The following is a 57,671-nucleotide window of genomic DNA, read 5'->3' on the forward strand; positions in this document are numbered from 1 at the left end:
GGCGCCACGTCGACGCCGGGCGTTCCTTCGGGACCGACCCCCGGGGCGGCGCCGACCCCGCAGGCTCCGGCACCTGCCCCCGCACCGGCACCGGCACCTGCCCCCGCACCGGCACCGACGCCTGCCCCGGCACCGACGCCTGCCCCGGTACCGGCGCCTGCCCCGGCCCCGGCGCCCGCGCCGAGTTTCGCGCCCCCGCCGGCTCCGGCCCCCGCGCCCCCGCCGGCTCCGGCCCCCGCGCCCGCGCCGGGCTTCGGGCCGCCGCTGACGAAGGACTTCGGGGCCCCGCAGACCCCGGGTTACGGGGCCCCGCAGGCTCCGGGTTACGGAGCCCCGCAGACCCCGAGCTACGGCGCCCCGCAGGCACCCGGTTTCGGAGCCCCGACGCCGCAGGCGCCGCCGGTGACGCAGGTGCCGCCCGTGGCGGCGCCCGCCGCCGCGGCAGGGCCGGGGTGGTGGTCGTACGGGCCGGTGTTCGAGCCGTACACGCAGATCGGCCGGGACAACGACGTGATCACGGTCGACGGGCTGCCGCCGGGGCCGGTCGTCGTCCAGCTGGACGTCGAGGGCGACGGGTACACGGGGATGTCGGTCCTCAACTGGCGCAACAAGGAGAAGGACTTCCTCGTCAACAGTACGGAGGAGGACTTCCGGGGCCGGGTGCTCGCCAAGGTCCCCAAGAACGGGACCCTGCGGCTGAAGGTGGAGGCGGAGGGGCCGTGGCGGCTGGAGGTGTCGCCGCTGGCGGCGGCCCGGCGGCTGACCGAGGAGGAGACGGACTTCCGCGGTCCCGAGGTGCTGTTGCACACGGGGGGCGTGGCCGACCTGGCCATCCACTACCGCGGTGACGAGAACCTCATCGTCAACGTCTTCGAACTCCACGGGCACGACGACCACACCGAGCTGCCCGAGGACGAGAACGTCGTCAACGAGATCGGCAAGCGCCGCGAGACCGTTCCGCTGCCCGAGGGCCCGCTCGTGGTGCAGTTCGAGATGGCGGACGGCCCGTGGCGGGCCCACCTCAAGCGGGTGCAGCCGCCGACCCGGCAGGGGCGCTTCAGGTGAGCGTCGGGTAGTCGGTGTAGCCGGTCTCGCCGCCCACGTACATCAGGTGGGCGTCGCGGATCGGGTTGAGGGGGGCGCCGGCCCGCATCCGGGCGACCAGGTCGGGATTGGCCAGGAAGGAACGGCCGAGGGAGACCAGGTCGGCGCCGGCCGCGAGGAGCCGCTCGCCGGCGCCTCGCCCGCCGTCGGCGGGCAGGGGGCCGGGCCAGGGCAGGGCCGGGTTCGCGATGAGCGTGCCCGGCCAGGCGGCGCGGAGCGTGTGGAAGAGCGGCTGGTCGGGATCGGCGAACACGACGTGCAGGTACGCGAGGCCCAGGTCGCGCAGTGCGTCCAGAAGCGCCGGGTAGACGGCGTCGACGTCGTCCTCCGACATGCCGTTGGCGGTGACGCCGGGGGCGATGCGTACCCCCACCCGCTCGGGGCCGATCGCGTCGGCGACCGCGCGGACGACCTCCACCGTGAAGCGGATGCGGTGCGCGACGGAACCGCCGTATCCGTCGGTACGCCGGTTGGTGGCGCCGGACAGGAACTGGTGCAGCAGGTAGCCGTTGGCGGAGTGCACCTCGACCCCCGCGAACCCCGCGTCCACGGCCCGGCGCGCCGCGGCGGCGAAGTCGGCCACGGTGGCCGCGATCTGAGCTTCCGTCATTTCCTGAGGCACCACTGCCTCCCGGTGTCCCGAGGGCGTGAACACCGTGTCGGGGAGCGGCACCGGCGACGGGGCCAGCGGGTGGTGCCCGCTCGTCTCGGGGTGCCCGACCCTCCCGCCGTGCTGCAACTGGAGGAACATCTGCCCGCCGGCGTCCCGCACCGCCTCGGTGACCCGTCGCCACCCGGCCACGTGCGCGTCGTCGTAGATCGCGGGGATGTTGGGGTACGTGGCCCCCACCGCGTTCGGCGTCGCCGCCTCCGCGATGATCAGTCCGGCCGAGGCGCGCTGGGCGTAGTACGTGGCCATGATCGGCTCCGGCACCCCCGTCGCGCTCGCACGGTTCCGTGTCATCGGGGCCATGACCAGCCGGTTCTTCAGGCGCAGCGCGCCGAGCCGGGCGGGCCGGAACAGCGGGGAGGCCTCGTGGCCCGAGGGGGCCGTGCCGCTCGTGGACACGGGCGCGGTCGTGGGCGTGCCGGCCGTCGTGAGCGTGGTGGCCGTGGTGAGGGTGCCGGCGTCGGCGGGCGTGATCTCGGTGGCAGTCGTAGTCGTGATCGTGGTCGTGCTCATGGTCGTGCTCCCTCGTCCTTGTTCCCGTCGGGGCCGGCGAGCCCCGCTGGACCAAAGGTCGCGCAGGCCGCTTCGGGATCGCTGACGGTTCGCTGACGGTCCGCCGAAAGCCGGATGATCATGAGTGTGTAGGGTTCCTGCCATGAGGTTCGGGGTGCTCGGTCCGGTCGCGGTGTGGGATGCCGGCGGCGACCCGGTGCGGGTGCCCGAGACCAAGGTGCGGGCCCTCCTCGCCGACCTCCTCGCGCACGAGGGCCGCCCGGTGCCGACGGACCGGCTCGTCCACGACATCTGGGGCGACGCCGTCCCGGGCAACCCCGCCAACGCGCTCCAGGCCAAGGTCTCCCAGCTGCGCAGGGCCATCGGCCGCGACCGGGTCTCCCACCAGCCGGCCGGCTACCGGCTGCGCCTCGACGACGGGACGGCCGAGGTCGACGCCGACCGCTTCCGCACGCTCGCGGCCCGGGCCCGCCTCGCCGCCGAACCACGCGCCCGGGCAGCCCTGTTCGCGGAGGCCCTCGACCTGTGGCGGGGGCCCGCGTACGCGGACTTCGCCGACGAGGAGTTCGCCCGCCCGTCGGCCCAGCGCCTGTCCGAGGAACGCCTCGCCGTCATCGAGGAACAGGCCGAGGCGCGGCTGGAGTTCGGAGACCCCTCCCTGCTCGGCGAGACGGCCGCGCTCGTCGCCGACCACCCGCTCCGCGAGCGCCTGCGGGCCGTGCGCATCCGCGCCCTGTACGGCGCCGGACGCCAGAGCGAGGCGGTCGCCGCGTACACCGAACTCCGCACCTTCCTCGCCGACGAACTCGGCCTCGACCCGAGCCCCCGACTCGCCTCCCTCTACGAAGCGATCCTGCGCCAGGACGCCGGACTCACCCCGTCCGCCGCACCCGAGCCGACGCCCGCACTCCTGCCGCCCCCCGCACTCCAGTCGGCGTCCGCACCCGCAGCCGGGTCCGCGTCCGTAGCCGCACCCGGGGCCGGGGCCGGGTCCGCATCCGTACTCGTACCCCCGCCCGCAGCCGCAGCCGCAGCCGCACCTGCACCCGCACTCGTACACGCGCCCGCGCCCGTGTCCGTGTCCGTCCCGGACTCCCACGTCTCCGACCCGATTGCCCCGGACCCGTACGAGGGCGGCTCGCGCCGTCCTCGCCTGCCTGTTCCGGCGACGGCGCTGATCGGGCGCGGGGCGGCCCTGGAGGCGGTCGGGCGGCTCGTCGGGGCCGGGCGGCTGGTCACGCTCACGGGGCCGGGCGGGGTGGGGAAGACCCGGCTCGCCCTGGAGGTCGCCGAGCGGCTCTCCCGTGATCCGGACGGCGGGACACCCGACGGCGTGTGGCTGGTCGAGTTCGCCGGGCTGCCGGCGGAGACGGCGGGGACCGCCGATCTCGTCCAGGCGGTGGCCGCTGCGCTCGGCGTCCGCGACTCCGCGTCGCCCGGGCGCGGCGCGGCCGGCCCGTCGGAGGCGCTGCTCGCCGCCCTGAGGGACCGCGAGGCCCTGCTCGTCCTCGACAACTGCGAGCACGTGATCGAACCGACCGCCGAGTTGGTCGCGTCCTTGCTGCACGGCGCGCCGGGGCTGCGCGTCCTCGCGACGAGCCGGGAGTCGCTGCGACTGCCCGGCGAGGCGGTGTACGCGGTCGACCCCCTCGACCCCGCTGCCGCCGCCCGGCTCTTCACGGAACGGGCGGTGGCGGCGGCGCCGGGCTTCACGCCCGAGGACGAAGACGAGGAGCAGGGCGAGTACGAGTACGGAGAGGCTGACGGCGGCGGGGTCGGCCACGGGGTCGGAGTCGGCCGCGGTCCCGGAAGCACCCGGGACGCCATCGCGGAGATCTGCCGCCGACTCGACGGCCTTCCCCTCGCCCTGGAGCTCGCCGCCACGCGGGTGCGAGCCGTGGGAGTACGGGAGTTGGCGGCGCGGCTCGGTGACCGGTTCCGGCTGCTCGCGTCGGGGCAGCGGGGGCTGCCGGCCCGGCAGCAGACCCTGCGGGCGGTCATCGACTGGAGCTGGGACCTGCTGGAACCGGACGAGCGGGCCGTGCTGCGCAGGCTGGCCGTCCCGGCCGGAAGCTGCGCGCTCGAGGCGGCGGAGACGGTCTGCGCGGGCGACGGCATCGCCCGGGAGGACGTCCTGGACCTGGTGGGCCGCCTGGTCGACCGGTCCCTCGTCATGACGGTCGCCACCGCCGCCGGGCCGCGCTACCGCCTGCTCGAATCGGTCGCCGTCTACGCCCGCGACCGGCTGCACGAAGCGCGGGAGTGGGAGAGCGCGTCGGCGCGTCACGTCCGGTACCACCTCGACGTCGCCGAGCGAGCCGAACCGCACCTGCGCGGCGGCGGGCAGCGGGCCTGGCTCGCCCGGCTGGACGCCGAGTCCCCCAACGCGCGCGCGGCCCTCGACCACGCCCTCCGTACCGGCGACACCGGGAGCGCCGAGCGACTGGCCACCGCCCTGTGCCCCTGGTGGCTGCTGCGAGGCCGTCTGCACGAGGCCCGTCGGACGCTCGCCGCCGTCCTGGAAGCCGTTCCCGGCGACCGGGCGGCAGAACTCCGCGTCCTGCACGGGGCGTTCGTCATGATGACCGGAGGGCGTGTGCCCGACACGGACTGCCCCGAAGCGGAGATCGCCGATCCCGTACGCCGTGGCCGCGCGCTGTGGCTGTTCGCGTACAGCCTCCACCACGCGGGTGAACCGGCGGCGGCGGGGGACGTCAACGCGCGTGCCCTCGCACGGTTCTCCGAAGCCGGCGATCCGTGGGGTGTCGCCGCCGCCCGGGCGCTGCGCGCGCACACCGCGTTCGCCGCCGGAGACCTGGCCACCGCGCGCGACGAGGGTGTCGGCGCGGCCCGGGCATTCCGTGAACTCGGCGACGGCTGGGGCGAGTTGCAGACCGTGCCCGTGCTCGCCGCACTCGCCGAGATCGAAGGCGACTACGCCTCCGCCACCGCACGGCAGACCGAAGGGCTGCGGCTCGCCGAAGGGCTCGGCCTGCCCGCCGAGGCGTCCGCACGGCTCGCCGGCCTGGGCCGCCTCGCACTCCTGGACGGCGCGTGGGAGAAGGCCCGCGTCCTCCACGAGCGCGCCCGGCGCGCGGCGGCCGACCAGGGCCACATGTTCGGCGAGGTGTTCGCCCTCATGGGACTCGCCCTCGGCTCCCGCCGGTCGGGCGACCTCGACGCCGCCGAGCACCACCTGCGGACGATGCGCGACGCGTACCCGTCGTCGACCGCCGGGAAGCACCTGATCCACGTCGAGCTCGGCTTCACCGCCGAACTCCGGGGCCAGGCCGACCGGGCCGCCGCATACCAGGCGCGCGCCCTCGCCTTCGCCCGGGAACTGGCCGACCCGCGCGCCCTCGCGCTCTCCTTCGAAGGAACCGCCGGTGCCGCCGCGATCCCCGGCGACACCTCCGACCTCACCCGGGCCGCGCTCCTCCTCGGCGCGGCGGACACCGCCCGCCGCGGCGCCGGCTCCCCGCTCCCCGACGCCGAACGGGCCGACGTGGACCGCATCGCCGCGGCCGTACGGGCGGGCCTCGGCGCCTCCTCGTACGAGGCCGCGTTCCACAAGGGCGCCACCCTGCCGCTCGCGGAAGCCGTGCGCGAGGCCGCCGGGTCCTGACCCCCGGCCGTCGTGGCGGCCACCCTCGACGACGCGCGGATGCGCTACCAGTACGTGCCCGACGCCGGGTTCGGCGGCGACGCCGAGTTCTTCGACGTCACCGGCACCCCGGCACCCCGGCGCCCCTCTCGGGCGCCGAGGCCTGGGGGCCGTACACGACGCGGGGCCCGTGCGGCGGATCCACCGTCGTACGGACCCCTGCGCGTGCGCGCCCCGTACCGGCCGCCTGGGCCCCGGCCTTTACCGCGCCGCCGAACTGCCCGCATACTGCCGCCTGATCAGCCGGGCCGCGCAGCCGTGCTGCTCGGCGTCGGGGCTGTCCGCACGATCGGCCAGGCCTTGTGAGTGGTGCGTCCGGCCCCAGAGGAAGTCAAGGACACAGTGGATCATTCCGGTTGGCGGGTCGGCGTCGCCTCGGCCCCGATACATCACGGCGAAATCCTCCAGGGCGTCTTTCCGCACCAGGGCCGGCTGACCCGGGGCCTGGTCACCCTGCCCTGCGCCGTCCACACGACGCGTGCGTCGTTCATCCCGGTGCGGGGCGGGGAACTCACCGTCTCCCCGGCCTGGAAGACCAAGGCCGGACGCGCCGCACGGCTCACCGTCGAGGCCTGCGTCCCGCCGGGCGAGGGACCCGTCGGCGGGCGACTCGAACTCACCGGCGACGTCCCGCTCCGCCGCGGCTTCGGCTCCTCCACGAGCGACGTGCTCGCCGCGGTGCGGGCCGTACTGGACGCCCTGGTCCGCCCGCTGCTCCCCGAGGAGATCGCGCGGATCGCCGTACGGGCGGAGACGGCGTCCGACTCCCTGATGTTCGACGAGAGCTCGGTGCTCTTCGCCCAGCGCGAGGGCGAGGTCATCGAGGACTTCGGCCACCGCATGCCGGCGGTGCGGGTGCTCGGCTTCGGCTCGCGGCCCGAGAACGAGGGCGGGGGCATCGACACCCTGGCCTTTCCGCCCGCCGAGTATGACACCGCGGAACTCGACCTCTTCGCCGAGCTCCAGGTGATGCTCCGCGAGGCCATCCACACCAAGGACGTCGCCCTCATCGGGGCGGTCGCCTCCGCCAGCACCGACATCAACCAGCGCCACCTGGCCATCCCCCGCCTCGACGGCCTGCGCGCCGTCGCGCGGGAGACCGGCGCCCTCGGCATCCAGACCGCGCACAGCGGCGACATCGCGGGGCTCCTGTACGACCGCGACGACCCCGACGTCGAGGCCCGCGCCGAACACGGCAAGCAGCTGCTGCACGACATCGGCATCCACGAGCAGTGGATCTTCACGACGGGTGACTGACATGACAACGGCCACACTCGCGGGCTCCGTCGAGCTGCACGCCCCGGTGGCGGACGCCCCCGAACAAGGCTGATCCGTCCCCTCGACCTGCGGCTGCTCAGGGGCTCCGACACCCGGGGCACCGGGCTCGACACGACCGTGCCGGACGCCACCGAGCGGCAGCGCGCCGCCGGCCGACCGTCCACGGAGAGCCGTTCCGACCCACTCCTGGGCGGAGGGTTACGGGGCGGGAGGGGACGTCACCAGCCGAAGCGGCGGTCCACCAGGGCGGTGAATTCCTCGAAGGTGAGGACGCGGTCGCCGTTGAGGTCCGCCTCGTCGAACAGGGCCGACGAGGCGTCGTCGTCCCCGACGCCCCATGCCGGGATCACTCCCCGCGCGGCGAGGGTGGGGCCCTTGGCACGCAGGGCGCTGATGACCTCGGCGCGTGTCAGCGTGCCGTCCTGGTCGAGGTCGAGCGCGTCGAAGAGGGTCCGGGCCTTGTCGCTCATCGTGTGTCCTGTCCGCTGTCCACTGGTCGCGTTCCCCGGGTCGTACGTGGTCCGCGGGCGTCGGATCGGCCGACGCGTGTCGTAAGGGAAGACGTGGGACCCGCCCGCGGAGTTGCCTGCGGATCCCGTCGTCCGCGGGGCGGTCCGGCGGGGCGGCCGAGGTTGTCCACAGGTCGCGGCGGACGGGCCCGGGGTGTCGGCGGGGGCGGCTAGGCTTCGGGGATGGTCCTTTCCGACGCATCCACCGAGATCTCCGACGCCGCGCGGGTCCTTCACCGTGTCTTCGGTTACAGCTCCTTCCGGGGTGAGCAGCAGGAGATCATCGAGCAGGTCGTCGGCGGCGGCGACGCGCTCGTCCTGATGCCGACCGGCGGCGGCAAGTCCCTCTGCTACCAGATCCCGGCCCTGGTCAGAGACGGCACGGGTGTGGTGATCTCGCCGCTCATCGCGCTGATGCAGGACCAGGTGGACGCGCTCAGGGCGCTCGGGGTGCGGGCCGGCTTCCTCAACTCGACGCAGGACCCGTACGAGCGGCAGGCCGTCGAGCAGGCCTTCCTCGCCGGCGAGCTCGACCTGCTCTACCTCGCCCCCGAGCGGCTGCGGACCGAGGGCACCCAGCGGCTGCTCGACCGGGGCACGGTGTCGCTCTTCGCGATCGACGAGGCGCACTGCGTCGCCCAGTGGGGCCACGACTTCCGGCCCGACTACCTCGCCCTGTCCATGCTGCACGAGCGCTGGCCGAAGGTGCCGCGGATCGCGCTGACCGCGACGGCGACGGAGGCCACCCACGCCGAGATCGCGGCGCGGCTCGGCCTGGAGGAGGCCCGGCACTTCGTCGCGGGCTTCGACCGGCCCAACATCCAGTACCGCATCGTCCCCAAGAACAACCCGCTCAAGCAGCTGCTCGAACTGATCAGGACCGAGCACGACGGGGACGCCGGGGTCGTCTACTGCCTCTCGCGCTCGTCGGTGGAGAAGACCGCGGCCGCCCTCGTGGAGCACGGCATCGACGCGGTGCCGTACCACGCGGGCATGGACGCCCGTGCGCGGGCGGCCAACCAGGCCCGCTTCCTGCGGGAGGACGGCGTCGTCGTGGTCGCGACGATCGCCTTCGGCATGGGCATCGACAAGCCGGACGTGCGGTTCGTCGCCCACCTCGACCTGCCGAAGTCCGTCGAGGGCTACTACCAGGAGACCGGCCGTGCGGGCCGTGACGGGGAACCGGCGACGGCGTGGCTGGCGTACGGCCTCCAGGACGTGGTCCAGCAGCGCAAGCTCATCGACGGCTCCGAGGGCGACGAGGCGCACCGCCGGGCGCTCGGCATGCACCTGGACGCCATGCTCGCGCTCTGCGAGACGGTCGACTGCCGCCGGGTCCGGCTCCTCGCGTACTTCGGGCAGTCCGGCGAGCCGTGCGGCAACTGCGACACCTGCCTGACGCCGGCCGAGTCCTGGGACGGGACGGTCGCGGCCCAGAAGCTGCTGTCCACGATCTGGCGGCTGGCCAAGGAGCGGCGCCAGAAGTTCGGCGCCGGCCAGATCATCGACATCCTCCAGGGCAAGAAGACCGCGAAGGTCATCCAGTTCGACCACGACGGGCTGTCGGTCTTCGGTGTCGGCTCCGACCTCGGCACCGCGGAGTGGCGCGGCGTCGTGCGCCAGCTCCTCGCGCAGGGGCTGCTCGCGGTGGAGGGCGACTACGGCACGCTCGTCCTGACCGAGCTCAGCGGCGAGGTGCTCGGCGGTCGCCGGACCGTCGCCCTGCGCAAGGAGAAGGCCGCCGCGCCGTCCCGGAAGGAGTCCGGGGCGCGCTCGGGCAAGAGCGCCCGCGTGCCCGTCGACCTGCCGGCCGCGGCCGTTCCGGTCTTCGAGGCCCTCCGCGCCTGGCGGGCCGCGACCGCGCGCGAGCAGGGCGTCCCGGCGTACGTCGTCTTCCACGACGCGACCCTCCGCGAGATCGCGACCGTCTTCCCGGGCACGGTCGAGGAGCTCGGCACCGTCGGCGGCGTGGGCGAGGCGAAGCTCGCCAAGTACGCCGACGGCGTCCTCGCCACCCTGGCGGAGTGCGAGGCCCCGGCCGCCGTTCCGGTGGCCGACGTGACGGCGCCCGCTCAGGCCGCCCCCGCCCCCACCCACGCCTCCGCCTCCGCCCACGGCGTTCCCGCTCAGGCGCCCGCCGCCGGTCCCGTCTCCGCGCCGACCGCGCCGACCCTGTCGGCCGGCTCCTCCGCGCCTTCCGGCCCGGTGGCGCGGTCGTCCGCGCCGTACGACGACGAGCCGCCGCTCTTCTCCGACGACGAGACCGAGCCGCCCTGGGACGAATGGGAGTAGTGGGCACGTGCGCCCCGGCCGGGAGCCGGCCGGGGCCGGGCGCTCAGACGGGCTGCGGGGTGAGGCGGGCGAGGCCCCTGCGGTCGTAGTAGCGGGTCATGCCGAAGCCGAAGAGCAGGGCGGCGGCCGTACCGATCGCGATCATGATCCAGCCCCGGGCCAGGCCGGCGTCGGCCTGCGCGTCGAAGTAGAGGATGGCCCGGACGCCGGCGCCGAGCTGGTGCATCGGCTCGAAGACGCCGAGGAAGCGGTAGAAGCCGGGCGTGGCCTCCAGCGGGATGGTCGCGCCGGAGGAGGGGAGGGCCAGGGCGATGAAGACGAACATCGAGACGAGCTGGCCGATGCCCCCGAAGGCGGCGTTGATGGCCTGGACGCCGAGGCCGACGGCGACCGTCGCGCAGTAGGAGAAGACCCACAGCATCGGCAGGTGCGAGGCGTCCATGCCGAGGAGCCCGATCGTCGCCAGCATGACGAGCGTCGTGGTCAGGAGCGCGATCCCGGCCGTCATCGCCATCTTCAGGACGAGGGTCTGGGTGCGGTTGACGGGCACGGTCGGCCGGCGCGTGTGCCAGGGGCCGAGCTCGCTGTCCGCGTAGCCGAGGGCGGTGTCGACGCCGGTGTTGACGAGGTTTCCCCCGATGAAGCCGCTGAGGACGAGCAGCAGGGTGTAGTAGAAGGCGGTCAGGCCCAGGCCGCTGTGATCACCGATGGGGTGCCCGGGGCGGGTGACGACGGCGACCGGGTCGGCCAGGAGCAGCCGGGTCGTGGGCACGGTGGAGGTGGCCGAGAGCTGCTTGCCGATGGTCAGGGACGCCTGGTGGGCGGCGTTCTGGTTGATCTGGGCCGTCAGGGACGACCCGAGGCTGCCGAGGCCGGGGTTGGTGAGCACGGTGAGCGTCGGCCGTACCGTCGCCCGGTTCGTGGTCAGGGCCGCGACGGTCGCGGTGAAGTCCGGGGGGACGACCAGCGCGCCGAAGACCTTCCCCGAGGCGAGCGCGTCCTGCGCTTCCTCGCGGCCGAGCAGGTGCCACTCCACGGAGTCCTTGCCCCGGGAGGTCGAGACGATCGCGTCGCTGATCTGCTGCCCCAGGTTCTCCCGCTGTCCCGGCAGCGGGCTGCCCCGGTCCTCGTCGACGAGGGCGACGGGCAGCCGGTGCAGGTTCTCGGACGGGTTGAGGATGCCACCCGTGTAGAGGAGCGACAGCAGCAGGGCGACCAGGGCGCTGAGGACCGCCGGTACGAGCCACAGCCGGGGGTTCCGGAGCAGGCGCCCCGCACGGACCTGGGGTCCCGGCGCGTCCGTGGGCTGCGAGGGGTCGGGGGTGTTCGGGGAGGTCATGGTGCCATCGTCGACCGGCGCGCCCTCGGAGCCGGGAATGCGGACGATTCGGGCGGGGCGGGTGTGTCGGGCATTCCGTTTGCGGACCGGGAGCGCCCGCGTTTCAGTGGGAGCGACCCCCACGCGTCCCAGGAGCAGACATGTCGATGGCGTTCGGTTCCCCCTTTGGCTCGTCCGATCCGTTCAGCGACATGCTGAACCGGTTCTTCGGCATGTCACCGGCGTCGTCGCCCCCGGCGGTGCAGCGCGTCCCCATCGGGAGGCTGCTGACGGAGTCGTCGCACGAACTCCTCAACACGGCCGCCCGCAAGGCGGTGAAGGACGGCACGACCGACCTCGACACGGAGCACCTGCTGTGGGCGGCCACCCAGGTCGCCCCCGCCCGCAGACTGCTGTCCCAGGTCGGCGTGGACCCCGACGCGCTCGCCTCCCAGCTCGACCAGGTGCTTCCGAGGGAGTCCGGCGAGCCGTCGGCCGAGCCCGGTCTCACCCCGGCGGCGAAGCGCACCCTCGCCGCCGCCTACGGCCGCTCGCAGGCCGCCGGGGTGTCGTACATCGGCCCCGAGCACATCCTCGGCGCCCTCCTGGAGGACGCCGACTCCGGCGCCACCCGGCTGCTCCGCGCGGACGACGTGGACGTGCAGAAGCTGCGCGGGCTCACGGACCAGCCGGGCCGCGGGGACGGCGGCGCCCCCGCCGCGGCGAGGCAGCAGCCGCCGGCGACGAGCCTCGACGAGTTCGGCAGGGACCTCACCGAGGAGGCGAAGGCGGGGAAGCTCGACCCCGTCGTCGGACGGGCCGAGGAGATCGAGCAGACCATCGAGATCCTCTCCCGCCGCTCCAAGAACAACCCGGTGCTCATCGGCGAGCCCGGCGTCGGGAAGACCGCCATCGTGGAGGGCCTCGCCCAGCGCATCGTCGCGGACGAGGTGCCCGCGACCCTCAAGGGCAAGCGGGTCGTCTCCCTGGACCTGTCCGGCATGGTGGCCGGCGCGCAGTACCGCGGACAGTTCGAGGAGCGCCTGAAGAAGGTCATCGAGGACGTCCAGAACGCGAGCGGCGAGATCATCCTCTTCATCGACGAACTGCACACCGTCGTCGGCGCGGGCGCGACGGGCGAGGGCGCCATGGACGCGGGCAACATGCTCAAGCCCGCCCTCGCGCGCGGCGAGCTCCAGCTGGTGGGGGCGACCACCATCGACGAGTACCGCAAGCACATCGAGAAGGACGCCGCCCTCGAACGCCGCTTCCAGCCCGTGCTGATCCCGGAGCCGACGGTCGAGGAGACCGTCCAGATCCTCGAAGGACTGCGGGACGCGTACGAGGCCCACCACCAGGTCCGTTTCGCCGACGGAGCCCTCGCGGCCGCCGCGGAGCTCTCCGACCGCTACATCAGCGACCGCTTCCTGCCCGACAAGGCCATCGACCTCATGGACCAGGCCGGCGCCCGCGTACGGCTCCGCAGCACCGGACGCTCCACCGAGGTGATCAGCCGGGAGGACCGCCTCGCCAAGCTGCGGCGCGAGAAGGACCAGGCCGTCGCCGGCGAGGAGTTCGAGAAGGCGTCCGACCTGAAGCGCGAGATCGCCGAGGTGGAGGGCGAGCTCGCCGGCATCGAGGAGCGCCGCGAGGGCGTCGTCTCGGTGACGGCCGCCGACATCGCCGACATCGTCTCCCGGCGCACGGGCATCCCCGTCTCCCAGCTCACCGCCAGCGAGAAGGAGAAGCTCCTCAAGCTGGAGGAGGAGATGCACGCCAGGATCGTCGGCCAGGACGAGGCGGTCACCGCGGTCTCCGAAGCCGTGCGCCGCAACCGCGCCGGCATGGGCGACCCGAACCGCCCGGTCGGCTCCTTCCTCTTCCTCGGCCCCACCGGCGTCGGCAAGACCGAACTCGCCAAGACCCTCGCCGACCTGCTGTTCGGCGACGAGGACCGCATGATCCGGTTCGACATGAGCGAGTTCCAGGAGAAGCACACCGTCGCCCGGCTCGTCGGAGCGCCGCCCGGATACGTCGGCTACGAGGAGGCCGGCCAGCTCACCGAGAAGGTCAGGCGCCAGCCGTACAGCGTGGTGCTCTTCGACGAGGTGGAGAAGGGGCACCCGGACGTCTTCAACACGCTGCTCCAGATCCTCGACGACGGGCGCCTCACCGACGGCCAGGGCCGCACGGTCGACTTCCGCCACTGCGTCGTCATCATGACGTCCAACATCGGCGCGCACCGCATCCTCGCCCACGAGGGCGACGCGGCCGAGCTCAAGGACGAACTGATGGTGGACCTGCGCGAACGCTTCCTGCCCGAGTTCCTCAACCGCATCGACGACATCATCGTCTTCCACAGCCTCACCGAGGACGACCTGTCCGAGATCGTCGACCACCTCCTGGACCGCAGCAAGCACCGCGTCCACGCCCAGGGCATGACCCTGGAGGTCACCGAGGCCGCGAAGAAGCTGCTCGTCGCCCACGGCTACCAGCCGGCGTTCGGCGCCCGCCCGCTGCGGCGCACCATCCAGACCGAGCTCGACAACCGGGTCGCCTCGCTGCTCCTCGGCGGCGAGGCCGATCCCGGTGACACCCTCGTCGCCGACGTCGTGGACGACTCGCTGCACTGCACCGTCCGCAAGCCGGAACCCGGCGCCGGGACCGCCGCGGACGACCCGTCCGCGGCGGCGGCCGACGCCTGAGCGGCCGGAACGATCCGGGCGTGCCTGCCGGTCGGTGGCGGGCCGCGGGGCGTGCCCTGTCCCCCCGGGGCGCGCTGGCGCTGCAGAGCGTCGACGGCGCCCTGTCGTTCGCCGTCCGCGCGGCCGTCGCCATGGCGGTGCCCGCCGTGCCGATGGCCCTCGCGGGCCGCGCCGACCAGGCCGTCTACGCCATGCTGGGCTCGTTCACCACCACGTTCGGCCGCAACCTGCCCTACGCGCGCCGGGCCCGTGTCCTCGCGGTCGTCGCCGTGGCCATGACGGCGTGCGTCGGCCTCGGCACCGCGCTCGCCGCGTGGGCGCACCCGAGGGACGGCGGAGCGGGCGCCGCGCTGGTGGTGGGCGCCACGGCGGTGGTGGCGGGCGCCGCCAAGTTCGCCTGCGACGCGGCGGGGCTGCGCGGCCTCGGCGCCGTCCTGCTGCTGTTCTCCTTCGCCGTGGCCGCCAACGGCGACTCCGCTCCCGCCGACGTCCTTCCGCAGACCGCCCTGGCCGCCACCGGCGCCGCCGTCGCCTGGGTCCTCGCCATGGCCGGCCGGTTCACGCATCCGGACCGGCCGCAGCGGCTCGCGGTGGCCGCCGCGCTCCGGGAGCTCGCCGACCTGTGGGAGGCGACGGGCGCGGGCGGGGGCGGCGGGCTCGTACGGCACCGGGCGACCGCCGCCGTCCTCCAGGCGTACCGGACGCTGGGCCGTCCGCCGCCGTCCGCCGCCGAGCGGGGCGACCGGGACGGCACCTGCCTCCGGCTCACGGATCTGTGCTGGTCGCTCCTCATCGGGGCGCCCGGCAGGCCCCCGGACGACCCCGCCGCCCTGGCGGGGCCGCTGCGCCGGCAGGCCCGGCTGCTGGTGAGCCGCTGGCGCCGCCTTCCGGACGTGCTGCCCGACCTGGCGGCGCTCGCCCCCGCCGGGCCGGCCCCGGGCCGCCTCCCGGTGCCGCCCGGCCCCGGCAGCCGGGAGGCCGCCGAACTGCGCGCCGCCGAACTGGTGACGGGACGGCACCACAGCCGCGCCGCGGTCCTTTTCGTGCCCGCCCTGCGGATGACCCTCGGCACCGGGCTCGCGGGCGGGACGGCCCTCCTCCTGGGGCTCGGCCACGGCTACTGGGCGGCGATCTCCGCCGCCGCGGTCCTGCACTCGATCAACGTGCGCACGGCGGCGCAGCGGGCCGTGCAGCGCACCCTGGGCACGGTCGCGGGCCTGCTGATCGCCGTCGGCGTGCTCGCCGCGCACCCGGGGCAGACGGCGCTCGTCCTGGTGATCGTGCTGCTGGAGTTCCTGCTCGAGTACGTCGTGGCCCGCAACTACGGGCTCGGCGTCGTCTTCCTCACGCCGCTCGCCCTGCTGCTCTCGGACCTCGCCGCGCCCGCCTCGGTGGGGACCCTCGTCGAGGACCGCGCCCTGGGCAGCGTCCTCGGGGTCGGCATCGCGCTGGGCTGCGCGCTCCTGGTGGTCCACGACCGCGCCGCCGTCCGGGCGGAACACGCGCTCGTCGCCTGCGCGGCGGCGTCCGACCGGGCCGAACGAGCCCTGGACGAGCGCGCGGTGGGCTCGTTCCCGGCCACGCAGGCGGACCTCGCGGCCGCCGTGGTGGAACTGCGCGAGGCCGACGACGCCGCGGCGGGCGAGCTCTGGCAGGCGGAGGTCGACCCCACCGAACTCGCCGCCGCGGAACGGCGCGCGTACCTCCTCCTGGAGCGGTTCCTCCGGTGGCGGTGAACGCCCTCCGGTCGGCGCCGCCCCGCCACCGTCAGCCGGCGGGGACGATCGTCACCTTGACGTGCTTCATGATCGGCTGGTCGCTCTGGGTGCTGTAGTCGACCAGCGCGCACAGCACGTTCATCTCCGGCATGTAGCCGGCGGCGCAGCCTCGCGGGATGTCGTACGGGATGGCGAGGTAGCCGCGCAGGGACCGCCGGCTGCCGTCCTTCGCGGTGCTCGTGATGTCGACGGGGCCGAGGTCGGCGATCCCGCGTTCCCGCATGTCGGCCCGGTTCATGAAGACCAGCGTGCGCAGGTTCCTGATGCCCCGGTAGCGGTCGTTGTCGGAGTAGATGGTGGTGTTCCACTGGTCGTGGGAGCGCATGGTGCCCAGGGCCAGGGTGCCGGGCGGGGGAACGACGTCGGGGAGCTCGGCGGCGGAGAACTCGGCGCGTCCCGAGGGCGTGAGGAAGACGAGCTCCCTGGCGGGCTGCTTGATGCGGAAGCCGAGGGGCAGCCGCACCCGGCGGTTGAAGTCCTCGAAGCCGTCGAGGGCCCTGGCCATGGTGTCGCGGATGCGGTCGTAGTCCTCGATGTACCACTCCCACGGCGTGGCGCTGTCGGGCAGCGCGGCGCGCGCCATCCCGGCGATGACGGCCGGCTCGGAGAGCAGGTGGGGCGAGGCGGGGCGCTTCATGCCGACCGACAGGTGGACCATGCTCATCGAGTCCTCGACGGAGGTGCTCTGGACTCCCTTGCGCTGGTGGTCCTTCTCCGTGCGGCCGAGGCAGGGGAGGATGAGGGCCCCGGCGCCGTGGACGATGTGGCTGCGGTTCAGCTTGGTGCTCACCTGCACGGTGAGGTCGCAGTTCCGCAGGGCCGCGTACGTGACCGGGGTGTCGGGCGCGGCGAGGGCGAAGTTGCCGCCCATGCCGACGAAGACCTTGATCTCGCCGCGGCCCATCGCCTCGATGGTGCGGACGGTGTCCAGGCCGTGCGCGCGCGGCGGATCGATCTCGCAGACCTCGGCGAGGCGGTCGAGGAAGGCGTCGCTCGGGCGGTGGTCGATGCCGCAGGTGCGGTTGCCCTGGACGTTGCTGTGGCCGCGGACGGGGGAGGGGCCCGCGCCCTCCCGGCCGAGGTTGCCGCGGAGCAGCAGCAGGTTGACGATCTCGCGGACGGTGTCGACGCCGTGCTCGTGCTGGGTGATGCCCAGGCACCAGCTGACGATGGAGCGGTCGGCCTCGCCGTACACCCGCGCGGCCTGGAGGATGTCGGCGCGGGGCAGCCCGGACTGCTTCTCCAGCTCGTCCCACGGCGTGGCCTCGCACAGGGCGCGGTACGCCTCGAACCCGGTGGTGTGGCGTTCGATGAACTCCCGGTCGAGGGCCTTGGGGTCGGTCGCGGACTGCTCCAGGATCGCCTTGGCCATGCCGCGCACCAGCGCCATGTCGCCGCCGATGCGGGGCTGGAGGTTCAGGGTGCTGGTCCTGGTCGACTTGAACAGGGCCATGTCCGTGAAGTCGTGCGGGACGATGGTGCGGGTCGCCGCCGCCTCCACCAGCGGGTTGACGTGCACGACGGCGGCGCCGCGGTGGTACGCCTCGGCGAGTGCGGTGAGCATGCGGGGCGCGTTGGAGGCGGCGTTGACCCCGAAGACGAACAGCGCGTCGGCCGTCTGCCAGTCCGCGAGGTCGACGGTGCCCTTTCCGGTGCCCAGGGACGCCTGGAGGGCGCGGCCGCTGGCCTCGTGGCACATGTTGGAGCAGTCGGGCAGGTTGTTCGTGCCCAGTTCGCGGGCCATCAGCTGGTAGAGGAACGTGGCCTCGTTGCCCAGCCGGCCGGAGGTGTAGAACGACGCCTGGTTCGGGTCGTCGAGGTCGCGCAGCGCACGGCCGACGACCTCGAAGGCGTCCTTCCAGCTGATCGGCACGTAGTGGTCGGACGCGGGGTCGTAGACCATCGGTTCGGTCAGCCGGCCCTGGTCCTCCAGGTCGTAGTCGCTCCACCCGGCCAGTTCGGTCACCGAGTGGGCGGCGAAGAAGTCGCGCCCGACCCGCTTGCCGGTCATCTCCCAGGTGACGTGCTTGATGCCGTTCTCGCAGATGTCCAGGTGCAGGCCCTTGGTGTCGTCGGGCCACGCGCAGCCGGGGCAGTCGAAACCGGTGTTCTCGTGGTTCATCCGCATGATCGCCCGCGGGCCGTCCACCAGCGCCTTCTCGCGCAGGAGGAAGTTCGTCACGCTCTTGGCGGCGCCCCAGCCGGCGGCGGGGTGGTGGTACGGCTCGAACCGCGGCTCGCCGTCGGGTGCGGGTCCCACCCGGTGTTCCAGGGGCTCCTGCCCGTCCTGGGCGGTGTTCTTGTCCTGGTCGGTACTCACGGGCTTCACCCTCTCGCCCAGCGGAAGCGTGGGCACGGTGGGACACGGGGACCCCTCTGGGCAGGCTATGCCGGGTGTTTCCCGCCTGCCACTCGGTGCCGGACCGTTCCGCCGGGCTGCGTACCGGATCATGCCCCCCTACGCTGACGCTGTCCCTTTCCTCCGTTTTCCGGTCCTTTTTCGGAGGAGCCGGTCCTCTCCGCGGGAGCGCCATGGTCGTACCCCAGCCCGTCGTGGCGTCGCCGCCGCGCGCGGCCGTGTTCCTGGTGGTCACCGTCAACCCCGGCGGCGAGCCCGCCGTGCGGGAGGTGCTCCGGGACCTGACGGGCCTGACGCGTTCCGTGGCGTTCCGCGCCCCCGACGACCGCCTCACCTGCATCACCGGCATCGGCTCGGGCTGCTGGGACCGGCTCGTCGGCGGGCCGCGCCCCCGCGAGCTGCACCCCTTCGTGCCCCTGCGCGGGCCCCGCCACCTGGCCCCCGCCACCCCCGGCGACCTCCTCTTCCACCTGCGCGCCCGCCGCATGGACCTCTGCTTCGAGCTGGCCCGGCTGATCGTGGACGGGCTCGGCGCCGCGGTGACCGTCGTCGACGAGGTGCACGGCTTCACCTACTTCGACCAGCGCGACCTGCTGGGATTCGTCGACGGCAGCGAGAACCCGACGGGCGCCACCGCCCTCGACGCGGTCCACATCGGCGACGAGGACCCGGACTTCCGGGGCGGCAGTTACGTCATCGTGCAGAAGTACGTGCACGACATGGCCGCGTGGGACGCGCTCACCGACGAGGAGCAGGGGAACGTCGTCGGACGGGGCAAGGCGTCCAACGTCGAACTCCCCGACGAGGTGAAGCCCGCGAACTCGCACGTCGCCCTCAACACGATCGTCGACGAGGACGGCGTCCAGCAGCAGATCCTCCGCGACAACATGCCGTTCGGACAGGTCGGCGCCGGCGAGTTCGGCACCTACTTCATCGGGTACGCGCGGACGCCCGCCGTCACCGAACGCATGCTGCGCAACATGTTCCTGGGCGATCCCCCGGGCAACACGGACCGCATCCTCGACTTCTCCCGCGCCGTGACCGGCGGCCTCTTCTTCGTACCGAGCGCCGACCTCCTCGACGACCTTCCCGCCGCGCCGCCGGCCGCCGCCGCCGTCCCCGGGGACTCCCTGGGCATCGGCGGTCTGAAAGGAGCCTGAGCCCATGACGACCCCCGACGTCACGAACAACCTGCACCGCGAACTCGCCCCGATCACCCCCGCCGCCTGGGCCGAGATCGAGGAGGAGGCCCGCCGCACCTTCCGGCGCCACGTCGCCGGCCGCCGCGTCGTCGACGTCCCCGACGCGGCGGGACCCCGGCTCGCCGCCGTCGGCACCGGGCACCTCACCGCGATGGAACCGCCCGCCCCGGGCGTCACCGCACGGCTGCGCGAGGCGAAGCCGCTCGTCGAGCTCAGGGTGCCGTTCACCGTCGACCGGGCCGCCGTGGACGACGTCGAGCGCGGCTCCAAGGACTCCGACTGGCAACCCGTCAAGGACGCGGCCAGGACCATGGCCTTCGTCGAGGACCGGGCCATCTTCGACGGGTACGGGGCCGCCGGCGTCGACGGACTGCGCGCCCGGAGCTCCAACCCGGTGGTCAGGCTGCCCCAGGAGCCGAGCGACTACCCGGACGCGGTCAGCCGGGCCCTGACCTCGCTGCGCCTCGCGGGCGTCGACGGACCGTACGCGCTGCTCCTCGGCGCCGACCAGTACCGGGCGGTCAGCGAGACCTCCGACCACGGCTACCCGATCGCGGCGCACCTCGGCCGGATGCTGGACGGCTCCCCGATCTGGGCGCCCGCCCTCAGCGGCGGCTTCGTGCTGTCGACCCGCGGCGGCGACTTCGAGCTCCTCCTCGGCCAGGACGTGGCGATCGGCTACTCGGGGCACGACGAGAACAGCGTCCACCTGTACTTCCACGAGACGCTGACCTTCCTGACGTACACGGACGAGGCCGTGGTCGTCCTGGAGGCCTGAGCGGTGAACCGCCTCCTCGCCGGCGCGGTGTCCCGGCTCGCCGGATCGGCGCTCGTCGGGGCCGCGGCCGGCGCGGTCGTCGCCTGGCCGACCCGCGCCCCGCTCGGCGTGCTCGCCGGCATCGCGGTGGCGGAGACCGTCTTCGTCGTCACGGGCTGGCTCGTCCTGTGGCCCATGGACGCCACCACCACCCACCGCAACGTCCGGCGGGAGGAGTTCCGGCCCGTCGTCGAGGAGCTCGCCGTCGTCGGGGCCGCGGTCTGCGGCCTCGTCGGCATCGTCGTGATGCTGGTCGTCGGCCGGTCGGCACTGAGCCACGCGGCGGCGGCCACCGCCCTCTGCGGGGTCTTCATGGCCTGGGCGGCGCTCCACCTGACGTACGCCACCCGGTACGCGTACCTCTACTACGCGCTGAAACCCGGCGGCGGGATCGACTTCAACTCCCCGGTCCCGCCGCGGTACAGCGACTTCCTCTACTTCAGCTACAACCTCGGCATGACGTACCAGGTCTCCGACACGAACGTGTCCAGCACCGGGATCCGCGCGGTCGCCCTGCGGCACTGCCTGCTGTCGTACGTCTTCGGCGCGAGCATCCTGGCCACCACGATCAACCTGGTGACCAACGTCGTCACGGGTTGACCCGGCCGCTCCGGCGGCCTGCGGTCAGCGCCGCCACCACGGTTCGCGCACGTAGCGGCTCTCGTCGCTCGTGCAGTCCAGACCGTTGGAGATCTCCTCGGCGTCCAGGTTCCAGCCCACCACGCCGTCACCCTCGCGGCCCAGCTCGATCAGGCGGTCGCTCGTGGTCTCGCCGCCTCCGGTGACCCGGCAGGTGACGACGGTCGTCCAGGACTGCCCGTTCAGGGCCGAGGCGAGGGCGAGCAGGGGCAGCGCGACCACGACCAGGCAGCCCGCGGCCCACTGCTCGACGGAGGCCGCCCGGCGCAGCCACTTCGGCGGCCGGTAGTCGTCGCTCCCGTCCCTGCTGTCCGTCCCGTCCCTCCCGTCCTTGCCGTCGCCGCCCGGGCGCCGGTGCGCGTCCCCGTGCCCGCGGTGCGGTCGGCGCCGTCCGGTGCGGTACTCCACGACCACGCCCTTGCGCAGCGCGTACGCCGCGAGACCGGTGGCCAGCCCCCACCAGGGCCCGAAGAAGCAGGCGTCGACGACCCCCACCGCGACCGGGTTGACGACGGTGAGGGCCGCCCGCCGGGCCGCCCCGGCGAGACCGCCGCCCGGCGGGATCGCGCCGCGCGCGGCGAACAGCGCGAACACCACCCGGGAGGCGACGACGCCGAGGACGGAGCCGAGGAGCGGATCGGTGATGACCATGCCGAGCACGACGTCGGGCCAGTTGCCCGGTTCCATGCCGACGAGGACGTCGCCGACCGCGTCGCCGCCGCCGACCGTGTACGTCACCTTGGTGATCGGCAGGGCGAGCGCCAGGGCCATCAGGACGGTGTGCCCGGGACCGCCCTTGCGGTCGACCTCCTTGGCCTGGTTCCCGGCCTCGCTGTCGGTGGCGGTGTCCGGCACTGCGGTCAGCCGAGCGAGAGCACGACCGCCGTGGTCCGCCCCGCGGGCGTCGCGTAGGTCACGGTGTCGCCGGTGCGGTGGCCGACGAGCGCGCGGCCGAGCGGGCTGTCCGCCGTCACGAGGGCCGGGTCGTCGGCGTCGGCGAGCTCGCCGATGTGGAAGGCGCTCTCGGTGCCGTCCGAGAAGCGCACCGTCACGGAACTGCCGACGCCGATGGCGTCGGTGGGGGGAGTCCCGGCCGCGGCCCCTTCCGCGAGCCGCCCGTCGATCTCGGCGATCCGGGCGTCGAGCCGGTCGAGTTCGTCCGCCCGCTGCAACTCGTCGGCCTGGTCCGCCCGGTCGCCCACCTCGTCGTCGGGGCCGCCGAGGGTGGCGGCCACGCTCGCGCGCTCGGTGCGCAGATCGGCGAGCTCCCGCCGGAGCGCCTCACGAGCCGCGGCGCTGAGGGGTTCGGGTCCACCGGTCATTGCTGCTCCCGTTCTGCTGCGGCACGAAGAAGTGCCGGTGAGGGTGTCGAAAGAGGGCATTGCGAGACATTTCGAGACTAACAGCGGATCGCCCCACCGGGGCGGGGACGCGGGCAGGGCGATCCCCCGGCGCCCGCGGGCCGTCACCTGCGCGCCGGTTCGCGTGCCGGTACTCGCGTGCCGCCTTCCCCGACGGTCGGTCACCCCTTCGGGCTCGGCGGCGGAGCCGTCACCGGGATGTCGAACACGTGGTCGGGGGTCACGATGCGGGTGATCGCCTGCCCGAAGAGGGTGCTGGGCTCGGTGTTGTCGTGGAGGACGTCCGTGTTGAGGAGGACGACCAGGGTGGCCTGCGGCTCCGGCAGGTAGAGGGTGAGCGACTCGTAGCCGGGCAGGGAGCCGTTGTGGCCGATCCAGCCCTGGATGTCGAAGATGCCGAGACCGTAGCCCGCGCCGGGGATGCCCGACGGATAGGTCTTGAGGCGCTCGGCCTGGGTCTTCGGCGTCAGCAGCGTCCCGGTGGCGACCGTCCTGGCCCAGGACCGCATGTCCTGGAGGTCGGAGATCATCGCGCCCGCCGCCCAGCCCCAGGACGGGTTCCAGTCGGTGGAGTCCTCCAGCTTCCCCGAGGCGGTCTGCACCGTGTAGCCGTGGGCGTGCGGACTCGGGAAGGCGGCGTCCGTCGGGAAGACCGTGTGCCGCAGCCCCGCCGGCTCGATGACGTTCTTCTGGACGAACTCGTGCAGCGGCATGCCGCCGGCCTTCTCCACGACGAGCCCGAGCAGGATCAGGTTCGTGTTGCAGTAGTCGAACTCGGCGCCGGGCTGGAACGAGACCGGGTGCTTGAAGGAGTAGGCGAGCAACTCCTGCGGGGTGAAAGGCCGGTAGGGGTCCGAGGTCAGCGCCTTGTAGAAGTCCTCGTCCGCCGAGTAGTTGAAGAGGCCGCTGCGCATCGACGCGAGGTTGCGCAGGGTGATCCGGTCGCCGTTCGGCACGCCGTCCACGTACTTCGAGATCGGGTCGTCGAGGGCCGCCTTGCCCCGGTCGACCAGTTCGAGCAACGCCGTCACCGTGAACGTCTTCGTCTCGCTCCCGATCCGCATGTACAGGCCGGGGTTCATCGCCTGCCCGGTCGCCTTGTCGGCGACACCGAACGAGCGGATGTACGTGCCCTTCCCGGGCGCGGAGAGGGCGACCGAGACCCCCGGCACGCCGGTCTCCTTCATCACGTCCCGGACGGCCCGGTCCAGCCGCGCGGCCACGGCAGGCGTCAGCTCCGGGAAGTCGGACTCGGCCGCCGGGACGGCGCCGGCCACGACGGGTGCGGGAACCGGGGGTTCGGCGGCGAAGGCGGTGCCGGCACCGACCGGCGCGGCGAAGACCCCCAGGGCCGCGAGCGCCGCGTAGACGCGGCGGCTCCGTGGTGTGCGCGAGTACCTCACGGCGGGCCTCCTGCCGGCCGGGGACAACACTCCACCTTCAGGCTAGGTCGGCCGGGACGGCCGCGCGCGCCGACCCGGGAGCGCGTCTGTTAGGTTGCGCCTGCCCGGCCTCAGGGCCGGCATGCGCTCCCGGTCGAGAGGAAGAAGCACACGATGGCCGTCATCCACCACACGACGATGCAGCCCACCAAGCTGGAACTGCTGACCGAGTGGCTGCCCACCCGCGCCTGGTACACCGCGACCGACGGCGGGCCGCGGCCGGCGAAGGCCGGCGGCTTCCGGCTCGACGACCCGGCGGGCGAGGTCGGCATCGAGTTCATGGCGGTGACCGACGGGACCGAGGACGGCGCCGTCGTCCACCTCGTCCCCATGACCTACCGCGGAGCCCCGCTCGAAGGCGCCGAGCACGCCCTCATCGGCACCTCCGAACACGGCGTCCTCGGCACCCGCTGGATCTACGACGGCACCCACGACCCCGTCCTCGTCGCCCAGTTGTACGCCCTCCTCGCCGGACGCGCCGAGGCCCAGCACCAGTCCGTGGACGACACCCCCGACCCCACCGTCGCCGCCACCCTCGCCGCTTCCGCCGCCTCCGCCGATGCCGCCGACGCCGCCGAACTGGTCCGGGCCACCGACGGCCCCGACCACACCGACATCGTCGTACGAACCCCCGGCACGCCCGCCGGCACCGGACTGACCCTCCGCGTACGGCGCGTGCTGCGCCCCGGCCCCGACACCACCCCCGCCGCCGGCCGGGTCACCGCCGAATGGCGACTCCCGGACGGAACCACCGCCCGCGGTTCCTACACCGACGTCCTCTCCGTCGAAGGGGCCGCCGGCTAGACCCAGTTGACCTCCGCCGCGGTGAGCAGCGGGTCGTCCACCAGCTCCCACAGCGGGACGGCGAGGTTGCCCGTGCGGTACCGGCCGCCGAAGTGGAGGCCGAGGACGCGGTGGTCGGAGAGGTCGAAGACCGGGGAGCCGCTGTTGCCGCCGAGGGTGGAGCAGTCGTGCTTCATCACCAGGCCGCCCGGCGTGCACTCGGTCGCGACCCCGGGCTGGAGCCGCTTGACGTTGTAGACGTCCATGAAGATCCGGCGCATCGACTCGGGCTCGTTGCGCCGGCCGTCCCAGGCGGGGTACCCCACCACGTACACCGGACGCCCCGGCACGCTCGCCGGGGCGTCCGCCGCCACCGCGAGCGGCGTCGGCAGGGCGCCGTCCGCCGACGGCTCGACCCGCAGCAGGGCCATGTCGACGTCGGGATGGACGCCGAGCACCTCCACGATCTCGTACGGGGTCGAGGCCGCGTGCGGCTCGCCCTCGACGGGCAGCTCCTCCGCCGGGTCGACCCGCGCCGACATGCCGTACTCGAACGACCAGCGGCCGCGGTCCTCCTCGAACCGGCTGAACTCCACCGCCACATGACGGTTCGTCATCACCGTGCGCGGGCCGACGAGGAACGCCGTGCCGATCCAGTCGAGCCGGGGGTGCCCGCTCACCTCGACCCGGCCGACCCGCAGCAGCGACTCGCGGATCGCCGGCCGGTGCCCGTCGAGCACCGACCACTCGTCCCGCTGCGGGGCGAAGTCCTGCCGCTGCACCAGGATCGCGGGACGGCCCTCCAGGAGGACGATCGCTTCCACACCGAACGACTCGTCCGGATCCAGCTCGTCCTCGCGGTGCGCGGCCAGCTTCTCCAGCCCGCTGACCCCCGCCTCCAGGACGCGGGCCCGCTCCTCACGGGCGAAGCGGGAGATCTCCGCCGCCGGCGCCACGTCGGCGGGGAGTTCCTGCGCGGACTCGGCGATCTCCGCCTCCAGATCCGCGCGCACGCGCGCCGCGACTTCCTGCAGATCGCCGAAGATCTGCTCGGTGGCCGTCGCGACCGGTGACACGTTCCGCGGTCCGTTCGGCATGCTCCCTCACCTCGGCTTCCCGTTCGTCTGCTCGGAGGGGACCGGCCGCCCCGACTGGGCCGCCATGACCTCCTCGTACAACTCAGGCCGGAACTCACGCAGATGGGCCAGGATGCTGCTCATCTGCGTACCGATGTTCACGAACCGGGTCTTCCCGCCCTGGAACTCGACCTCGTCGACCTTCCGCGTCCCGCGGTGCAGTCCCACGACCGTCCAGTCGTCGAGGCAGACCGGGGAACCGGAGGAGCCGCCCCGCGTGTCGGTGAAGTACAGGATGTCGTGCTCGTCCGCCCGGTAGACCAGGTTGTTGCGCAGCGCGACCCGCTTCGGCAGGCCCCCCGGGTGCTGGATGATGTTGACCGGCACGCGCTGCCGCTCCCGGACCAGCAGCGGCCGGGTCGCGACCTTCAGCGTCGGCCGCCGCTCCTGGTCGGGCGCGAGCCGCACGATGGCGTAGTCGAGCGCCGCGTCCCATGCGGCGAGCTCCCCGGCCGTCGCCTCGGGCGCGGCCGCCGCGTTCTCGACGAAGTCGAAGCGGGAGCGCGACATCACCGCCTGGAGCCGCAGGTCCTCGTCGCTGACGTAGGGCCGCACGCCCGCCTCCCACGAACGGGCCATCACCACGTGGTGGTTGGTGATCAGCAGCCCCGGTGCCAGCATCCACCCGGTGCCGCCGTGCGGATACGACGGGAGGAGCGGCGCCCCCGACTCGTACGGCGGGATCCGCAGCAGCGCGACGGAGGCGCCGGCCCGGATGCCGCCGTGCAGGAACTCGTACGGCACGGTGTCGTCCTGGAGGACGACCTCCTCCTTCATCTCCCCGGGCATCATCTCCGCGGGCAGCTCGGCCTCGCCGGTGATCTCGCGGGCCACGGCGTCGAGCGCGCCCTGGAGGACGGCCCGGGGACCCTGCTCGTGGACGTGCTCGATCGCGTTGTGCAGCCAGATCTCCAGCGGCACCAGGCCGTCGAGAAGCCGCTCGACCTGGTTCATCGCGTTCAGGTCCGCGTGGGCCTGCTCCCGGGGGTCGTCGAGCGGTTCGAGCGTGGCCGTGAAGTACCCCGGGATGCCCTTGAGCAGCGCGGGGCGCAGCGCACGGTCGGCGAGCCCCGCCTCCATGGCCGCGTTGCGGATCCGGACGAGCTCCTCCTGCGGCAGGAACGGCACCTTGCGCAGCGCCGCCCCGGCGGCGTTCGGCGGCGGCCGCGTCCACAGGCCCGCACCGCCGTGCCGGGGAAGCGGGCCGGTCACGGTGCCCGCCCTCGCACCGGCCGACCCGCCGCCCTCCGGTGCCGGGCCGTGCGGAGCCGACCCGTGCGGCCCCGAGTCCATCGCGGAGGCGACCCCGAGCAGCAGGTCCCCACTGCCGTCCCGGAGGGTCAGCACCTGCCGCGCCACGCCGTCCAGGGTGCCGCGCCGCCGCGCCTCCCGCAGGTCCCGCTCGATCCGCGCGAGGTCCGGGCGGTCCGCACCGGGGACCGGGTCGGCCTCGCCGGCCGCCGACTCCAGGATGCGCGACAGCGGCGCCCGCAGCACCGGCTCGTCGGTCAGGGTGGTGTCGATCCAGTGGGCGAGCTCGGTGATGACGGCCTCCTCGTCCGCCGGAAGCCCCACCAGCCGCAGCGTGTGCTCCAGGAGCCGCGGGTCGGCCCGGCAGGCCGTGGCCGCCGCCGTACGGGCCAGCGACGGCTGCCGGGCCAGGTCCGCGTCCGGCATGCCCCGCAGCGTCCGGGCCAGCCGCTCCTCGGCCGGGGCGGCGTCGACGTCGGCGAGCGCGGCGAGCCGGGACCGGGCGACGAGGACGCCCAGGGACTCGTACCGCAGCCCGAGGCCCGCCGCGAGCTCCTCCGCCTCCTGGAGGTCGCGGTCCGCCTCCGCGAACTCGCCCGCGTCCTGCGCGAGCCGCGCCGACAGCTGGAGCAGCTCCAACTGGGTCTCCGCGCAGCCCGCCTCCTCCGCCCGGTCCACGGCCCGGTCGGCGCCCGCACGGGCCTCCGCCGACCGGCCGGAGCGGGCGAGGGTCTCGGCGAGCAGTGCGTGCAGCCTGCTGCACGGCGTCCACGGCCGCCGCTCGGCCAGCCGCTGCGCCGCCGCCTCGACGTACCCCTGGGTGAGCAGGTCCTCCACCTCGCGCGCGGCGATCCGCTCCCAGTCCTCCTGGTCGGCCTCGGTCATGATCTGGTCGGGCACGTGGCCGCCGATCCGCCCGAGGAGGAACGCGGCCGAGCGGTGCGCCATCTCCCGGTGCGTCGACCCGCCCAGGTAGGGGGCGACGCCGGGCTCCCAACGCGCCTCGACCGTGCGGGGGTTCTCGCCGAGCCGGAGCCGGTGGTAGATCTCCTCGGCGCGGGCCCTGTCGCCCTCGCGGGCCGCGTAGTACGCGACGGCCCTGCGGTCCACGGCCCGCATCAGATCGGTCCGCGCGCGGTCCGACAGCCGCAGCATGATGGCCCGCAGATCGGCCCGGTGGCGGATGGCCTCCGGTCCGGCCGACTCCATCAGGTCGACCCGGGACGTCAGCAGCCCGTAGAGCCGGCGCGCCTCCGCCGGGGTGTCCACCCGGAGCCCCGCCGGGCCGGCCAGCACCTCCCGCACCAGGTCGGGCGTGATGAACCGGAGCGCGAGGCCCGCCTGGACGAGGGCCCGGACGTCGTCCTCCGCGATGTGTTTGAGGAGGCGGTCGTACAGCGTTCCCTGGATGAGCATCTGGTCGACCTGGCGGTCGAAGTACCGCCGCCGGGACGGCAGTCCGCGCAGCAGCTCGCCCAGCGAGGGGGAGTCGGTGCCGAGCGCGACGGCCGTACGGGCCGCCAGGCGCAGGCTCAGCGGATGGCCGCCGATCCGGTCCGCGAGGTCCTCGGCGAGCGGCTCGTCGTCCACCCCGGACGACATCAGGAGGTCCACCGAAGCCCGGTGGTCCAGCTCGGTCAGCTCCATCGAGCGGGGGGTGAGGACCCGGGCCGGGTGGTCGATCGGCGCGCGCCCCGAGACGATGAACCGCAGGCGCGAGTAGGCGGCGCGGAGCGCGGTCCAGATCGCCCACATGCGCGCCATGACGGGGGAGCCCCGGTACTGGGCCTCCTCGAAGGAGTCGACGACGACGAGGAACGGCGGGGCCGTTTCGCCCGGGGCCGGCCGGACGGCCTCGGCGACCAGGGAGGCGGCCCGGTGGGCGAGTTCCTGTTCACGGGCGCTGGCCCGGGCGTGGAAGTCGGCGGAGTAGTCGCGGCCCATCGTGGCGCGCGCCCCGGCCAGCTGGTACAGGTCGTCGAGTTCGTTGCGTTCGCCGCGCTGCACGGCCGCGGTCCGCTCGCACTCGTCCGCGAGCGCGTCGAACTCGGCGCGGAGCGCGGGATGCTGGATGCCCAGCTGCCGGGCCGCCTCCGCGATCACGGTGGCCGGCTCGTGGATGGAGAGCGTCGGACGGGCGAAGTCGATGTAGGCGAAGGGGAATCCGTCCGGTGAGGCGGCCAGCGCGTCGACGAGGAACTTCGCGAGCAGCGTGCTCTTGCCGATGCCACCCACGCCGTACAGCAGGACGGGCGGCTCCGCCGGCTCCTCGGGCAGGGCCAGATAGGCGTGCAGGGCGTCGAGTTCGGCGGTCCGGCCGTGGAACGTCCCCCGGATCAGCCGGTGCATCGGCTGCAGCAGCCGGGCCTTCTCCAACCGGTGCTGCACGTCGTCGACGGCGGGCAGACCGCTCACGCCCGGGACCCGGCTCAGCCAGAGAACGGCCTGAAGGGTGTCGGAGAGCTCCTCCACGGGGTCCTGGAGCGGAGGCGGCGGCGGCCCGTCGAGGGGCGGGCGCTCCGCGGCGAGCGGCAGGCCGCCACCCGTCAGGAGGCCGAGAGCGGCCCGCTCCGGCCCCGGGCCCCGGGGCCGCAGGGCGATGTTGGCCCGGAGGGCGCGCAGGGCGGCGTCCGGTCCGGGGAGGCCCGCGAGCGTCGCGTCGCGGACCTCGGGCTTGAGCGTCCACACCGTGGCCGGTGCTCCCCCCGGCGACGGCAGGCCGGTGCAGTCGTCGACGAGTTCGAGGACCGCCCGCCCGGTGGCCCGCTCCTCGCCCGGCAGGCGCAGCAGCGCCGGGTCGAACTCCTGGAGCAGGCAGGCCGCCTCGCGGTACGACCTGCGCAGGTCGGGCAGTGCGGTGGCGGGCGCGGCGAGACCGGTGCGCAGCGCGTCACGGAGCAGCGGTCCGGCCTCCCCGGGCTCCGGCGCCGGGGTCGGGGGCAGGGCCCGGCGGAGCCGTACGACGTCCTCCACGGCCGTGCACACCCGGCGCATGTAGCTGTCGCCGTTCGCGGGTGCCTCGACGGCCCGGAGCACCTCGCCGACGGCCGTCTCCGTCAGCTCGCCGGCGGTCGCCTCCTGCCCCGGGGCGAGCGTGTCGGCGAAGAACGCGCGGAAGAAGGACCGGAGATCGCCCTCGTCCACCAGGCGCGTGGTGTCCCGGCACTCGTTCTTGCGTATCTCGTACGGGAGTTGGCGCATCGTCGTCGCGTAGCCCAGCAGCACGAGGCGCGGCACGGTCTCGGCCCGCACCGGGGTGTGCTCGTACACGGCCCGGGCCAGGACGCCGATGCAGTCCCACACGTCCGACTGCGGGTCGAGCCTGTCGCAGTCGTCGAGCACCAGCCAGAACCGGTCCTCGGCCGCCGCCGCCCGCGCGACGATCCGGTGGGCGGCGTCCTCGAAGCACGGCAGTGGATCGTTCAACCGTGTGGGGTTCAACAGCACCTCGTCGGCCCCCGGGCCCGACACGAACGCCGAAAGCCGCTCCATCAGGCGCGCCGCCGTCGACGTACGGGACAGCGTCACCCGCACCGGACGGAAACCGCAGTGCTGGCCGAGGTGCCGGATCAGCTCGTACGTGTACGACCGCCCGCTGTCCGGCGGCCCGTCGACGACCAGCACCGTCTGCTCCGGATCGGCCAGGAAGCCCCGCAGCTTCTCCCGCAGTTCGCTCCGGTCCAGGAACACCTCGGTGCCGTGCTTCAGGAGCAGGCTCTCGAACGGGTCCCGCGGTGACCGCCGCAACCGCTCGTCCTCCCGCAACCGCGTGAGCAGACTACGGGCCTCCGCACCCTGCTCGAACGCATGCGGATCATCGATGGCCCCCAGCGCGTCCAGCCCCGCCAGCACGGCCAGCAGCCTCCGCTGATGCGCGATGTCCCGCCGCGCCGCCCCCACCACCAGCACCGCGTTCCGGTCCGCATCCGGCGTCAGCGCCAGATCCTCCACGAAATCCGCCGGCAACCCCGCGCGCAGCAGTCGCTCCCGAGGCTCAGCGGTGTCGAGGAGATGATCCCGCACCCAACTGGCGACAAGCCCCCACTCCGTCTCCGTGAGCGGCATACCGCACCTACCCGGCGCTCTTCGCGCAGCGCCGGTCGCTCCGGCGCCGGAGGTGATCCCTTCCATCGTTCCACCGCCCCGAACCCCCCGCAATCGCTGCTCACCGGGGGGCGGGACACCGGGGCGGGGTCAGGCGTGCAGCACGATGTCGTCGTACGTCTCCAGACGTCGCCACCGCTCCTCGGGACCGCGCGCCGGCGGCAGCACGTCCACGTCCGGCAGCGGCCCGAACTCCAGCTCGGTGATCTCCGCGACGTCGGAGACCGGCACCTGGTACGTGCGGAAGGGGCCGAGCGGCGGCGGCGACCCGGCCTTCGCGCCCGCCAGGGCCCGATCGGCGTCCCGGCTCAGGTCGGGGCTCTGGTCCAGGACGTACGCGGCGGCGGCCAGCGCTCCGTCCTGCAGGAAGGCGGCCACCTTCCAGAACCGCAGCGGCACCTGGATACCCCGGTACGGCGGGTCGGAGTCCTGGAGCACCGGGCCGGTGAGGACCGTCAGCTTCCGGTCGTACTCGGCGGCGTGGTCGAGGAGGTAGTTCTCCAGCCCCTGCCAGAGCTGTTTCCCCTGGTTGAAGACGTCGGCCTGCGGGGCGGCGTTGGTGTAGTGGAAGGTGTCGGTGTTGGCCCGATGGGCGACGGCCGTAGAGCCCCAGACCGGGTCGAGCCGGCGGACCAGGTGGCCGCGGTCGAGACTGTTGTTCCGGTAGACGTCGTTGCCCGCCTGGTGCTCCTCGGGCAGCCGGGGGTCGAACTCCCAGACGTCGTCCCGGGGAACGTCCTCCAGGAGCTCGCGCCCCTCGATGCACACGGCCGTCGAGGCCGCGAGCCGTCGGTCGGGGCGGAACACCACGGTGAAGTGCGTGTACGGCAGGATCACCGTCGCGACCCCGTCCCGCGCCGGGACGGGCAGCGGGACGTCGGGGCCGAGGAAGGCCGCGTCGTAGCCGGTGCGGTCGGCGAGGGCGGACCGGCCGACGCCGTCGCCCCGGGCGACGGAACCGGACGGAGGGAGCGGGGGTTCGGAAGGGTTCATAGGATGGAAGTACCGCGTGGAGAGGGTCGCGGTCGGCGTCGGGGCGCAGGGCCACCCGAACAGACGCTCCTCGGCATCTCCTCCGCATCTCACCTGGAGGCACCCCATGGCCACCGGACTCTCCGTGCACGTCGGACTGAACAGCGTCGACCCGGCCCGGTACGAGGGATGGGAAGGGACGCTGGTCGCCTGCGAGAACGACGCCCACGACATGGCTCGGCTCGCACGGGCCGGCGGATTCGAGACCACCACGCTGCTCACGCCCGAAGGGACGGTCGCCAACGTCACGGCCGTGCTGGGCGAGGCGGCCGCCCGGCTTGTGCCGGGTGACATCCTGTTCTTCAGCTACTCCGGACACGGTGGCCAGGTCCCCGACGAGTCCGGCACGGACGACGAGCCGGACTCGCTCGACGAGACCCTCGTCCTGTACGACCGCCAGTTCCTCGACGACGAGGTCCAGCAGGCCTTCCGAGCCTTCGCGGACGACGTGCGCATCGTCGCCCTCTTCGACTGCTGCCACAGCGGCAGCAGCATCGAGGTGCCCGGCGGCACGGACGAGGACATCCGCGGCCGGTACATGCCCGAGCCGCAGCAGCGGCAGCTCTACGACCGCGACCGCGAGTTCCTCACGGAGCTGCGCGACTCGCTCGCGAAGTCCGCGGCCGCCGGCCGGGGCCCCGACGCCCTCCTCGTCTCGGCCTGCCAGGACGACCAGGTCGCCTCCGACGGCGACGTCAACGGGGCCTTCACCGCCGCCGTGCTCAAGACCTGGGACGACGGCGCCTTCCAGGGCGGCTACCGCGAGTTCCACGCGGCGGTCCAGAAGAAACTGCCCCGGAGCCAGCGCCCGAACCTCTACCTGACCGGCTCGCCCGACGAGGCGTTCCTCGACCAGCGGCCGTTCTCCATCTGACGGCGGTCCGCCCACCACGCTCCGGTCCGACCACGCTCCGGTCCGGCCACGAGCCGGTCCGGGCCGGGGCGGCGTGGGAAGCCGCGTCTCCTCAGGGCCGGGGAGCCGTCGGAGGCCGCCCCCTCACGGCCGGAGCGCCGTCGCCAGCTGCGCGCGGGAGCGGACGTCGAGCTTCTGGTAGATCCGGGTCAGCCGCGCCTCGACCGTCTTCACGCTCAGGTACAGCTTCGCCGCCGCCTCCTGGTTGCTGGCGCCCTGGCACACGAGCCGCGCGAGCCGCAGCTCACCCTCCGTCAGCGAGGACAGCGCCGGCAGCGCCTCCTCCGCCCCGGAAGCCGACCCGGGCCCGTCGCCCGCCCCGACCGCCGGCGTCTCGCCCGCCAGCGCCAGCCACGGAGCCGCCCCGGCCCGCTCGAACACCGCCGCCGCCGCGTGCAGGGCGCTCTGCGCCGCCGACCGCCGCCGCCGGCGTCGCTCCACGCGGGCCAGCGCGATCAGCGCCCGCCCCCGCTCCAGCGGCAGCCGCGCCCGCCCGAAGCTGTCGGCCGTACGGGTGAGCAGGTCCGCCGCCTCGTCCGTCCGCCCCTCCGCCGCGAGCCACAGGGCGTACGCCCGGTCGCAGCCGAGTAGCACCGTCGACCGCCCGAGCCGCTCCGCCACCGGCCGCACCTCCGCGAGGAGCGCCAGCGCCTCGTCGGCCGCGTCCTGGGCGAGCAGCGCCTCGGCCAGCTCCTCGTGCCAGCGCAGCATCGACGGGTCCACGGTCGACTGGGCGCGCTCGTCTGCCTGCACCCGCCGCAGCGTCTCCAGGGCGGCGGCCACGTCCCCGTTGATCAGCTGGACCCGGCCGAGCGCGTACCGGCTGCGGGAGAGGAAGACCCGGTCGCCCTCCTCCTCGGAGGCCTGCACGCTGCGGCGCGCATAGCTCGCGGCCCGCGCGAAACTGCCGCCCGCCGTCTCCGCGAGCGCCAGCGCGTACCAGGCGGGACCGGGGGAGAGGCCCGCCTCCAGGGTGAGCGCGAGCGACTGCCCGGCGTGCGCGAGGGCCGCGCCGCACGGCCCGATCCGCGACTCGATCTCGGCGAGCGTGGAGAGCAGCTCGATGGCGTCCTCGACGGATCCGCGCCGCTGCACCAGCGGCAGCAGCGCGCCGAGTTCGTCGCGGGCCTCCACGAGCCGCCCGTCGAACAGGGCGTGGCGGATCGTCAGGATCTGTGCGGCGTTGCGGATCCCCAGCGGGCGCTCGGCCAGCTCCAGGGCACGGGCCTGGGCGAGCACGGCCTCCGCGTCCGGGGAGCCGAGGGCCCGCTCCATCCGCGCCTGGACGGTCAGCGCCTGCGCCGCCGTGCGCGGGTCGCCCATCGACGCGGCCAGCGCGGCCGATTCGACCGCCGCCGCCCGGGACCGCTCCGGATCGCCGTCCGCCAGGACGTACTTGACGGCGAGCCGCAGCTGTACGGCGGCCCGCAGCGCGGTGTTCCCCTCGGAGTCCTCCATGGCGTGGACGTACATCTCGTCGAGCCCGGTCAGCCCCTGGCCCGCCGTGTCGAGCACGGCGAGCCGCGCCCGCACCCGGTCGGAGGGCACCGCGTCCCGGGCGAGCAGATCGGTGGCGGCCCGCATGGCGAGGTCGGCACGGGCCGCGCGCGCGGCCTCCTCGGCGGCGTCGACGAGCCGGGCGAGCCGCTGCCCGCCGTGCCTGCCGGGCGTCGACTCGGCGGCGAGCAGGGCGAGTTCGGCGGCGAGCGCGCTGTTCCCGCGCCGCCGGGCCAGATCGGCGGCGGCCGCGACCTCGGCGGCGAGCTCCTCGTCCGGGGAGTCGGTGGCCAGCGCCCGGTGGCGTACGGCCTCCACGGGGTCGTCCACGACCTCCGCGAGGGCCGCGTGCCCGGCGCTCCGCTCCGCCCAGCAGGCGTCGTGCACCAGGGTGGAGGGCAGCAGCCCGGCGGTGAACGTCACCGACCCGTCCTCGGCGAGCGACACCAGTCCGGCCCGCTCGGCCGCCGCGAGGTCCGCCTCCGCGTTGGGCCGCCCGGCCCGGCGGACCAGGGTCGCCGAGGGGCGCAGGGCCAGCGCGGCGAGCAGCAGCGTCTCCCGTACGGCGGCGGGCGCGGCGCCCAGGAGCTGGCGGGCGAGGTCGCGGGCCCTGCCGGAGAGCGTCAGCGCCTCCGCGTGGTGCAGCGGGGTCCTGGCGTCGGCGAGGGACCGCCCCACGGCGAGCGCGAGGCGCGGATTGCCGCCGCTCGCCCGGTGGATGCGGCCGGCCATCCGGGAGGGCAGCCGGTGGTGGATGAGGAGTTCGGCGATCTCGTCGGCGGCCAGCGGCGGGACGAGCAGCACGTCCGCCTCGGACGGCACCCACAGGTGGGTGGCGTGCGGGTCCTCCGGGCGGTGCGGCTCGCGGTAGGGCTCGTGGACCTCGCCGTACGGTTCCGGGGTCTCCACGGCTACTACCCGCAGGGCGGGCGGGGCCAGGTGGAGGGCGAACCGCAGCAGGTCCGCGCTGTCCGCGTCGACGTGCTGCACCCCGTCGACGACCAGCAGGACGGGGCCGCGGCCGGTCAGGGCGCGCAGGATGCGGGCGATGCCGAGGCGCAGTGCGATCGGGTCCCAGCCGCCGGCGTCGATCGGCGCCTCGCGGCAGAGCATGGCGACGGCGGTGCGCTGGGGGCCGGGCAGTTCGTCGAAGACGCCGGAGGTGAGGATCCCGGGTTCCGGTGCCGCGGGTCCGGGCGCCGGGGAGGCGACCGTCGCGGCGGCGGAGGCGACGAGCGCGGCCGCGGCGGCGCCGGGTATGTCCCGGTCGGACGGCAGCGGCGCCAGCCACAGCACGGTCTCGCCGCGCGCCTCGGCGCGGGCCGCCTCGGCCAGGGCGAGTTCGGTCTTGCCGACGCCGGCGGGTCCGGTGAGCAGGGCGCGGCCCCGTGCGTGCAGGGCGCGTTCGATGCGGGCGAGGAGCTCCTCGCGGCCCACCGGGGCAGCGCGGTGCGGTGCTGTCGTCACTGTCCACCACCTCCGGCCCTCGGGTCCCGGCCCATGAGCCCCGTGGGCAGAGGATACGGAGCACACCGGAGGAGTCCAGGCCTCCTGTCCGACATACGGACAGGAGGCCTGCTCGGCAGCTGCCTCCCACACGCCAGGACGCGCCCGTGGTGTAGACCACGAGCGCGTCGCTGACCAGCAAGGATGCTGATGTGGGGGGTGGTTCAGTGGGGTGTCACCGGTGGATCAGAAGGTGAGGCTCCATGAGTCGATGTAGCCGGTGTCACCCGAGGCCACATCCTTCACCTGAAGCTTCCAGGTGCCGTTGGCGACCTCGCTCGACGCGTCGACCGTGTACGTGGTCAGGACGTTGTCGGCGCTGTCCGAGGAGGAGGACGCCTTCAGGTTGCGCACCGTGCCGTCGGGGGCGACCAGGTCGATGACCAGGTCCCCGCGCCAGGTGTGCTTGATGTCCACGCCGACCTTGAGGGTGGCGGGCGCGTTGCCGGTGCGGCCGGTGACGGCGATCGAGGACGACACGGTGGTGTTGTCGGCGATCGTCACGTCGGTCGCGTTGGTGAACACGTTGCCGCTCGGCGGGGTGGTGCCGAGGACCGCGTCCACGGACTTCGCGGTGTCGGCGATGCCGGTGCCGCAGCCGCCGGTGCAGGTGCCGGGCAGCGGACGGGCGTTGGTCTTGATCGCGGACTCGATCTCGGCCGGCGTGAGGGTGCTCTTGGCCGACTTCAGGAGCGCGGCCAGGCCGGCGATGTGCGGCGCCGCCATCGAGGTGCCCTGGTAGGGCTTGTAGTTCTCGGTCGACTGGGTCGTCAGACCCGAGTTCAGCGTGGAGTAGATGCCGTTCTCGGGGGTGGTGACGGTACCGGGCGTGTCGGTGGAGCGGCGGGTCTCGCCGCCGGGCGCGGACACGTCCACGATGGTGCCGTAGTTGGAGTAGTACGACCGGTTGCCCTCGCGGCTGGTCGACGCCACGGTGATGACGCCCGAGCAGTTCGCGGGAGTGAAGCCGGAGGCGTTCGCGTTGCTGTTGCCCGCGGCGACGACGACGGTGGTACCGCGCGAGACGGCGCCGTTGATGGCGGTCTGGTAGACGCTCGGGCAGGTGGAGCTGGCGCCGCCCAGGCTCAGGTTGATGACCTTCGCCGGGTTCGCGTTGGCCGGGACGCCCGGCACGGTGCCGCCGGAGGCCCAGGTGATGGCGTCGGCGATGTCGGAGGACGAGCCGCCGCACTTGCCGAGCACCCGCACGGGCTGGATCTTCGCGTTGTACGCGATGCCCGCGATGCCCTTGGTGTTGTTCGTGACGGCGCCGATGGTGCCAGCCACGTGGGTGCCGTGCCAGGAGGAGTTGGAGGCGGTGGAACCGGTGCCGCACTCGCCGGCGGTGGCGTTCCAGTCGCCCTCGTCCTTCGGGTCCGCGTCGCGGCCGTTGCCGTCGCGGGCGTCGGCGGAGGTCGAGATGAAGTCGTAGCCGGCGACGATGTTGCCCGCCACGTCCGAGTGGGCGGCGTAGCCGGTGTCGATGACGGCGACGGTGACGCCGGTGCCGGTCGTCTTGTCCCAGGCCGCGGGAACGTTCATGCCGCCGGTGGGCTCGAAGAGGTCCCACTGCTTGGCGTAGTCGGTGTCGTCCGGGGTGACGGCCATGGCGTACGCGCGGATGTCGGGCTCGACCGACGCGACGGACGGGTCGGCGCGGAACGCGTCCATGACCTCGGTCACGTCCTGCTTGGTGGCGCTGTCGCCCAGGTCGACCAGGGCGCCACCGCCGGCGAGGCGGCGCTCGAAGGAGAGCTTCTCGCCCGTCTTCGCGGCCTTCTCGGCCGTGTCGCTCTTCGCGGCGGTGTTGGAGCCGGCCTCGGCGGCCTGGCTCTTGTAGGTCACGATGACCTTCTCGACGGGGGCGCTGGGAAGCGCCCGCATCGTCTGCGAAGCCGGAGCCGGCTTCGGGGTGGCAGCGCCCGGGGCGGCGGCGATCGCCCCGGTCGTGGCAGCGGCGCCGAGGATCGCGGCGCTCGCGACCACGGATATGACTCTCCGCCTGGAACCGTTCAAGGTGTGGCCCTTTCGAGTACGACGTAACTGCGGAGCAGTGGCGGCGGCGCGGGTCACACGGGGCGAAGTGGGGTCGCGTCCGAGGTTCCCTGGGCTTGGGGGGCCCGTGCGCCGCCACCGGCGCGACGGCCCGGGTCAAGGCCGTCACCGGCGGACATCACCCTCCGCATGCACCTGTCAGGGTGCGCTGGGGGGATGATATCTGCCGGTGCGGAGGACAGTAGGGAACGGGGGGGTGAACCCGATACGGGGAAAACCCTTGTCACCCCTCACAGGGCTGCGGGGGTGCGGCGAGGGGAGACGCGCCCCGGCCCGGCGGGGCAAGGCCCGGGGCCCGTGCGGCGCGGAGGGCGCGGGCCTTTCCGGCGGCCCCGCCGACGACTTGGCCGCACCGCGGCGATCCGTGACGGCGGCCCGAGGCGCCGCGGTCGGCCGCGGCGAGTCGTGACCGGATAAGGCGGATTGCGCCTATTCGTAGCGAGTTGTCGTGATGCGCGGTAAGTCACCCGGAATTACGACGAGATGGGCGCACACTGTCGGTGACGCGCCCCCGCCTCGGCGGCGTCAGCCCAGTTCGAGACTGGTCACTCCGAAGACGCGCTCGTGCGCCACCGGGCGGACCGGGCCCGTGTACATCCGGGCCGTCTCGAAGGTCGGCTCCAGGCCGCGCTCCAGCGCGATGCGGGCGGCCGCCGGGTTCGCCTCCGGCATGTCCACCGCGAGCCGGTCGGAGCCGAAGTCCCGCGCGGCGGCGGCGAGCGCGTCGAGCAGGGCCGCCGCATCGGCCGGGCTGTCCGCGAACAACGGCCCCACCCTCGCCTCGTCCTCCGCCGGACGGATCACCCCGTACCCGGTCGGGCGGCCGTCGACGACCCTCACGAGGGCCCGGTGGCCCGGAGTGGTCAGCCAGGCGGACAGGAAGCGCGGGCGGTCGGCGTGGTGGCAGCCCGCGTCGTACGCGGCCAGCGCGGCCGCATCGACCCGCTCGGCGGCCACCACCCCGCCCACCGGGCCGTCCGGCACGGGGACCTCGCCCACGTACCGCGCCGTGCGGTACGCCGTCGCGAACCCCGAGCGGCGGTAGTTGTCCTGCTGCGCCGGCACCCCGTCCAGACCGACCGACCGCCCCCCGGCGTGCGCCAGCGCGGTCCGCCAAGTGGTCAGACCGTGCCCGAGGCCCCGGAATTCGGGCCGCACCAGATAGAACCCCAGGAACGCGTACGCCTCGTCGTAGTTCACCACCGAAATGGCCGACACCGGCTCCCCGTCCACCCGTCCCATGAAGAACCCGCCCGCATCCTGCGCGAAGAACGCCCCCGCGTCCGACAGGCCCGGATTCCACCCCTCCTCGGCCGCCCAGGAACGCACGAGGTCCCAGTCCCGCAGCGTGGCGGGAGCAACGGACAGCGAACCGGATGAAGCGGAGGTCATGGCATTCCTTCGACGGCCGGGAGCGGATTCCACCCCACACAAACAGGTCAAAGCGCGCCGAGCATAACGCCGCCCCGAAGCACCCCCACCACACGCCGACTGATTTCGGCCGGGTCGGTGGGCGGGTTCGAAGTCAGGGCTTCGGCCGGGCCGATGGGCGGCTTCGGAGTCAGGGCTTCGGGCGGGTGCGTAGGGCGCGGGTGCGGGGGCTTCGGGCGGGTTGGTGGGGGCCGGGTGCGGGACTCGGGACGGGGTGGGGCGGGGCTCGGACGGGGGTGAGGCGCGGCGCGAGGGCGCCGGCGCTCTCCGGCCGGGCCTGGGGCCGCGTGGGGTTGGCGGGGTGCGTCCGGCCGCGCGCGGCGATGCGGGGGCGGCGGGGCTGCGGGGCGGCGGGCCCGAGGGTGGCGGGTTCTCTCCGGTCGGGCGTGGGGCCGCGCGGGTGGGAGAGGGGTGTCCCGCCGGGCATGGGGCCATGTGAGCGGTGGTCCGGCCGGGTGGGGCCGCGTGAGGTCGGCCGGGGTTGCCGGGCTGGTTGAGGGGCGCGCGGGGGTCAGCCCACCAGGCGTAGGCGGGGGGTGGCGACGGTGAGGTGGACGGTCTGGCCCCAGGTCAGGTCGAGGGCGTCGGATTCGACGCCGTCGCCGAAGGCGACGAGGCGGTCGGACTCGACGGTGAGGCGGAGGCCCTGACCGGGGGTGAGGAGGCCTTCGACGCGGGTGGTGCCGGTGGTGGGCGAGGGCCAGGCCTCGCGGACGAACCAGGCGAGCCGGGCGTCCGAGGGCGCGGGCAGCGCGAGCGCGCTGGAGCGCTGCTCCCACAGGGACCGCAGCCAGCCGGTGGCCCCGGTGCCGGTGCCGACGAGCACGCCCGACGAGGCCTGGGGCTCCGGCGGGACGTCCGTGCCGTCGAGGCCGAGCGTGTAGCGGGCGGTCTGGTGGCCGGGCGGGCCGACGTAGATCTCGTTGAGGGCGAGGAGCCGTTGCGCATCGTCGGTGACGGCCTCGACCATCGTCAGCTCGTCGACGGCCGCGCCGGCCCCCACCGCGTACGGCAGCAGCCGCCGCGCCTGCGCCGCGCGGTGCCGCACCAGGACGCCCGGGTTGCGCCCCGGATCGGCGTCGATCCCCACCACGGGCTGCCCGGTCAGGTACTTCGCCGCGTTGGCGACGAGACCGTCCTGGCCGACCACGACGACCACGTCCTCGGGCCCGAACAGGAAGCGGTCCAGATCGGCGCGTTCCACCCGGGTCTGGCGCCACGTCAGCGGGACCGCGCCCGCCACCTCGGCGAGCGCCCGGCGGGTGCGCTCGTGCCGTTCCCGTACCGCCTCGACCGAGCGGCCGCGCGCGGAGAGGAAGAACGCGGCCTGGCCGTGGGTGCCGTGCCGGGCGAGCAGCTCCTCGTACTCCGTGGTCCGGTGCACGAGGACGGCACGCGGCGCGAGGCTCACGACCGGGCCCCGGCTCCGGTCCCGGTCCCGCCCTCGCCCAGCTTGGCGAGCAGGCCGGTCAGCACGTCGGGGGAGAGGGTCAGGTGCTCGATCCGGGGGAGGTTCTCGGCGGCCCGGTGCACGGCCAGGGCGTGCAGGGTGGCGGGTGTCACCTCGCCGTGCGCCCGCAGCCACGCGGACTGCGCTCCGGCGCGCGCCTCGCCGACCTCCCGGGCCGCCTCCGCCTCGGCGCGGGCGAGCCTGACCTTCCGTACGGCTTCGGCCTCGGCCCGTACGGCGTCGGCGGCCGCGTTCTCCTCGGCCTCGCGCCGCGCGTTGGTGCCGCGCTGCTCGACGAGCCGCTCCTCCTGCCGGGCGAGCTCGATCTTGCTGGCGAGCTCGTTCTCGGCGATGGCGCGTTCGCGCTCGACGGCGACGGCGCGGCGCTCGTAGGTGGCCCGGTCGGCCTCCTGCTGGATCTGCTCGCGGGCCGGGGTGCGCAGCGCGCGCTCGACCTCGGGCTCGGGGCGGATCGCCACCACTCGGACCGCGACGACCTCGATCCCGGTGGCGGGCAGGCGCGGCTCGGCCGCGAGTCCGGCCGTGATCCGGTCCCGTACCGCCGCCACGCCGTCGACGAGCGCCGCCGCCAGCGCGGTACGCGCCAGGACGTCCAGCGCGTGCTGCTGCGCCGTCTCGGTCAGCAGCGTGGCGATCTGCTCCAGCGGTGTGCCCCGCCACGCGCCCGTGTCGGGGTCGATCGAGAAGTCGAGGCGGGCGGCCGCCGTTCCGGGGTCCCCGATCCGGTACGTGACGGTGGACTGCACGCTCACGTCCTGGAAGTCGGCGGTCCGGGCGTGGAACGCCATCGCGAGTTCCCGGTCGTTCACCGGCACCTCGGAGAGCGCCGCGGTGAGCGGCCGGAACCAGAAGCTCAGCCCCTCGCCGTCGTGGACGAGCTTGCCCCTGCGCTGGTGGCGGATGTGCGCGGTGGGCGCGGAGCGCAGATGGCGCCAGCCGGCCCGCCGGGTGATGTCGGCCATGGAACCCCCTTGTCGTCACCATGACGATAGGGGTCCCGCCAGTTGTCGTCAAGATGACGAAAGGGGAGGGCTGTCGTCCGCCGACGCCTGCCGCAAGCCCCCCCCTGGGCGCCCCCGCTCAGGGGCACGCCATGTGCGACGGCACGGGTGGCATCGGCGCGGGGATCACGACGGGCTCGGGGTCGGGCCCGGGGGCGGGCGCGGGCGTGGCCGCGGACCCGAACGGAGGCACGTGCGCGCGTGTGCCCACCGTGTCGGGGCTTGCCGCGGCCAGGGGTGCGGGCACTCCCGCAGGCCCGGCCGTCGCAGCGGTCGCGGGTGCCGCCTGCCCGTTCACCGCAGCGATCGCGGGAGGTCCCGCCTGCCCGGTCGGCAGAAGAGGCGCGAGTGCGCCTGCCTGCCCGGTCCGTACGGCAGGCGTGAGTGCGTCCGCCTGCCCAGTCGGCGCAAGAGGCGTGGCCGCGCCCGCCTGCCCGACCACCGCCACAGACGCGACCGCTCCGGCAGGCCCAGCCGACGCCACGGCCGTGAGCGCCCCGGCGGGCTCGGCCGTCCCCACCGGCCGATCCACCGGCCGACCTACCGGACGGCCCACCGGCCGATCCACCGGCCGACCCACCGGCGGGGCCGCCGCGGTGGCCGCCGACGCGCCCGTCCCCAGGACCGCTCCCGCGCCCGCGTTCCCGACGGCTTCCGCTGCCGCGCCCGCCTCCACCGCCCCGCCCTTCGACAGCAGCACCACGCCCCGCGCCGCGACGAGGGAGGCGGTGGCCGCGACGAGCCAGCCCCAGGCGCCGGCCCGGAAGGTCTCGCCGAGGAGGGCCACGCCGATGACGGCGGCCGCGGCCGGGTTGGAGAGGTTGACGACGGCCAGGGGGGCGGCGAGGCCGCCGCGGTAGGCGGCCTGGGAGAGGAGGAGGCCGCCCGTGGCGAAGGCCGAGATGAGGACGGCGAGCAGGGCGGTCTGCCACCAGACGGGCTCGTCGCCGGGGAGTTCGAGCGCGAGCGCGGCGGTGAGGGTCTGGGTGAGGGCGGAGGCGACGCCCGAGGCGATCCCGGAGGCCGTGGCGTGGCCGAGGCCGCGCCCGGTCCGGCCGCCGGTGGCGGACGCGCCGCGTCCGGTGAGCCGGCCCGAGGCGAGGGTGGCTATCAGGAGCGCGGTCGCCGCCGCGACGGCCAGGGACTCCCGCAGGCTGAGCGCCTCGCCGGGCGCCGTCGGGCCGGTCACGGCGACCAGGCCGACGAGTCCGCCGAGGGTCCACAGGGCCCCGCGCCACTCGGTCCTGGTGACCCGCCGGTGCGCGAGGTGCGCGCCCAGCGGCAGCGCCGCGACGAGGGTGAGCGCGCCGAGCGGCTGGACCAGGGTGAGGGGCCCGTAGTGGAGGGCGGCGACGTGGGCGAGCGCGCCTGCGGCGTTGAGGCCGACGGCCGCCCACCACTGGCCGCGGGCGAGCAGGGCGCGCAGCGCGCCGCGCCCGTCGTCGGCGGCGGGGGAGGCGGCGGCGAGCCGGGACTGGGCGACGGCGGCGAGCGCGTACCCGGCGGCGGAGACGAGGGAGAGGAGCACCGCGAGCACGGTGCCGGCGGCGGGGCTCATCGGAGGGCTCCGGCGGGGAGGGCGGTCGCGCCGAGTGCGCGGCCCACCGGCGGCGGGGGTGCGGTGCGGCTGCGGCCGGGGGCGCGGACGGCGAGGAGCGCGAGGCCGAGGAGTACGGCGGCGGCGAGCGCGTCGAACCAGTAGTGGTTGGCGGTGCCGACGATGACGAGCAGGGTGAGCAGCGGGTGCAGCAGCCACAGGCCGCGCCAGCGGGACCGGGTGGCGGCGATGAGGCCGATCGCGACCATCAGCGCCCAGCCGAAGTGCAGCGACGGCATGGCGGCGAACTGGTTCGCCATCGAGTCGGTCTCGGGCGTCGCGCCGTAGACGGAGGGGCCGTAGATCCGGGCGGTGTCGACGAGCCCGGTCGCGGCGAGCATCCGGGGCGGGGCGAGCGGCATCAGGAGGTGGAGGGCGAGCGCCGCGCCGGTGACGAGCGCGAGGACGCGGCGCGACCACACGTAGTGGGCGGGGCGGCGCCAGTACAGCCAGGCGAGGAAGGCGATGGTGGCCGGGAAGTGCACGGCCGCGTAGTACGTGTTGGCGGCCTTGATCAGCGGTTCGCCGTGCAGCAGCAGCTGCTGGATCGTTTCCTCGCCCGGCAGGTGGATCGCGCGCTCGGCGTCCCAGACGCGGTCGGCGTTCCGGAAGGCGCGGGCCTCGTGGCCGTTGGCGAAGAGCCGGCCGAACTTGTAGACGAGGAAGAGCGCGGTGACGAGCAGGAGCTCCCGCAGCAGCGGGGGCCTGGCCGGGCCGGGGGTGGGTGTCGTCCCCCGTCCTGCAGGACGTGGTCCTCGTATCCCGCTCAACCCGGCAGCCATCGTGCGGCCCTCTAATCCGTCAAATCGGCAACAAACGCAGTGAGCCTAGATCCGATTTCATCGAGACGCAAGCGTCTCGATACGTTTGCGTCTCGATTGTGCACCCCCTACTCTCGTATGTGCAGAGACAGAGGTGTCCAGGAGGGATCGATGTCCACTCAGGCCGCGAGCGCCGCCGCCCGTCGCAGCAAGATCACGCCGGAGCGCGAGACCGAGCTGTACGACGCCGTCCTCTGCCTCCTCCGCGAGGGCGGCTACGACTCGGTGACCATGGAGGGCGTCGCCGCCCGCACCAAGTGCGGCAAGGCCACCCTCTACCGGCAGTGGGGCACGAAACCGCGGCTCGTCACCGCCGCGCTCGCTCAGCGGCGCTGCACCGTCTTCGCCGGCATCGACACCGGCAGCCTCGCCGAGGACCTCCGCGAGGCCGCCCGCATCGCCGCCTCCCACCGCGAGCGCGACGCCGAGCTCATGGAGGCCGTCACCCAGGCCTTCGTTCAGCACCCCGACCTGCGGGCGGCGCTCCGCGAGACCGTCATCGCCCCCGAGGTCGCCGCCATCGACGCCGTCGTGGCCCGTGCCGTCGAACGCGGCGAGGTCGCCGCCGACAACCCGGCCATCGCCTTCGTCGCGCCCTGTTTCATGGGCATGCTCCGCGTCGAGCGGGTCTTCGAGGACCGCTTCCCCGACGTCTCCACCATGCGGACCTTCGTCGACGCCGTCCTCCTTCCGGCACTGCGCGTCGCCGGCTGAGCCCGCGCGCGGTCCGGCACCCTGGCACCATGGCCGCAAGCACCCCCACCGTCCGCGTCCGCCGCATCTACGACACGCCGTCACCCGACGACGGCGTACGCGTCCTCGTCGACCGCCTCTGGCCGCGCGGGCTCCGCAAGACCGACGCCCACATCGACGAATGGCCCAAGGCGCTCACCCCCTCCACCGAGCTCCGCCACTGGTACCACGGCCCCGACGGCGCGTACGAGGAGTTCTGCCGCCGCTACGAGGCCGAACTCGCCGCCCCCGACGCCGCCACCGCCCTCGACCGCCTCAGGGAGATCGCCGCCCGCGAGACCGTCACCCTCCTCACGGCCACCAAGGACCCCGCCCTCAGCCACACCTCCGTGCTCCGGCGAGAACTCGAACACCCCGGCCCGTAGGTCCCCTCCGGAAAGCCCTGCCCGGCTCGGCGCCACCCACCGGACACCTGCGAACCCTCCCGGGGCCCTCCCCGGCGCCCTCCGCGGCCGTACGTGCGCTCAGGCGACGCCCCGGCGCAGGCGGGGCGCCTCGGCGACGGGGTCGACGCCCACGGACCGCCCGCCCGCGGCGGATTCGGCCTCCCCCGCGCCCGCCGCGCCATCCGCGTCCGCCGCGCCACTCGCGCGACCCGCGTCCGCCGCGCCACCCGCCTCCGTGCGCTCGGCCAGATCCCGACCCCACGTGACGAGTCCGTCGGCGTCGATCCCGTACGCGGCGGCCGCCGGGGCCGCGTCCACGAGACGGTCGGCGCCCCGGCGCAGCAGCCGGGCACCGCCCGCCGTGTTCCCGCGGGCGGCGTGCGTCAGGCCCACGGCGAGCTGTGCGAGGCCCTGCCACAGGTCGCGTTCCGCCTCCGGGCCCGACTTCCAGGCGTCCTCGAAGACCTCGTGGGCGTGGAACGGCATCCCCGCGTCCAGCAGCCGCTGCGCCTCGCTCAAGGTCTCGGCCGGTGCCCGCACGACCCCCTCGGGCTGTCGCGGCACGCCCTCCGCGCCGTACGGCAGGGGCCGCCCGAGCCCGTCGCGGGGGCGCCCGCTCCGGGCCCTGCCCTCCGCGTCGCGATCCCTGCCGCCCTCATTCGCTGTCCGGTTCACCCGCCCATTGTCGCCCCTGCGGCGATCAGGGACGCTAGGCTCGACGGTCCAGTACCAGGCCTGGTCCGCGGAGGTCACGCGCGGGCCGCACCAGGCCGCAAGTTCGTGTGGGGGAGTGAGTCGCCGGTGCCGTCGGAAGCCGAACAGCCGCCGTCCGCAAGGCCGTTCACGGACATCGCCGTGCCGCACCCCGCCCGGTCGGAGCGGCGCGTGCCGCGTCCCGCCGGACTGGACCTCGTCGCGCCGCACCCCGCAGGGCCGGAGCCGGACGGGCTGCTGGAGCGCGACCCGGAACTCACCGCGGCGGCGCACGCCGTCGACGCGCTCGTCGCCGGAGCGGCGGCGGGCGGTCCCGGGCGCGGCGGCATACTCGTCTTCCGGGGCGAGCCGGGCATCGGGAAGACGACACTCCTCGCCGCGATCCACCGCATCGCCCGGGACCGCTGCACGGTGCTGACCGCCCGGGGCGGCGAGACCCTCGTCTCGGTCCCCTTCCACCTCACCCGGCAACTGCTCCAGCCGGCCCTCGACGGCTTCGGGCCGGAGGACGTGCGCGGCCTGTTCGGCGACCACCACGACCTCCTGGCGCCCGCGCTCGGCATCGCCGCGCCGCTCTCGCCGTCGGCGGCCCCCGCGGACCCGCAGGGTGTGCGGGACGGCCTGGCCGGGCTCGTCGGCCGCCTCGCCGAACGGCTGCGGGACCGGCCGCTGCTGCTGCTCGTGGACGACGCGCAGTGGGCCGACGCCGAGTCCCTGGCCTGGCTCGACGCCTTCACCCGCGACGGACAGGACCGGCGGCTTCCCGTGCTCGTCGTCCTCGCCCACCGTCCGCCCGCGCAGAACCCCGACCGGCCCGGCGCGGCGGCGACGCTCGCGGCACTCGCCGACCGCGCGGTCCTGACCTTCGGCCTGCACGCCCTCACACTGGGGGCCACCGCCGCGCTCGCCCGCGACATGCTCGGCGGTCACGCGGACGAACCGTTCTGCCGCGAGCTCTGGACCGTGACCTCCGGCAACCCGTACGAGACGGTCGAACTCCTCGCCAAGGCCCGCGACCGGATGCTCGAACCCGTCGCCGGCTCCGCCGCACTCCTCCGCGACCTCGGCGCGGGCGCCCGTGGCGGCGGCCTCGTCGCCCGCCTCGAAGAACTCGGCACCGGCCCGACCCGCCTCGCCTGGGCGATAGCCGTCCTCGGCACGGACAGCACACCGCACCTCCTCACGGCCCTCACCGGCATGAAGCCGGCGGAGGTCGCCGAGGACACGGCCCTCCTCCGCCGAGCGAGGATCATCACTCCGTCACCCACGTCGCCCGCATCCCCCGCGTCGCCGTCGGCGGAGGGCAGCGGACCCGCCGGTCCGTCGCCGCTCACCCCCGTCGGGGGCGCGCCCGAAACCCCGCTGGAGTTCGCGCACCCCCTCATCGCGACCGCCGTGTACGGCTCGGTGCCGACGGCCGTGCGGACGGCGCTGCACGGGCGCGCCGCGTGGGCGCTCGAAGGGGCGGGGCACGGGCCCGCCGCCGTCTCCCGGCACCTCCTGGAGGTGCATCCCGACGAGGACGAGGAGGTCGTCGGCCGACTGCGGGCGGCGGCCGCCGAGCACCTCGCCGTCGGAGCGCCCGACGCCGCGCGCCGCTGCCTGGAGCGGGCGCTCACGGAGCCGCCGCGCCCGGAGACGTACGCGAGGGTGCTGTACGAGCTCGGCTGCGCGTCGCTGCTGACGTCGCCGGCGGCCACCGTCCGGCACCTGCGGTCCGCGCTGGACCTGCCGGGCCTCGACGACGCGCTCCGGATCGACGCCACCTACCGGCTCGCCCAGGCCCTCGCCCACAACAACCAGCTCCAGGACGCCGCGCGGGCGGTCGCCGCCGAGGCGCTCCGGACCCCGCCCGGCACCGGGCGACGGCGGCTGCAGGCCGCACACTTCATGTTCGAGGGGTTCCAGGCCGCGGAGGAGGACGGTCCGGGCCGCTCGGGCCGCCTCGCGGAGCTCACGGCGGGATTCACCGGCGCCGACAACTCCGAGCGGGCGCTGATCGGCGTGCGGGGCTTCGACGCGATGCTCCGGGGCGAGCCCGCCGCCGAGGTGGTACGGCTCTGCGACCGCGCGCTCGTCGACGGCGTGCCGGCCAGGGGGCTGGGCTGGACCGACGTGACCTGGGGCTTCGAGATCCCGGCGCTCACGGGCATCGCGTACGTCTTCGCGGATCGGCCCGACCGCGGTGAGGCCCTCTTCACCGAGGCCGTCCGCGCCTTCGAGATCTCGGGCTGGAGCGGCGCCCACCTGGCCTTCGCCCACACGCTCCTGGGGCTGGTCCACCGGCGCCGGGGCCAGCTGGTGCGAGCCCAGCGGCACTTGGAGGAGGGGCTCCGGCTGGCCGACCGCGTGGGCGGCGGGCTCCCCGTCCACTGGGACACCGCCTGCCTGCTCGTCGACACGCTCCTCGCCCGCGGCCGCACGGCCGAGGCGCGGGCCGTCGCCGACCGCTACGCCTTCGGGCCGCCCTGGCCCGGCGCGATCGTGCTCCCGGACGGCCCCAGCGTGCTCGGCAGGCTGCTCCTGGCCGAGGGCCGTCGCGAGGAGGCCGTCGACACCCTCGAAGCGGCCGCCGAGGCCCTCACCGTCCGCGGCCGGCACCACGTCGTCTGGGCGCCCTGGCCCTTCGACCTCGCCCGCGCCGTCGCCCCCACCGACCCGGACCGCGCCGCCCGCATCGCCGCCGAGTCCCACGCCCACGCGGAACGCCTCGGCACCCCCACCGCCCTCGGCGAAGCACTCCGCTGCCTCGCCCTCTTCGCCGACCCGCCGGAGTCCGTCCGCCTCCTCACCCAGGCCGTCGCCCACCTCACGGACTCCCCCTCCCGCTACGAGGAAGCCCGCGCCCGCCTCGACCTCGCCCGCGCCACCGGTTCCCCCGACGCCCTCGCCCACGCGACCGCCCTCGCCGCCACCTGCGGCGCCGATCCCGCGCCGCCGAGCCCGTGACTACCCGTGCGTCATCCCACCCCCCGGAGTGAGGTAATGTTTTCCCTGCACGCCGACGCAGGGAAAACCCCGCAGAGACGCGCATCGGGACGTGGCGCAGCTTGGTAGCGCACTTGACTGGGGGTCAAGGGGTCGCAGGTTCAAATCCTGTCGTCCCGACTTGAAAGAGTCGCAGGTCAGAGGCCGTTTCAGAGCAATCTGAAACGGCCTCTGACTCGTTTTTGGGGACCACTTGGGGACCAACTCGCCTTGACCGAGTCAGCGGGCGACCACGATCGGGCTCGGCAGGGACCGGGGCGCGCGGAGCACGCTGAGGTGTGCCGAGAGCGTGGCGCCGGCGGCGGTGATCTTGTGCACGTCGGGGTGCAGGTACCGCTGGGTGGTGGTGAGCGATCCGTGGCCGGCGATCTTGCGGAGGACGTGCACCTGGACCCCGACGTCGGCGAACCAGGTGAGTCCGGTGTGCCGGAGGTCGTGGCGACGCAGGTGCGCGTAGCCGAGCTTCCGAGCGTACGAGCCCATCCGCGCCGCCGGCTGCCCGCCGCTGCGCATGCCAAGCTCGACGACCAGCTGAACGAGCCCGCGTCGACGGCGGCCAGATCACCGCGCACTTCGCCGACGGCATCACCGCCACCGCCGACGACATCAACTCCGTCGTCCGCGCCGAGTGCCTGCAGCACGTGCAGATCATGGACAGCGGAGTCTGCCAGGCCAACGGCAAAGGCCCTGCTCAACCACCAAACCCATGCCCTCTTCCCCCAGGCCATGCTCAACGTCTTCACGCAATGACGGAACTCCAGCCCCGTTGCGAAGTCCATCGAACTGGACGAGGCGGAGGGCTGTCCAAGCGCTACGTCGTCCAGGGGAGGGCCAGACAGCGTACTCCGATCGCGGGGGCGATGGTGGCGGCCTAGCGTGGAGCAGCCGCACAAGCATCACCGGCTCCTTCGTCGGGGTTGGTGGGATGGAGAGCTGGAATGGCGCAGCCGTCGTGGAGTGAGTACCGGCCGGGGCAGCGGTTCCCGGGAGTGATCGGTAGGACGACAGATGAGTCGAGTCCGGCGTGGCCGCAGCCGGTGCGGGGCGAGGCGGGTGCGCCGAACGTGTTGTTCCTCGTGTTCGATGACACCGGGTTCGGGCAGTTGGGCTGTTATGGCAGTCCGATCGAGACGCCGAACCTGGACGCGCTGGCCGCAGGTGGGTTGCTCTACAGCAATATGCACACCACCGCGTTGTGCTCGCCGTCGCGGTCCTGCATCATGACGGGCCGCAACCACCATGCCAACGGCATGGCGGCGATCACGGAGCTGGCCACCGGCTATCCGGGCTACAACGGGCAGATCCCGTTCGAGAACGGGTTCCTGTCGGAGATGCTGCTGCAGCAGGGCTACAACACGTACATGGTCGGCAAGTGGCACCTGATGCCCTCGGAGCAGGAGTCGGCGGCGGGCCCGTACGACCGGTGGCCGCTGGGGCGGGGCTTCGAGCGGTTCTACGGGTTCCTGGGCGGCGACACCAGCCAGTGGTATCCGGACCTCGTCTACGACAACCACCAGGTCGAGCCGCCGGCCACGCCGGAGGAGGGCTATCACCTGACGGAGGACCTCGTCGAGCGGGCGATGTCGTTCATCGCCGACGCCAAGCAGGTCGCCCCGGACAAGCCGTTCTTCCTGAACCTGTCCCTCGGTGCGACGCATGCCCCGCACCATGCGCCGAAGGAGTGGGCCGACCGCTACCGGGGACGCTTCGACGACGGCTGGGACGCCTACCGAGAGCAGACCTTCGCCCGGCAGAAGGAGCTCGGCGTGGTGCCCACGGACGCCCGCCTGTCCCCGCGCGATCCGGACGTGCCCGCGTGGGAGTCGCTCGCGCCGGACGCGCGGCGGCTTGCCTCGCGGCTGATGGAGGTCTACGCGGGCTTCCTCTCCCACGCCGACCACCACCTCGGCCGGCTGTTGGACTTCCTGAAGGAGACCGGCGAGTTCGACAACACCTTGATCATGGTGGTCTCCGACAACGGAGCGAGTGCCGAGGGCGGGGTGACGGGCACCACCAACGAGATGCAGTTCTTCAACAACGCGCCCGAGACGCTCGAGGAGAGCCTGGCGCGCATCGACGAGCTCGGCGGCCCGGCCACCTTCAACCACTACCCGTGGGGATGGACGTGGGCGGGCAACACACCGTTCCGCCGATGGAAGCGGGAGACCTACCGCGGAGGCGTCAGCGACCCGTTCCTCGTCCACTGGCCCGACGGTATCCGGGCCCGCGGTGAGATCCGCGACCAGTTCGCGCACATCATCGACATGGTCCCCACCGTCCTGGACGTGCTCGGCATCGAGGCGCCCACGACCATTCGGGGCGTCACCCAGGCGCCCCTGCACGGCGTCAGCTTCGCTCACACCTTCGACGACGCCGGTGCGCCGAGCCTCCACCGCACCCAGTACTACGAGATGCTGGGACACCGGGCCATCGACCACGACGGGTGGCGGGCGGTCTGCGCCTGGCCCGGCCCCTCCCTCGCGGAGGCCGGGCGGCCCTTCGGCACTCCGATCACCATGACGGACCTCGACGATCTCGACGCTCACCACTGGGAGCTGTACCACGTCGACCAGGACGTCGCCGAGACCAGGAACCTCGCCCAGGAGCACCGCAGCAAGCTGATCGAGATGATCGCCCTGTGGTACGTGGAGGCCGGCAAGTACAACGTGCTGCCGATCGACGGCAGCGTCCTGCAGAGGCTGATGACCGAGCGCCCGCAGATCACCCAGGACCGCACCAGCTACACCTTCCGCCCGGGTACTCAGGTCCTGCCGGCCGCGGTTGCGCCCCGGGTCCTCAACCGCCCGCACAGCATCACCGCCGACGTCGAGATCCCGCCCGGCGGAGCCGAGGGCGTCCTGCTCTGCCAGGGCACCAACGCCGGCGGCTGGTCCTTCTACGTCAAGGACGGCCACCTGCACTACGCCCACAACTACGTTCAGCGGGCCCTGCACCACGTGGTCTCCAGCGAGGCCCTTCCAGAGGGGCGGCACGCGCTGCGTTTCGAGTTCGAGCCCACCGGGGCCCCGGACCTTTCCCAGGGCAGAGGTGCTGCCGGCCTTGCCCAGCTGTACGTCGACGGCCGCCTCGTCGGACAGATCGACATGCCGGTCACCACCCCGATCGCCTTCAATCCGGGCGGCGTGCTCTGCGGCGCCAACCCCGGTTCTGCCGTCACCCCCGACTACCGGGCGCCGTTCCGCTTCACCGGCATCCTGCACGGCGTCACCGTCGACCTGTCCGGCGACCTCATCGTCGACGCCGAGAGCGAGATGCGCATGCACATGGCCCGCCAGTAAGCCGCCCCCCTACGAAGCGCTCGTGCAGGTGACAGGGCGCACGCATGAACGGGTATTCGGTCGTCACTTGTCGGATGTCCTCCCGGACAGCCGCAACGACCTCAACGCGAACGGCGCGCAACCGTGAAGCAGCGCCGCTGCGGGTGGTGGCTGACAGTCTCTACCGGCCCACTCCGGAGCAGAGCCAAGCCGCGGTGGACGACGGCTTGGCTCTGCAGCCCAACCCCGTCCGCATGCAGGGCGGACAGGCGATGCCAGCAGTCTGCGAGGGCCGTGGCGCTGCCCGCGGGCGGTGGGGGTTCGTCCCACGAGGGCTGCCTCTCTGGTCTCGCGACCGAAGGCGGCGCGCACCGCGCTTGGGGACCGCTTGGGGACCACTCGCCTTGACTGGCCAGCGGGCGACCACGATCAGGGCAGCCGCTTCCTGACCGAGTGGGTGACCTCGCAGGGGATGACGGGCTGCGACTGGACGGCATGTTCCGGTCTGTCGCACCGGGACTCGCCCCTGCCCGGGAAGCCGTGGCATCGGGCAGGGGCGAAGGGTTCACATGCCGAGGTGGGCGCGGATCGCCGACACCAGTTCGGCGACGCCGTGCTCCTTCAGGACGCTGTAGTGGTCGCCGTCCAGGTCGACCGTCGTGGGGGGAGCTGCGGAGTAGCCGGAGCGGCCCTCGATGAACGAGTAGTCGTCCCCCGAGGCCTTGAAGATGGTCACCGGGCTGTTCAGGCGTCGTTCGGCCAGCTCGCGGAAGCTGTACTCGAACTCGTACGTCTCTCCGACGATCCGGGTGATCCTGCGGATCAGCTGCTCGTCCAGGGCCGGGAGCAGGTCGTGGACGAACGACACGAAGCTGTCCTCGTCCTGCGCTGTCTTGAGGCACCGCGCCAGCTCGGGCCCGTTGACGGCCCCGGCGAAGACGGAGAACAGGATCGTGACGTACGCCGGATTGCGGTACGAGGCCTCCCGTCCGTGGCGGGGGCCGTCGGCCTCGCGGACCTTCGGGTTCCCGGGGCAGATCAGCAGCAGGTTCTCCACCCGCTCGCCGGCCTGCTCCAGCTGCCAGGCCGCCTCGAACGCGACCCGGGCACCGAAGGAGTACCCCCACAGCGTGTACGGCCCCTCGGGCTGCTGCCGCCGGATCTCCGTCACGTCGGCGTGGGCCATCTCCCGGATCGTCGGGTAGGGCGTCTCTCCGGCGTTGATGCCGTGGGCCTGCACGCCGTAGAACGGCCGACCGAGACCCGACTCCCTCCCCAGGAGGCGAAGGTTCATCGGGTACCCGCCCAGGCCCGGCCAGCAGAACACCGGGCTGCCGGCGCCCTCGGCGTGCAGCGGGACCAGCCGGGAGGACGGCGCGCCGGCACCGCTCTCGATCCGGGCCGCCAGATCGGCCAGCTTCGGGTGCTCGAAGACGACCTGCAGCGGCAGCTGCGTACCGAACTCCCTGTTGATCCGGTTGACGAGCGCGACCGCGCTCAGCGAGTTCCCGCCGGAGGCGAAGAACTGGTCCTCCACCGAAACGTTCTCGTACTTCAGGGCCTTGCCCCACGCCTCGGCGAGCCATCGTTCGGCCCGGGTCGAGGGTGCCACGTACGGGCTGCCGCTGTCGGCCGACCTCACCTCCTCGGAGGCGGCCAGGGCCTTGCCGTCGACCTTCCCGTTCGCGGTCAGCGGGAGTTCGTCCAGCACCAGAACGCGGCTCGGGATCATGTAGTCGGGCAGGAGCCCGGCCAGCTCGTCCCTGATGATCTCCGCAGGGCCCTTCATGTGGACCGAGTCCTCGTACATGCCCTCGCTGAGGATCTGCTCCTCGCTGACCCTGCCGCCGAGGAAGAAGTACGACGCGCCTGACCCGGTCCCACAGGAGGCCAGGATGTCGTCCATGCGCCGCGCCGCCGGCAGCGGATGGCCGGTCTTCGAGCTGTAGCCCGAGGACATGAATCCCAGGTTCAGACCGAGGCCGTTGCGCTGTAGATGGTGCAGCTTCGTTCCCAGGTCGACGTACTCGAGCCACGCCTCGTCCGCCCGGCTGACCGCGGTGATGCCGAAGCTCGCCCGCTCGTACACCTTCTGGTTGATGGCGATCACATGCTTGCGCAGCACCAGGTCGTCCGACATTCGCTCCAACTCGCCGTCCGCGTAGCGGTACTGGCCCGTCGGCAGTCCTTCCACCCGGTCGGCGTGGGCCTGCACGTAGATCTCGGTGGAGTCCCGCCGGGGTGACCCGTCGCCGGGACGGATCGCGAACGTGCCCAGGTAGAAGTCGTCGTCCGCGACGTCCAGAAGGTCCTTGACGGACGGGAGGAAGGCCAGGGGGCTGATGTCCAGCCCGTACTCGGGCAGCACCTCCTCGAACAGGCCCACCATGTGTCCGGCCTCGAACTCCAGCACTTCCTGGATGTTGTTCTTGTAGACCGGCTCGATCGCCCGCTTCTTACCGGCGAAGTGCACCGAGAGAGAGGCCCCGGAGCCGCTCGCGGCCGGGCCGATCCGCACCAGGGCGTGGTCCACGGGATGGTAGTAGTACACCCCGGAATCCAGGCCCTGGAGGCCGCCGGTCTCCAGATACAGCTGGGTCGCGTACAGCGCGCCGGGGGAAGCGTAGGCGTACTTCGGCAGCAGCCGCTCGTCGCTCCGGAACCGCCCGAACCACCGCAGCATCTCGCCGAGTTCGGCGAACGTCACCTCATCGAGGCCGCGGGAGGAGTCATCGATCTGCCGCGGGGCGAGAAGCCCCAGTACGTCGGCCCGGGTGACGCTCCCGCCCTCGTAGAAGCGGTAGGTCTTGCGGGCGAAGGTCTCCCGCCGCTGCCGCGGGGACTCCTGCCCACCGGGCAGCTCCACCACCGGTCTGTCGTGCAGCTCCTCGGGGTCCCTCAGGCCCGGGTCGGACAGCTGGGCCTTCACCTGCAGCTTGCTGGCCTTGGACTGGTGATGACCGCCGTGGTTCCCCTGGTCCATCAGAGCTGCTTCCTTCGGGTTCAGCTCGATGCACGCGACCAGGTTCTGGAAGCCGGTCCTCGTGTCGTCGGTGACGACGGCCGCGGCTCGCCTCACCCAGGTGTGCTCCTCGATGGCCAGGGCGATCTCGTCGAGTTCGACGCGGTAGCCGCGCAGCTTGATCTGGTTGTCGGTCCGGCCGGAGAACTGGATGGTGCCGTCCGGGTTCCAGTACGCCAGGTCGCCGGTCCTGTACAGCCGTTCCGTCGGTACGAACGGGGAGGGGACGAACCGTTCCCGCGTCCGGTCGGGCCGGTGCAGGTAGCCGCGCGCCAGCTGGACGCCGCCGATGTACAGCTCGCCGGTCTCTCCGATGTCGACCGGCGCCAGGTTCTCGTCGAGGATGAAGCACTGGGTGTTGTCGACGGGCACGCCGATCGGGATCGTGCCGGCGCCTTCGCCGATCTCGTCCGGGTCGACCAGGTAGGCGGTCGCGTTGATGGTGCACTCGGTCGGCCCGTACAGGTTCACCAGGGATGCCCACGGAACCTCGTCGGCGAAGGTCCGTGCGAGCTGCCGTGAGAGTGCCTCGCCGCCGGAGAACACCCGTCTGAGCGTGGTGCACCGGTGGAAATCCTCGGTGTCAAGGAGTGCTTGGAGCAGGGTGGGCACGCACTGGAGCGTGGTCACCTCGTGCTTCACGATCGTCTCGCTCAGTGCCTGGGGGTCCCGGTAGCTGCCCGGAGCGCCCATGACGACCCGGCTGCCCATCGCAGGGGCCAGGATCTCCCACTGTGCCGCGTCGAAACTCATCGGCGTCTTCTGCAGCACCGTGGTGCCCTTGCCCACATGTCCGCAGGCGTGCATCCAGCGCATCTGGGACGTGATGCTGCGGTGCTCGATCATCACGCCCTTCGGCCGGCCCGTGCTGCCTGAGGTGTAGATGACGTACGCCAGCGCGTCCGGCCGGGGAGGCGCCGGACTCGCTTCGCCGCCGTGCCCTTCCGGACGGGCCTCCGCGTCGGCCAGGGTGACGACCCGCGTCCCGGAGGGGGCGAGCTCGGCCAGGCGGTCGGCCAGGTGGTCCTGGGTGACGATGACGCCGGTTCGGCTGTCCTCGATCATGTAGCGCAGCCGGTCCTCGGGGTACTCCGGGGACAGCGGCAGGTAGGCCGCCCCGGCTAGCAGGATGCCCCACGCGCCGGTCATCAGGTCCAGGGACGGCTCGACGTACAGACCGACGCAGTCGTCCGCGCCCACACCGAGTCGGCGCAGGGAGGCGGCCAGCCGACTGCCCGCCTGTTCGAGTTCCCGGTAGGTGAGGCTCTGGTCGTCGCAGGCGACCGCGATGGCCTCGGGCTGCGCTTCCGCCTGCTCCCTGAGGAGGTCGGTCAGGCAGCTGCCCAGACGGGCGGTATGTATTCGTGCGGTGAGCGGTGCGGTGTTCACGGATTCTCCTTGCCGGCTGATTCGCGATGACGAGGCGGAAGCGACGGGCTCTGAGGGGGAGCGTTGGTCCTCGGCTTCTGCCGGGGCTGGGCGAGTACGACGGCGACGACGACGGCCATGGCGCCGACCGCCTGAAGCAGCGACAGCTTCTGGTCCAGGAACACGTATCCGAGGAGCGTCGCGGCCAGGGGGCTGGCGAAGCCCAGGACCGACACCGCCAGCGCGGGCAGCCGTCCGATGCCCCGGAACCAGATCGCGTAGGCGAACAGGGCCCCGATCACGCTCAGGTACGCGAACCCGGCGATGTTCGGGCCCGTGATGTTGCCGGGCAGGCCTTCGGCGACCAAGGTGACCGGCGCCAGAACAAGGCCTCCTACGGTCAACTGCCAGCCGGTGAACGTCAGGACGCCCACGCCCTCGGGACGGCCCCAGCGTTTGGTGAGCACGATGCCGGAAGCCATGCTGACCGCACCCGCCAGCCCGGCGAAGACGCCGACGGCGTCCAGACCCGCCTGCGGTTTCAGGACCAGCAGCGCCACGCCCGACACGCCGAGCACGCACGCTGCCAGCTGCATCGGCTGGATCCGATCCTTCAGCAGCAGGGCCCCCAGTAGCAGCACCAACATCGGCTGAACCGCGACCACCAGGGCTGCAACGCCGCCGGGGAGGTGGTAGGCGGCCACGAACAGCAGGTAGAAGAAGGCGCCGATGTTCAGCACACCCAGCACCAAGGCGCGCCACCACCACACGCCACGCGGCAGTGCGCGCCCGATCGTGAGCAGCACAAGCCCTGCAGGCAGAGCCCGAACAGTGGAGGCCAGCAACGGTCTGTCGGGTGGCAGCAGCTCCGTCGTCACCAGGTAGGTACTGCCCCAGACCGCCGGAGCCAGCG

At 73.7% G+C, this 57,671-nt stretch carries 35 protein-coding genes, 1 tRNA gene and 1 pseudogene (1 of these 37 running past the window's edge); 16 read left to right on the top strand and 21 right to left on the bottom strand.

Annotated features, from left to right (window positions below; translation table 11 throughout):
- Positions 1 to 402: 402 nt before the first annotated feature.
- A complete protein-coding gene (locus ACFCY7_RS15295; RefSeq protein WP_376484962.1) occupies positions 403 to 1,065 on the top strand; it encodes a hypothetical protein in 663 nt (220 codons plus the stop codon).
- Here ACFCY7_RS15295 and ACFCY7_RS15300 read toward each other — a convergent pair.
- Positions 1,058 to 2,287 (bottom strand): alkene reductase, encoded by a 1,230-nt coding sequence (locus tag ACFCY7_RS15300; protein WP_376484964.1) that lies wholly within the window; start codon positions 2,285 to 2,287, stop codon positions 1,058 to 1,060. The two genes, ACFCY7_RS15295 and ACFCY7_RS15300, sit on opposite strands and share 8 nt — an antisense overlap.
- 142 nt (positions 2,288 to 2,429) lie before the next feature.
- Here ACFCY7_RS15300 and ACFCY7_RS15305 point away from each other — a divergent pair, with 142 nt between their 5' ends.
- The gene (locus ACFCY7_RS15305; protein ID WP_376484967.1) at positions 2,430 to 5,912 is read left to right on the top strand and encodes a BTAD domain-containing putative transcriptional regulator; all 3,483 of its coding nucleotides are present in this window, start codon (positions 2,430 to 2,432) and stop codon (positions 5,910 to 5,912) included.
- Positions 5,913 to 6,293: 381 nt separating this feature from the next.
- Positions 6,294 to 7,208 carry a kinase gene (locus ACFCY7_RS15310; protein WP_376484970.1) on the top strand — a complete coding sequence of 305 codons (915 nt, stop codon included), beginning with the start codon at positions 6,294 to 6,296 and terminating at the stop codon, positions 7,206 to 7,208.
- A gap of 239 nt (positions 7,209 to 7,447) precedes the next feature.
- Here ACFCY7_RS15310 and ACFCY7_RS15315 read toward each other — a convergent pair whose 3' ends face one another.
- Positions 7,448 to 7,699 carry an EF-hand domain-containing protein gene (locus ACFCY7_RS15315; protein WP_376484973.1) on the bottom strand — a complete coding sequence of 84 codons (252 nt, stop codon included), beginning with the start codon at positions 7,697 to 7,699 and terminating at the stop codon, positions 7,448 to 7,450.
- 222 nt (positions 7,700 to 7,921) lie between these two features.
- Here ACFCY7_RS15315 and recQ point away from each other — a divergent pair, with 222 nt between their 5' ends.
- On the top strand, positions 7,922 to 10,030 hold the full coding sequence (gene recQ / locus ACFCY7_RS15320) for a DNA helicase RecQ (protein ID WP_376484976.1): 2,109 nt from the start codon (positions 7,922 to 7,924) through the stop codon (positions 10,028 to 10,030).
- 43 nt (positions 10,031 to 10,073) lie between these two features.
- On the opposite strand, the gene ACFCY7_RS15325 is transcribed toward recQ, so the two are convergent.
- Positions 10,074 to 11,369, bottom strand: a complete 1,296-nt coding sequence (locus ACFCY7_RS15325; protein ID WP_376484979.1) for a YhgE/Pip domain-containing protein — start codon at positions 11,367 to 11,369, stop codon at positions 10,074 to 10,076.
- A 140-nt stretch (positions 11,370 to 11,509) separates the two neighbouring features.
- Here ACFCY7_RS15325 and ACFCY7_RS15330 point away from each other — a divergent pair, with 140 nt between their 5' ends.
- Together ACFCY7_RS15330 and ACFCY7_RS15335 are read left to right on the top strand one after the other, a co-directional pair.
- Complete coding sequence (locus ACFCY7_RS15330; protein WP_376484981.1) at positions 11,510 to 14,053, top strand: ATP-dependent Clp protease ATP-binding subunit; 2,544 nt, start codon at positions 11,510 to 11,512, stop codon at positions 14,051 to 14,053.
- A gap of 131 nt (positions 14,054 to 14,184) precedes the next feature.
- A complete protein-coding gene (locus ACFCY7_RS15335) occupies positions 14,185 to 15,789 on the top strand; it encodes an FUSC family protein (protein ID WP_376485047.1) in 1,605 nt (534 codons plus the stop codon).
- A gap of 31 nt (positions 15,790 to 15,820) precedes the next feature.
- Here ACFCY7_RS15335 and ACFCY7_RS15340 read toward each other — a convergent pair whose 3' ends face one another.
- Entirely contained in the window at positions 15,821 to 18,151 is a 2,331-nt protein-coding gene (locus ACFCY7_RS15340) for an FdhF/YdeP family oxidoreductase (RefSeq protein WP_376484983.1), read from the bottom strand.
- 212 nt (positions 18,152 to 18,363) lie between these two features.
- Between ACFCY7_RS15340 and ACFCY7_RS15345 the strand changes: the two genes are divergently transcribed.
- Genes ACFCY7_RS15345 through ACFCY7_RS15355 form a run of 3 tightly spaced genes read left to right on the top strand, consistent with a single transcriptional unit; the run spans position 18,364 to position 20,809 of the window.
- Positions 18,364 to 19,350: a Dyp-type peroxidase gene (locus ACFCY7_RS15345; RefSeq protein ID WP_376484985.1), complete on the top strand. Its 987-nt coding sequence runs from the start codon at positions 18,364 to 18,366 to the stop codon at positions 19,348 to 19,350.
- Positions 19,351 to 19,354: 4 nt separating this feature from the next.
- On the top strand, positions 19,355 to 20,170 hold the full coding sequence (locus ACFCY7_RS15350) for a family 1 encapsulin nanocompartment shell protein (protein ID WP_376484988.1): 816 nt from the start codon (positions 19,355 to 19,357) through the stop codon (positions 20,168 to 20,170).
- Positions 20,171 to 20,173: 3 nt separating this feature from the next.
- Complete coding sequence (locus tag ACFCY7_RS15355; protein ID WP_376484990.1) at positions 20,174 to 20,809, top strand: DUF1345 domain-containing protein; 636 nt, start codon at positions 20,174 to 20,176, stop codon at positions 20,807 to 20,809.
- Between the two features lie 24 nt (positions 20,810 to 20,833).
- On the opposite strand, the gene ACFCY7_RS15360 is transcribed toward ACFCY7_RS15355, so the two are convergent.
- The 3 genes from ACFCY7_RS15360 to ACFCY7_RS15370 all read right to left on the bottom strand — a co-directional run bounded on the left by ACFCY7_RS15360 (position 20,834) and on the right by ACFCY7_RS15370 (position 23,612).
- Positions 20,834 to 21,703 carry a hypothetical protein gene (locus ACFCY7_RS15360; protein ID WP_376484991.1) on the bottom strand — a complete coding sequence of 290 codons (870 nt, stop codon included), beginning with the start codon at positions 21,701 to 21,703 and terminating at the stop codon, positions 20,834 to 20,836.
- Positions 21,704 to 21,708: 5 nt separating this feature from the next.
- Positions 21,709 to 22,170, bottom strand: coding sequence for a GreA/GreB family elongation factor (locus ACFCY7_RS15365; protein ID WP_376484993.1), 462 nt, complete (start codon positions 22,168 to 22,170; stop codon positions 21,709 to 21,711).
- A gap of 200 nt (positions 22,171 to 22,370) precedes the next feature.
- Positions 22,371 to 23,612: a serine hydrolase domain-containing protein gene (locus tag ACFCY7_RS15370; RefSeq protein ID WP_376484996.1), complete on the bottom strand. Its 1,242-nt coding sequence runs from the start codon at positions 23,610 to 23,612 to the stop codon at positions 22,371 to 22,373.
- Positions 23,613 to 23,765: 153 nt separating this feature from the next.
- Here ACFCY7_RS15370 and ACFCY7_RS15375 point away from each other — a divergent pair, with 153 nt between their 5' ends.
- A complete protein-coding gene (locus tag ACFCY7_RS15375) occupies positions 23,766 to 24,455 on the top strand; it encodes a 1,4-alpha-glucan branching protein (RefSeq protein ID WP_376484998.1) in 690 nt (229 codons plus the stop codon).
- Here ACFCY7_RS15375 and ACFCY7_RS15380 read toward each other — a convergent pair.
- The 3 genes from ACFCY7_RS15380 to ACFCY7_RS15390 all read right to left on the bottom strand — a co-directional run bounded on the left by ACFCY7_RS15380 (position 24,452) and on the right by ACFCY7_RS15390 (position 31,918).
- Positions 24,452 to 25,531, bottom strand: coding sequence for a trypsin-like serine peptidase (locus ACFCY7_RS15380; RefSeq protein WP_376485000.1), 1,080 nt, complete (start codon positions 25,529 to 25,531; stop codon positions 24,452 to 24,454). The two genes, ACFCY7_RS15375 and ACFCY7_RS15380, sit on opposite strands and share 4 nt — an antisense overlap.
- A 6-nt stretch (positions 25,532 to 25,537) precedes the next feature.
- Positions 25,538 to 30,772: a trypsin-like peptidase domain-containing protein gene (locus ACFCY7_RS15385; protein ID WP_376485002.1), complete on the bottom strand. Its 5,235-nt coding sequence runs from the start codon at positions 30,770 to 30,772 to the stop codon at positions 25,538 to 25,540.
- A gap of 243 nt (positions 30,773 to 31,015) precedes the next feature.
- On the bottom strand, positions 31,016 to 31,918 hold the full coding sequence (locus tag ACFCY7_RS15390) for a DNA/RNA non-specific endonuclease (protein WP_376485005.1): 903 nt from the start codon (positions 31,916 to 31,918) through the stop codon (positions 31,016 to 31,018).
- Between the two features lie 106 nt (positions 31,919 to 32,024).
- Here ACFCY7_RS15390 and ACFCY7_RS15395 point away from each other — a divergent pair, with 106 nt between their 5' ends.
- On the top strand, positions 32,025 to 32,831 hold the full coding sequence (locus ACFCY7_RS15395) for a caspase family protein (protein WP_376485006.1): 807 nt from the start codon (positions 32,025 to 32,027) through the stop codon (positions 32,829 to 32,831).
- Between the two features lie 123 nt (positions 32,832 to 32,954).
- Here ACFCY7_RS15395 and ACFCY7_RS15400 read toward each other — a convergent pair whose 3' ends face one another.
- From ACFCY7_RS15400 to ACFCY7_RS15430, 7 genes and pseudogenes are all read right to left on the bottom strand, one after another.
- Complete coding sequence (locus tag ACFCY7_RS15400; RefSeq protein ID WP_376485009.1) at positions 32,955 to 35,834, bottom strand: AAA family ATPase; 2,880 nt, start codon at positions 35,832 to 35,834, stop codon at positions 32,955 to 32,957.
- Positions 35,835 to 36,059: 225 nt separating this feature from the next.
- Positions 36,060 to 37,859 carry a S8 family serine peptidase gene (locus ACFCY7_RS15405; RefSeq protein ID WP_376485012.1) on the bottom strand — a complete coding sequence of 600 codons (1,800 nt, stop codon included), beginning with the start codon at positions 37,857 to 37,859 and terminating at the stop codon, positions 36,060 to 36,062.
- Positions 37,860 to 38,453: 594 nt separating this feature from the next.
- A complete protein-coding gene (locus ACFCY7_RS15410) occupies positions 38,454 to 39,320 on the bottom strand; it encodes a GNAT family N-acetyltransferase (RefSeq protein ID WP_376485014.1) in 867 nt (288 codons plus the stop codon).
- A 550-nt stretch (positions 39,321 to 39,870) separates the two neighbouring features.
- Complete coding sequence (locus ACFCY7_RS15415; RefSeq protein ID WP_376485016.1) at positions 39,871 to 40,770, bottom strand: hypothetical protein; 900 nt, start codon at positions 40,768 to 40,770, stop codon at positions 39,871 to 39,873.
- Positions 40,767 to 41,792 (bottom strand): SPFH domain-containing protein, encoded by a 1,026-nt coding sequence (locus tag ACFCY7_RS15420; protein WP_376485018.1) that lies wholly within the window; start codon positions 41,790 to 41,792, stop codon positions 40,767 to 40,769. Before ACFCY7_RS15420 ends, ACFCY7_RS15415 begins: the two co-directional genes overlap by 4 nt.
- A gap of 607 nt (positions 41,793 to 42,399) precedes the next feature.
- Positions 42,400 to 43,389 (bottom strand): annotated as a pseudogene (locus tag ACFCY7_RS15425) (DMT family transporter); the annotation flags it as partial.
- Complete coding sequence (locus tag ACFCY7_RS15430; protein ID WP_376485021.1) at positions 43,386 to 44,210, bottom strand: phosphatase PAP2 family protein; 825 nt, start codon at positions 44,208 to 44,210, stop codon at positions 43,386 to 43,388. The pseudogene ACFCY7_RS15425 and the gene ACFCY7_RS15430, both read right to left, overlap by 4 nt.
- Before the next feature lie 150 nt (positions 44,211 to 44,360).
- On the opposite strand from ACFCY7_RS15430, the gene ACFCY7_RS15435 reads away from it, so the two are divergent.
- Together ACFCY7_RS15435 and ACFCY7_RS15440 are read left to right on the top strand one after the other, a co-directional pair.
- Positions 44,361 to 44,963: a TetR/AcrR family transcriptional regulator C-terminal ligand-binding domain-containing protein gene (locus ACFCY7_RS15435; RefSeq protein ID WP_376485023.1), complete on the top strand. Its 603-nt coding sequence runs from the start codon at positions 44,361 to 44,363 to the stop codon at positions 44,961 to 44,963.
- Between the two features lie 29 nt (positions 44,964 to 44,992).
- Entirely contained in the window at positions 44,993 to 45,367 is a 375-nt protein-coding gene (locus ACFCY7_RS15440) for a DUF488 domain-containing protein (protein WP_376485026.1), read from the top strand.
- 99 nt (positions 45,368 to 45,466) lie between these two features.
- Here the strand turns inward: ACFCY7_RS15440 and ACFCY7_RS15445 are convergent, their stop codons facing one another.
- A complete protein-coding gene (locus tag ACFCY7_RS15445; protein ID WP_376485029.1) occupies positions 45,467 to 46,063 on the bottom strand; it encodes a DUF309 domain-containing protein in 597 nt (198 codons plus the stop codon).
- A 273-nt stretch (positions 46,064 to 46,336) separates the two neighbouring features.
- Between ACFCY7_RS15445 and ACFCY7_RS15450 the strand changes: the two genes are divergently transcribed.
- Together ACFCY7_RS15450 and ACFCY7_RS15455 are read left to right on the top strand one after the other, a co-directional pair.
- Positions 46,337 to 49,051: an AAA family ATPase gene (locus ACFCY7_RS15450; RefSeq protein WP_376485050.1), complete on the top strand. Its 2,715-nt coding sequence runs from the start codon at positions 46,337 to 46,339 to the stop codon at positions 49,049 to 49,051.
- 85 nt (positions 49,052 to 49,136) lie between these two features.
- Positions 49,137 to 49,210: transfer RNA gene (locus tag ACFCY7_RS15455), tRNA-Pro, on the top strand.
- Positions 49,211 to 49,309: 99 nt separating this feature from the next.
- Here the strand turns inward: ACFCY7_RS15455 and ACFCY7_RS15460 are convergent.
- Positions 49,310 to 49,621, bottom strand: coding sequence for a site-specific integrase (locus ACFCY7_RS15460; protein ID WP_376485053.1), 312 nt, complete (start codon positions 49,619 to 49,621; stop codon positions 49,310 to 49,312).
- A 407-nt stretch (positions 49,622 to 50,028) separates the two neighbouring features.
- Here ACFCY7_RS15460 and ACFCY7_RS15465 point away from each other — a divergent pair, with 407 nt between their 5' ends.
- Positions 50,029 to 52,389 (top strand): arylsulfatase, encoded by a 2,361-nt coding sequence (locus ACFCY7_RS15465; protein WP_376485032.1) that lies wholly within the window; start codon positions 50,029 to 50,031, stop codon positions 52,387 to 52,389.
- Between the two features lie 544 nt (positions 52,390 to 52,933).
- Here ACFCY7_RS15465 and ACFCY7_RS15470 read toward each other — a convergent pair.
- Together ACFCY7_RS15470 and ACFCY7_RS15475 are read right to left on the bottom strand one after the other, a co-directional pair.
- A complete protein-coding gene (locus ACFCY7_RS15470; protein ID WP_376485034.1) occupies positions 52,934 to 56,779 on the bottom strand; it encodes an amino acid adenylation domain-containing protein in 3,846 nt (1,281 codons plus the stop codon).
- Positions 56,776 to 57,671 carry the 3' portion of an EamA family transporter gene (locus ACFCY7_RS15475; protein WP_376485037.1) on the bottom strand. Its footprint extends 40 nt past the window's final position, so only the last 896 of its 936 coding nucleotides appear in the window; its start codon lies beyond the right edge, outside the window; the stop codon is at positions 56,776 to 56,778. Before ACFCY7_RS15475 ends, ACFCY7_RS15470 begins: the two co-directional genes overlap by 4 nt.

The sequence above is a fragment of the Streptomyces sp. NPDC056361 genome (assembly GCF_042262805.1).
Lineage (GTDB): Bacteria > Actinomycetota > Actinomycetes > Streptomycetales > Streptomycetaceae > Streptomyces.

What these genes read in the sequence shown, in the direction of transcription:
- ACFCY7_RS15335 (WP_376485047.1), top strand. Translation starts at nt 14,185, where the DNA reads ATGGCGGTGCCCGCCGTGCCGATGGCCCTCGCGGGCCGCGCCGACCAG.
- ACFCY7_RS15365 (WP_376484993.1), bottom strand. Translation starts at nt 22,170, where the DNA reads ATGACCGGTGGACCCGAACCCCTCAGCGCCGCGGCTCGTGAGGCGCTC.
- ACFCY7_RS15465 (WP_376485032.1), top strand. Translation starts at nt 50,029, where the DNA reads ATGGCGCAGCCGTCGTGGAGTGAGTACCGGCCGGGGCAGCGGTTCCCG.
- ACFCY7_RS15430 (WP_376485021.1), bottom strand. Translation starts at nt 44,210, where the DNA reads ATGGCTGCCGGGTTGAGCGGGATACGAGGACCACGTCCTGCAGGACGG.
- ACFCY7_RS15315 (WP_376484973.1), bottom strand. Translation starts at nt 7,699, where the DNA reads ATGAGCGACAAGGCCCGGACCCTCTTCGACGCGCTCGACCTCGACCAG.
- ACFCY7_RS15420 (WP_376485018.1), bottom strand. Translation starts at nt 41,792, where the DNA reads ATGGCCGACATCACCCGGCGGGCCGGCTGGCGCCATCTGCGCTCCGCG.
- ACFCY7_RS15395 (WP_376485006.1), top strand. Translation starts at nt 32,025, where the DNA reads ATGGCCACCGGACTCTCCGTGCACGTCGGACTGAACAGCGTCGACCCG.
- ACFCY7_RS15325 (WP_376484979.1), bottom strand. Translation starts at nt 11,369, where the DNA reads ATGACCTCCCCGAACACCCCCGACCCCTCGCAGCCCACGGACGCGCCG.
- ACFCY7_RS15350 (WP_376484988.1), top strand. Translation starts at nt 19,355, where the DNA reads ATGACGACCCCCGACGTCACGAACAACCTGCACCGCGAACTCGCCCCG.
- recQ (WP_376484976.1), top strand. Translation starts at nt 7,922, where the DNA reads ATGGTCCTTTCCGACGCATCCACCGAGATCTCCGACGCCGCGCGGGTC.
- ACFCY7_RS15390 (WP_376485005.1), bottom strand. Translation starts at nt 31,918, where the DNA reads ATGAACCCTTCCGAACCCCCGCTCCCTCCGTCCGGTTCCGTCGCCCGG.
- ACFCY7_RS15375 (WP_376484998.1), top strand. Translation starts at nt 23,766, where the DNA reads ATGGCCGTCATCCACCACACGACGATGCAGCCCACCAAGCTGGAACTG.
- ACFCY7_RS15440 (WP_376485026.1), top strand. Translation starts at nt 44,993, where the DNA reads ATGGCCGCAAGCACCCCCACCGTCCGCGTCCGCCGCATCTACGACACG.
- ACFCY7_RS15300 (WP_376484964.1), bottom strand. Translation starts at nt 2,287, where the DNA reads ATGAGCACGACCACGATCACGACTACGACTGCCACCGAGATCACGCCC.
- ACFCY7_RS15380 (WP_376485000.1), bottom strand. Translation starts at nt 25,531, where the DNA reads ATGCCGAACGGACCGCGGAACGTGTCACCGGTCGCGACGGCCACCGAG.
- ACFCY7_RS15305 (WP_376484967.1), top strand. Translation starts at nt 2,430, where the DNA reads ATGAGGTTCGGGGTGCTCGGTCCGGTCGCGGTGTGGGATGCCGGCGGC.
- ACFCY7_RS15345 (WP_376484985.1), top strand. Translation starts at nt 18,364, where the DNA reads ATGGTCGTACCCCAGCCCGTCGTGGCGTCGCCGCCGCGCGCGGCCGTG.
- ACFCY7_RS15410 (WP_376485014.1), bottom strand. Translation starts at nt 39,320, where the DNA reads ATGACCTCCGCTTCATCCGGTTCGCTGTCCGTTGCTCCCGCCACGCTG.
- ACFCY7_RS15435 (WP_376485023.1), top strand. Translation starts at nt 44,361, where the DNA reads ATGTCCACTCAGGCCGCGAGCGCCGCCGCCCGTCGCAGCAAGATCACG.
- ACFCY7_RS15330 (WP_376484981.1), top strand. Translation starts at nt 11,510, where the DNA reads ATGTCGATGGCGTTCGGTTCCCCCTTTGGCTCGTCCGATCCGTTCAGC.